The 44,632-nt window shown below is 46.6% G+C and carries 35 protein-coding genes and 1 pseudogene; 25 read left to right on the top strand and 11 right to left on the bottom strand.

Annotated elements, in window-relative coordinates; translation table 11 throughout:
- Positions 1-132: 132 nt before the first annotated feature.
- The gene (gene gor, locus QUA43_RS25955; RefSeq protein ID WP_333377725.1) at positions 133-1,476 is read right to left on the bottom strand and encodes a glutathione-disulfide reductase; all 1,344 of its coding nucleotides are present in this window, start codon (positions 1,474-1,476) and stop codon (positions 133-135) included.
- 505 nt (positions 1,477-1,981) lie between these two features.
- Between gor and QUA43_RS25950 the strand changes: the two genes are divergently transcribed.
- From QUA43_RS25950 to QUA43_RS25895, 12 genes and pseudogenes are all read left to right on the top strand, one after another.
- Positions 1,982-6,253 (top strand): hypothetical protein, encoded by a 4,272-nt coding sequence (locus tag QUA43_RS25950; RefSeq protein WP_333377723.1) that lies wholly within the window; start codon positions 1,982-1,984, stop codon positions 6,251-6,253.
- Complete coding sequence (locus QUA43_RS25945; RefSeq protein ID WP_333377721.1) at positions 6,250-6,444, top strand: hypothetical protein; 195 nt, start codon at positions 6,250-6,252, stop codon at positions 6,442-6,444. Before QUA43_RS25950 ends, QUA43_RS25945 begins: the two co-directional genes overlap by 4 nt.
- A 25-nt stretch (positions 6,445-6,469) precedes the next feature.
- Positions 6,470-8,689: a hypothetical protein gene (locus QUA43_RS25940; protein WP_333377718.1), complete on the top strand. Its 2,220-nt coding sequence runs from the start codon at positions 6,470-6,472 to the stop codon at positions 8,687-8,689.
- 138 nt (positions 8,690-8,827) lie between these two features.
- A complete protein-coding gene (locus tag QUA43_RS25935; RefSeq protein WP_333377716.1) occupies positions 8,828-11,674 on the top strand; it encodes a DUF6603 domain-containing protein in 2,847 nt (948 codons plus the stop codon).
- A 69-nt stretch (positions 11,675-11,743) separates the two neighbouring features.
- Positions 11,744-13,666: a hypothetical protein gene (locus QUA43_RS25930; protein WP_333377713.1), complete on the top strand. Its 1,923-nt coding sequence runs from the start codon at positions 11,744-11,746 to the stop codon at positions 13,664-13,666.
- 243 nt (positions 13,667-13,909) lie between these two features.
- Complete coding sequence (locus QUA43_RS25925; protein ID WP_333377710.1) at positions 13,910-14,674, top strand: ABC transporter ATP-binding protein; 765 nt, start codon at positions 13,910-13,912, stop codon at positions 14,672-14,674.
- 439 nt (positions 14,675-15,113) lie between these two features.
- Entirely contained in the window at positions 15,114-15,338 is a 225-nt protein-coding gene (locus QUA43_RS25920) for an EamA family transporter (RefSeq protein WP_333377707.1), read from the top strand.
- A 201-nt stretch (positions 15,339-15,539) separates the two neighbouring features.
- Entirely contained in the window at positions 15,540-15,971 is a 432-nt protein-coding gene (locus QUA43_RS25915) for a pyridoxamine 5'-phosphate oxidase family protein (RefSeq protein ID WP_333377705.1), read from the top strand.
- 173 nt (positions 15,972-16,144) lie between these two features.
- Positions 16,145-16,801: an aldo/keto reductase gene (locus QUA43_RS25910; protein WP_333377702.1), complete on the top strand. Its 657-nt coding sequence runs from the start codon at positions 16,145-16,147 to the stop codon at positions 16,799-16,801.
- 53 nt (positions 16,802-16,854) lie between these two features.
- Positions 16,855-17,946 (top strand): RNA-guided endonuclease TnpB family protein, encoded by a 1,092-nt coding sequence (locus tag QUA43_RS25905; protein WP_333377699.1) that lies wholly within the window; start codon positions 16,855-16,857, stop codon positions 17,944-17,946.
- Between the two features lie 135 nt (positions 17,947-18,081).
- Positions 18,082-18,396 (top strand): annotated as a pseudogene (locus QUA43_RS25900) (aldo/keto reductase); the annotation flags it as partial.
- A 109-nt stretch (positions 18,397-18,505) separates the two neighbouring features.
- Positions 18,506-19,510: an NADP-dependent oxidoreductase gene (locus QUA43_RS25895; RefSeq protein WP_333377697.1), complete on the top strand. Its 1,005-nt coding sequence runs from the start codon at positions 18,506-18,508 to the stop codon at positions 19,508-19,510.
- Positions 19,511-19,777: 267 nt separating this feature from the next.
- Here the strand turns inward: QUA43_RS25895 and QUA43_RS25890 are convergent, their stop codons facing one another.
- The 4 genes from QUA43_RS25890 to tadA form a co-directional block, all read right to left on the bottom strand.
- Positions 19,778-20,134 (bottom strand): hypothetical protein, encoded by a 357-nt coding sequence (locus QUA43_RS25890; protein ID WP_333377694.1) that lies wholly within the window; start codon positions 20,132-20,134, stop codon positions 19,778-19,780.
- A gap of 24 nt (positions 20,135-20,158) precedes the next feature.
- Positions 20,159-20,377 (bottom strand): hypothetical protein, encoded by a 219-nt coding sequence (locus QUA43_RS25885; RefSeq protein ID WP_333377692.1) that lies wholly within the window; start codon positions 20,375-20,377, stop codon positions 20,159-20,161.
- Positions 20,374-21,102, bottom strand: a complete 729-nt coding sequence (locus QUA43_RS25880) for a lysophospholipid acyltransferase family protein (protein ID WP_333377689.1) — start codon at positions 21,100-21,102, stop codon at positions 20,374-20,376. Before QUA43_RS25880 ends, QUA43_RS25885 begins: the two co-directional genes overlap by 4 nt.
- A 432-nt stretch (positions 21,103-21,534) precedes the next feature.
- A complete protein-coding gene (tadA, locus tag QUA43_RS25875) occupies positions 21,535-22,035 on the bottom strand; it encodes a tRNA adenosine(34) deaminase TadA (protein ID WP_333377686.1) in 501 nt (166 codons plus the stop codon).
- Positions 22,036-22,110: 75 nt separating this feature from the next.
- Between tadA and QUA43_RS25870 the strand changes: the two genes are divergently transcribed.
- Both QUA43_RS25870 and menB read left to right on the top strand, forming a co-directional pair.
- Positions 22,111-22,707, top strand: a complete 597-nt coding sequence (locus tag QUA43_RS25870; RefSeq protein ID WP_333377683.1) for a TerB family tellurite resistance protein — start codon at positions 22,111-22,113, stop codon at positions 22,705-22,707.
- A 307-nt stretch (positions 22,708-23,014) separates the two neighbouring features.
- A complete protein-coding gene (gene menB / locus QUA43_RS25865) occupies positions 23,015-23,848 on the top strand; it encodes a 1,4-dihydroxy-2-naphthoyl-CoA synthase (RefSeq protein ID WP_333377680.1) in 834 nt (277 codons plus the stop codon).
- Positions 23,849-24,076: 228 nt separating this feature from the next.
- Here the strand turns inward: menB and QUA43_RS25860 are convergent, their stop codons facing one another.
- The gene (locus tag QUA43_RS25860; RefSeq protein ID WP_333377679.1) at positions 24,077-24,406 is read right to left on the bottom strand and encodes a hypothetical protein; all 330 of its coding nucleotides are present in this window, start codon (positions 24,404-24,406) and stop codon (positions 24,077-24,079) included.
- A gap of 539 nt (positions 24,407-24,945) precedes the next feature.
- On the opposite strand from QUA43_RS25860, the gene QUA43_RS25855 reads away from it, so the two are divergent.
- The 9 genes from QUA43_RS25855 to QUA43_RS25815 all read left to right on the top strand — a co-directional run bounded on the left by QUA43_RS25855 (position 24,946) and on the right by QUA43_RS25815 (position 33,359).
- Positions 24,946-26,190 carry a transposase gene (locus tag QUA43_RS25855; RefSeq protein WP_333377677.1) on the top strand — a complete coding sequence of 415 codons (1,245 nt, stop codon included), beginning with the start codon at positions 24,946-24,948 and terminating at the stop codon, positions 26,188-26,190.
- A gap of 31 nt (positions 26,191-26,221) precedes the next feature.
- A complete protein-coding gene (locus tag QUA43_RS25850; RefSeq protein WP_333377674.1) occupies positions 26,222-27,442 on the top strand; it encodes an SPOR domain-containing protein in 1,221 nt (406 codons plus the stop codon).
- 144 nt (positions 27,443-27,586) lie between these two features.
- On the top strand, positions 27,587-28,291 hold the full coding sequence (locus QUA43_RS25845; RefSeq protein ID WP_333377671.1) for a PspA/IM30 family protein: 705 nt from the start codon (positions 27,587-27,589) through the stop codon (positions 28,289-28,291).
- Positions 28,292-28,528: 237 nt separating this feature from the next.
- Entirely contained in the window at positions 28,529-29,725 is a 1,197-nt protein-coding gene (locus tag QUA43_RS25840) for an RNA-guided endonuclease TnpB family protein (protein WP_333377669.1), read from the top strand.
- Positions 29,726-29,924: 199 nt separating this feature from the next.
- Positions 29,925-30,710, top strand: a complete 786-nt coding sequence (locus QUA43_RS25835) for a PspA/IM30 family protein (RefSeq protein ID WP_333252265.1) — start codon at positions 29,925-29,927, stop codon at positions 30,708-30,710.
- 257 nt (positions 30,711-30,967) lie between these two features.
- On the top strand, positions 30,968-31,378 hold the full coding sequence (locus QUA43_RS25830; RefSeq protein ID WP_333377666.1) for a hypothetical protein: 411 nt from the start codon (positions 30,968-30,970) through the stop codon (positions 31,376-31,378).
- Between the two features lie 119 nt (positions 31,379-31,497).
- Complete coding sequence (locus tag QUA43_RS25825) at positions 31,498-31,782, top strand: hypothetical protein (protein ID WP_333377664.1); 285 nt, start codon at positions 31,498-31,500, stop codon at positions 31,780-31,782.
- A 37-nt stretch (positions 31,783-31,819) separates the two neighbouring features.
- Positions 31,820-32,188, top strand: a complete 369-nt coding sequence (locus tag QUA43_RS25820) for a ShlB/FhaC/HecB family hemolysin secretion/activation protein (RefSeq protein WP_333377728.1) — start codon at positions 31,820-31,822, stop codon at positions 32,186-32,188.
- Positions 32,189-32,750: 562 nt separating this feature from the next.
- Positions 32,751-33,359 (top strand): Uma2 family endonuclease, encoded by a 609-nt coding sequence (locus QUA43_RS25815; RefSeq protein ID WP_333377662.1) that lies wholly within the window; start codon positions 32,751-32,753, stop codon positions 33,357-33,359.
- A 1,293-nt stretch (positions 33,360-34,652) separates the two neighbouring features.
- Here QUA43_RS25815 and QUA43_RS30970 read toward each other — a convergent pair.
- From QUA43_RS30970 to QUA43_RS25795, 5 genes are all read right to left on the bottom strand, one after another.
- A complete protein-coding gene (locus tag QUA43_RS30970) occupies positions 34,653-34,838 on the bottom strand; it encodes a transposase family protein (RefSeq protein ID WP_445302006.1) in 186 nt (61 codons plus the stop codon).
- 492 nt (positions 34,839-35,330) lie between these two features.
- Positions 35,331-38,144: a chloride channel protein gene (locus QUA43_RS25810; RefSeq protein ID WP_333377659.1), complete on the bottom strand. Its 2,814-nt coding sequence runs from the start codon at positions 38,142-38,144 to the stop codon at positions 35,331-35,333.
- 473 nt (positions 38,145-38,617) lie between these two features.
- Entirely contained in the window at positions 38,618-39,574 is a 957-nt protein-coding gene (locus tag QUA43_RS25805) for a GDSL-type esterase/lipase family protein (RefSeq protein ID WP_333377656.1), read from the bottom strand.
- Positions 39,575-39,780: 206 nt separating this feature from the next.
- Positions 39,781-41,076: a TldD/PmbA family protein gene (locus QUA43_RS25800; RefSeq protein WP_333377653.1), complete on the bottom strand. Its 1,296-nt coding sequence runs from the start codon at positions 41,074-41,076 to the stop codon at positions 39,781-39,783.
- A gap of 154 nt (positions 41,077-41,230) precedes the next feature.
- Complete coding sequence (locus tag QUA43_RS25795) at positions 41,231-42,091, bottom strand: Tab2/Atab2 family RNA-binding protein (protein ID WP_333377651.1); 861 nt, start codon at positions 42,089-42,091, stop codon at positions 41,231-41,233.
- A 632-nt stretch (positions 42,092-42,723) separates the two neighbouring features.
- Here QUA43_RS25795 and QUA43_RS25790 point away from each other — a divergent pair.
- Entirely contained in the window at positions 42,724-43,815 is a 1,092-nt protein-coding gene (locus tag QUA43_RS25790) for a calcium-binding protein (protein WP_333377648.1), read from the top strand.
- 137 nt (positions 43,816-43,952) lie between these two features.
- The coding region (locus tag QUA43_RS25785; RefSeq protein ID WP_333377645.1) for a nucleotidyltransferase domain-containing protein at positions 43,953-44,632 on the top strand (680 nt) is incomplete at its 3' end.

Genomic DNA, 44,632 nt, shown 5'->3' with positions numbered 1-44,632 from the left:
AGCTCGTCAGCAGGGTTTTGACATCACTGTTAGTGGTTGGCAATATGGCTAATTGAGAATGGTGCAAGATCTCAGTTTTAACCGACTTTAGCTATTAGCCAGGGGTTTAAACCCCTGGCGGCTTCGCGCGCTTTACCGCAGAGTTACAAACTCTTCAGCAGTCGATGGGTGAATGCCAATAGTCGCGTCGAAGTCTTTCTTCGTAGCTCCCATATTAACAGCGATCGCCATTCCTTGAATAATCTCGCCCGCGTCTTTCCCAACCATGTGCACGCCCAAAACTCTGTCAGTATTAGTCTCAACAACTAACTTGACAAAAGTCTTTTCATCTGCACCTGTCAAAGAATGAAACATGGGTCTAAACTTGGCTGTATAGCACTTAATTGATTCGGGAAACTTGGCTTTAGCCTGCACTTCGCTTAAGCCAACTGTAGCTGCTTCCGGCTGCGAAAATACTGCTGAGGCAACATTTTCGTGACTGATCGATCTGGGGTTATTACCAAATTCAGTATCGGCAAAAGCGCGTCCTTCGGCGATCGCAATTGGCGTTAAATTGATGCGGTTTGTGCAATCTCCGACAGCAAAAATGTGCGGCTGACTGGTGCGGCTGTCTTTGGTAACTGCGATCGCACCTTTATCTGTTTCTACTCCCGCATTTTCTAAACCCAATTTTTCTAAATTAGGCTGACGCCCGGTAGCGCACAACAGCGCGTCTACTATTAGCGTTCCTTCGGATGTTCCCGACAGAGTTAATTTTAAGCCTTCTGGGGTTTTTTCAATGTGGTTGATCGAGCTTTCTGTCAAAATGTTTATTCCGTGCTTAATCATTCCTTCTTGCACGTTGGTGCGAATCTCTGCGTCGAACTCGTTCAAAATTAAGTCGCGCCGGATGATTTGAGTTACTTGACTTCCCAGCCCGTTCATAATGCAAGCAAATTCGACGCCGATGTAGCCTCCTCCCCAAATGGCTAACCGTTTTGGCTGCTCTTTTAGGAGGAAGATTTCGCGAGAGGTAATCGCGTGTTCGATGCCGACAATTGGGACTCTTTGCGCTTCTCCGCCGACTGCAATTAAGATTTTGGCTGCGGTGATTTTTCTGTCACCAACTTCGACGGTATGGGGGTCAATAAATTTGGCGTATCCTGAAATTAATTCGACTCCGGCTTTTTCGAGAAAGCTGATGTGCAGTTTGCTGAGTCGGCGCACTTCTGTGTCTACGGTGGTGACGAGTTTTTCCCAGTCGAAGCTGCTTTCTACTGCACTCCAGCCGTAGCCCACCGCATCTTCGTAAAGGTGCGAAAATGTGGAGGCGTACACCATGAGTTTTTTGGGGACACAGCCGCGAATTACGCAGGTTCCGCCTACCAAGTCATTTTCGGCGATCGCCACTTTTGCGCCGTAGGATGCTGCTCGCTTGGAACTCGCCAATCCGCCGGAACCCGCACCTATCACAAACAAGTCGTAGTCGTATGTCATAATTGTCTTTACCTTCTTATCGCCCACTTACCAATTTTACGCTTTACTTTTCTTAATATATCTCAAAAAATTTTGTTTTTTTTTCAAGGCGATAGCTTGACTTATTGTCATTGACATGATATTTTAAAATAAATTTTTTTTGATTTTTTGGTGACAATTGATCAACTTACCATTATTCAATAATACATCTAGCTCGAAGCAAAAAACATATCGAAATGTGCATTTTTTATGACCCCGACCAAATAAATATAAATTTGGTGACTAAGGCAATAAAAACTTAGCAGATCTTAATCGAAATTTTGATATGTAGAGAATTATTAAGTCGGAGCGTAATCTTGGGAAAGTTGCAGATATCGTGAGATGATCTCAGAAACCATGACAGCGATGCATCAATCCCAAGTAAAGTCTGTATATAGTAATAAAAAAGTTATAGACGATCGGTTTTTGGGAAAAAGAATCCGGGGTTGGGAGTGCGTCACTTGTCCACATACTATAGGGTGCTACTGTGACCAATACTCTCCTCGTTCCCATTCACATTGACGCACTCTACCTCCCCACCGATACCTCGGTAATGGAGGAAATGACCGACTACAGTAAGCTTCCTTACCGCGATCGAGTAGGCAACGTCACAAATCGTGAATATGCGTATCTCAGCGAAACTGTACTGTCACCGCCCTTTGAAAATCTCAACTTGACGCTAAAAGCTGGTATTCACCTCCATTGGGCAATGCCTGATGCTCTGACTAACGGGATCGCAAAAGCCGATGGCATTACATTTCCCCTCGTTCCTAATCGGTGGTTGATTATCCGGCGTGGGGGCAACAAACCAGAAAAACAATGGGTTGTCGAAAGCGATTATCTTTATTCTGAAGGCGAGACACCACCGGACACGATTAATATTCTCCATCATCCTGGTAGTGGCGAGTACCAGCCTTTTCGCTTTTTAGGACGCAAGTGGGAGTTAGCTCAATGGCCTTCAGGCTCTGCAAATGCCCAATATGTTGAGGCATTGACAGCCATTGGCCCCTTTGCCAAAACCGATAATTTAGATAATGAACAAGCCGCCTTTGCTGGTTTTTATCCGAACTGCCGCAGCGTTTTCGGTTTTCACGATGATGAGTTTAAAGGTGCCACCCCGCCGGCAGGTTTGAAATACGATCTCATTGGCTGGTACAGCAACAGCGAAAAAGATTGCCTTGCAAAATTTGTGAGAGAGCATTCTGACAACGCTCAAACCCTGTTGGAAGCCCTACAAGAAAAAATGGCTTGGACAGTGGCGTTAGGTAGCCAAAACTTCCCCGATCGCATTCTGTGTTACTCGCAATTGACATTTAAACCAGGTGGTTCTCTGAGCGATCCAGCAGCAACTCTTCCCAATCCGACGATCGCAGTTGGCAACACGCAAGAGGAAGCCATAGCTGCTTATTTAGCCCGTCAGCTCGATACTGAACCTGAAAACCGCAAAAAAATTGAAGGGCAGTTAGAAGCCCTGCAAATGAGCGATCGCCTCCAACAACACAAGCTAGATTTCAGGCAAAAGTTTCGAGAAGTGCTGCACGAAAGCGGCTTTGTCGGACAGACAAAGGAAATGCTGTGGCGGGTGCTGCCCGAAGGTAACTCGTCCGTTCCTGCCAGTGCCGCCCAAGGTGAGGCTCAAGTGCAGGTGACGCTACCAATCAGCATCGGAGATCAGGTCAATACAGTCAACGGTTTGCAGCACCAATACGACCAAAAATTAGCGAAGATTGGCTCGATTCGAGAACAAGTCTATGCTGACTGGTACAAGTATATGCTCGCCACCTATACCCATAACGTGGGTGACAAAAAAATACTCAAGAACAAACCAAACTCGCTTAAAAATAGAAGCGACAGCGATTTAATCAAAGCTTTCATTGAATTGCCAGCAAAACCAGCACCAGGTAAAAAGTCGAAGAACCAATATGGACTACCTGCGTTAAACAATGAGATCGTAGCCACTGGAATCTTGAGGTTAGAAAAAGAAAACGAACAGAGTGAAATTGTCAGAGCCTCAGCTCCCAATTCTCAAAGCAACTCCATCGCTGCACAACTTGCCCAGTCAATTAATAACCTAATCGCTAGTATCGAGCGGTTCAATAAAGAATCGCGCTTAATTGCTCCTAATGGTAGCCAACTGACCGTAGAAGGCGATTGTACCTTAGCTGCGGATTCGGTGGCAGGTAATTGTTTGGAATTCAAAGGTACTCAGAATTATTTCAAAGTGTCTGGGTTGAACAATGTCCGGGCAATTTCAATGTGGATAAAAATTACAGACGGGAGTCGAGGTTATCTCATAGATGCTAGGAATCACTTAGCAAATAGTGGGTTTGCTGCCAATGGCATTGGTGACAATTGGGAAAAGATGTTTGTGAACGGGCAAAAAGTCGATCGCCATTGGGCGAACCTGCCTAAAAATCAGTGGGTTTTCCTTTATTTGGAGGCTAGGAGTTCCTTCAATGGTTCGATCCATTTGATGTCCAACTTCAACCGCACGGAAAATTTACCGGGGAATATTGCGAGCGTTTACTTTCACCAGCAGCCCCTCTCACCGGAAGAAATTCAGCAGAGTTACGGCGAAAAAATCGGTTTGCTCAGACCATCTTACAACCTTAAAATAGTTCCGGGCCCCCGCTTCTGGCAGCCTAGCGATCCAGTGATTTTAATGACGGGCGATGCGGTGACAGCCACCCACCGGCACGGTGAAGACGGTAGCTTGCGTGAAGATGGGTTGCTGGAATGTCAGTTGTTAACTGAGACGATTAACTGGCAGCTATTCCCCAAAAACATCCTAGAAAATATCAAGACAAAAGTAGAGGATCTTGCCAAACTGCCTGGGGGAAAAATTGGCTTTCACGACTGGACAAATCAGCCTTGGAATCCGTTCCTGCTGCAATGGGCAGTGCAATTTTTTCCGCTACGGCACAACAGCCAAAACAGTCGCACTAACAACTACGATGCTAATACTCTCAAAGATAATTACGAACTGCAAGTGAATGCGGTTGAACTCTCGCCTAGAAGTACATCTGGGACAAATTATTTCGGCGGCACAGTGAATCTTTACAGCGGTGCCAGTTTCCTCACCCCCTCTGCCGGCACCGTGCTGAAAGAGAATCTCATTGATTACTTGAACAAGCACCTGCTGCCAGCTTATTACGAAGCGCAGAAAACGCCTTCAGAAGAGCAAACAGAAGACTTCCTCAGCCAAAATTTCAACAAAGTGAAGGGCTGGTACGAACCGCAGAACCCGTCAGTCAACGATCCCATCTACACGGCGCTGCGGGCTTACGAGCAACTCCAATCTCTCAACTGCCTCGCTCAGAGCATCGGTGGCTTTAACGACGGGCTGCTAACTTACAATCGCACTATGCAGTTGGGAGTTGAAGATCGGCGGATTCAAGTATCAGTACCACCAAAACCAGAGTATAAGTTTCTGAACGATGTCCGAACGGCTGTTACTAACAGTGCCGATGTCGTACCTGGTAGCATCCTGCGATCGCCCTACTTGTATAACGAATTCAATCCGATTCGCGCGGGAGCAATGAAAATTAGCGGGTTGCGGATCGTCGATACTTTTGGGCGCGTCAAAGTCGTGGTTGATATCAAAAATCCCCAAAATACTGAGGTTGTTACCAGCCAACCCCTGACACCGCCGCCAAACTGCCCGCAGCCGATTTACTTGTCGCCCCGATTGACACAACCCGCCCGGTTGAATTTTCGCTGGCTATCTGCCAGTCAAGGACAGCAGGAAATGAACGATCACCCCACCACAACGCCGATTTGTGGGTGGATTTTGCCCAACAATTTAGATAACAGCTTGACGATTTATGACAATCAGGGCAGTCCCTTGGGCATTCTCGATCGCACGTCAACTTGGCGGCCAATTCCCGGCAGCAATCAAGTCATTGCGATCGACTCCATTGCTAACAAATACCTGCGCCAAATGGTGCAATATCTAGACCAACAGGGAGAAGGCTTTTTTACCGATTTCCTCACCACTGTCAATAAAGCTTTAGAAACGATCGATCCCGAAGGCTTTGCTCAAAATCAGGCGATATCTTTGCTGGTAGCGCGACCTCTCGCTTTAGTGCGATCGCAAGTCAATTTAGAACTGCAAGGACTGCCTGCCATTAGCCAGAATCAAACTGCGTTTTCTGCCGATATTTTTGTCAACGACGATCGCACCACAGATGCTTTCCCCCAGGTGAAGTTTCCCATCCGCATTGGCGAGTACCAACAGTTTAATGATTCTTTAGTGGGATACTGGCTTGAAACAGCCGAGGGTACTTATAAAGACGGCGATTTTTATGCCCCTCAAAGTTGCTATGTTCCGCATCGGCAGATTAAAACCCTATTTGATAATGCCGCCGATCCCACCCCCGATACGCCGGTGAACCAGGAGCAAACCTTAGAGGCAAACACAGCCCAAACCCTAGTGATGTTAGTAGATCCGCGAGGTCAAGTCAGCGCCAGTTGCGGCGTACTCCCGGCCAAGAGAATTTCCATTCCGCCGGAACAGTACGTCCCTGCTTTACAAGCAATGGAAGTCATGTTCCTGTCAGCCCCTCTCCTCAGTGACCTCAGCCAGATTAACCTCTCGCTTCCAGAAGTGGCTGGTTATGTTTGGTCTTGGTTAGGGAAAGAAGGAAATAATTGGTCAACCAGCGAACTCAAGCAGTTTAATTCCCAAGCCACATTATCCAGCCAGCAAAAAATCTATGAAGGCTGGTTGAAATTAACTCGAAATACGACAACACCATGAACGAAACTCAGGAAATTAAAATTACCTTAACTTTAGGAGAGGTCAATCAAATTTTAGATGCTTTGGGCAACGTTCCTTACCGTCAAGTATTTCAACTGATTGGCAAAATACAAACGCAGGCCGAAGCCCAATTGCAGCAGCCTGTAAATTCAAATTCAATTCCCCAAGAAACCCAAATTATCAGCGATTAGTTGATTTTACCCAGGAGAAAACACCATGATTGAAAGAGTTGTAAAATCAGAGCAAGGAAAGGCGATCGATCCCGACGAACATCTCTCAAGCCAGCCCTTAAATTTCCAGTTTTATTACGCCAATAAGGAGGGCAAGACCGAAATCCTTAATACCTTCTATTTGGAAGATGGCAATCCTAAATTAGACCTATATTTGGAAGTGTTTAATGAGTCTGATAAGAGCATCACGTTTCAGACATCTGCTGGTCGATTATCGACTGTTCAAGCCGGAGGAACTAGCGCTGCTAGTGCCGAAAGATGCCACTTCTCTCTCCGCTGGGAAAAAGACATTGTTATCAAACCGAGCGAATTTTCAGTAGAACCCAAGGAATGGCAAGTAAATTACGATGAAGATGACCACTTTTTCACTCTCTATTTTTTCCACAAATCTGGCTTTGTTTTGCGCCCTCAAAACTCGGATAATGGTTCGGATAGAGTTTTGCTAACTCTGAAAAATTTCACAGCTAATAATCGCGCCGTCAAAAGTAGCAATGTAGAAATGCTGTATGGCTCTCCTCTACTCTTAAATGATGGGGAGGTGTTTACAGAAACTCTCAGCATTAAAAACACCATTTCTGTCACGAATCATCCCGACTATAAAAACATTCCGCTACAAGTCCGTTTCATAGGGCCCAATACCATTCTCAATGATGAAACCACAAATAGCCTGAAGTTACAGATAGTCAATCGCCCTCCGTCCAATAATACTCGACCTAACCTGTTACTAGACAAAACGAATTCAAAGTTTATTGTTAGCTTGGAAACGGGCGAGAGTGCAGAAGTGCTGACAACATTAACTAGCGCAAACAATATCCAGATCGGAACAAATACAGACAACTGGAAGGTGGACAAGACGCAAAATTCTGCGGAGTGGACGGTTAAGCTAAACAACAGTTCAACAAAAGACAAATTAGTTTCAGGAGAGGCGATCGCGCTAGACATTACAAATATCTTTACAAGCAATCCTTCTGGTGTGGCATATCTGTACATCACCTACCAAAATATCGGGAACTATCCAGATGGGCAGTTGGTTGTGCCTATTGAAAAAACGCCGCTTTTGTATCGCGGGACGCAGGTTGGTATCGGCACAACTTCTCCCTCGGCTAAACTCCACGTGCAAGGTGGGGATGCCATTATCGGTGGCAAACTTACTAGCACTGGGGATGCCACGATCGGTGGCAAAGTCGGGATCGGCACAACTTCTCCCTCAGCCAAGCTGGAGGTTAAACTCGCAGACACCACCACTACAGATAGCAGCCTGAAGTTGGAACACAATGGCTCCAACTTTACCGTGTCTCCTCACAGGGGCGGGGGAAATAATTCGACCATTATTCAGAACACAGGTGGAGGCTCCCTAATAATCAATCCCTCCAGTGGCAACGTCGGGATCGGGACGACTGCTCCCTCCGCGAAGCTGCATGTGAGTGGTGGGGATGCGATCGTCAGTGGCAGACTTGCTATTGGTACAACCGTTTCTTCGCATATTCATCTGACAATTGGCGATGATGACACTGGGCTAAAGCAGCAAGGGGATGGCAAATTGGCTATCTATACAAACAATGCAGAACGGGTGCGAATTGATGAAAATGGCAACGTCGCCATCGGCACAACAGATCTGACACACCGATTGCATATAGGAGGTAAAAATTCAACATTACGTTTATCGGGGGAAGGAAACTACGGAGTGGGAGCAACATTAAATTTTGGCGATCGCGAGGAGGTTTACATCAAAGAAGATGAAGATAAAAAATTACTCATCCATGCAGACACTCGGATTAGTTTGGAGAGTAGCGTCGGCATCGGGACAAAAAATCCCTCAGCTAAGCTCGATGTAAATGGTTCTGTAAAATTAGGTGATGGCAGTACGGCTTGGAATCGAATAATTTGTGGAAAAGTAATTGTCCAGCCAGGTGTTTCTGAAACCCAATGGAGATATTACGGAAAGGGGATTAGGATGTGTCTTCGCACAGCCAAAACTGGGTTCTTCCGAATTTATTTTGAGAAAGAGGTCACTCCCGAAAAAATGGTAATTACCGTCTCGACAGAATATTCCTACGCAGATAACTTCGTCAGTGTCACTGCAATTCATAGTGACCATTTCGAGGTACAAACGAGAGATCGTAATGGGGGTGATGAAGATGCCTCTTTTCACTTTATAGCTATTGAATTAACTGAGAACTTCAGCAAGCTCTTGAACAGTAATTAAAGTCATGCTAAACGTAGCACTAACGTAGTGAAGCATCTCACAGTCACGGCTGAAACCTCAGATTCTGAGTAAAGAGAAGCGGAACTCAGAATCACATAAACCCCACCCAAACAAGAACCGATCGCCCAACCCAAAACTATGCCCCCCACCAAACCAGCATTAGAAGAACAGCTAGAGACCGCAGCCGACCAAACTCAAGAATCGCAAGGTGAGATAAAAATTGAAGTTGGCGATACCGAAATCACTTTCAATTACCAAACCAAATCCGATAACACCAGCAAGGATGTTATCGCTTATACAGCAGAAAATGAATTCAATCTAGAGGTAGGAAGCCTAATCGAAACACTCTCTACAAATTTTGCCAATTTGCTGCCAGAGGGACTGCGAACCCAGCCCATCAGCTTCAGTAATTTGATGGTGATTTATAGCAAAAATAAAACCAGAACAGCATGGCTGTTGGCGCTAGATATACCGTTGGGAGATGACCTCTCCTTTGGCCGCCTCCCCTTAGTGGGCGACAGCTTGCCCGATGCGATCGCCCAAATCACGATCGAGCCATCCCTGCGACTTGTCGCCGCTTCCAAACCTTTTAGCCTTAAAGAAATTCGCAAATTCAACGAAAACCTCCCCGACGCGATCGACAAACTGCCCGATCCCGGAGAGGGGCAAGGCAAGGATGCTGACATCTCAGTCCGCAAAGGCTTTAGCTTGTCCGGCACCTTGGGATTACCCGATGCCCCCAATATGTTGCCCGTAAGTTCAGAAGAAGGGGAAATCACCCCAGAAGATCCTGCCAGCGACAGCGAAGTCACTCCTACCAACCTGGGCATTTGGTTCAATATTGAAAAATCCTTCGGCCCGTTTTTCCTCAAACAGATTGGCTTCCAGTACGGAGAAACAGACAACAAAGCAGAACTGGGAATTTTGTTTGATGCCGCGCTCAAGGTATCTGATTTTACCCTCGCCTGCGACGATCTCACCCTCACAATTCCGCTGGATGGCACACTCACACCGAGCTTCAGCCTACCCGGAGTCGGGATAGAGTACAAGAGCAAAAACCTAGAAGTCGCTGGCGCGCTGCTACGTACCCAAAAAGAAAAAGAGGGCATCACCTATGAGGAATATATCGGGACTGCCATCATCAAATTTAAGCTATCGAGCAAGGGAGGCAAGGCAGGTAAAGCTTTCGGTGTGAGTGCCATTGGTTCCTACACTTACTACAACGGCGAACCAGCCCTCTTCTTGTACGCCGTCCTCGATTTTCCTATCGGTGGGCCGCCCTTCTTCTTCGTCACCGGATTCGCCCTCGGTTTCGGCTACAACCGCTATCTAAAAGTTCCCTCGATCGAGAAACTAACCGAATTCCCCCTCGTTGCCCAAGCAATGGGGGATGTCGGCAATAGCGAGCTTTCTGACAGCAGCGAACTGATTACCGACCAACTCAGCCAACTGGATGAATACATTACCCTATCTCCGGGGTCGGGCTTTGTAGCGATCGGTCTCAAGTTTACCTGCTTCAAGATGGTAGACTGTTTTGCCTTGCTGACGATCGCCTTCGGAGAAGGTTTCGAGATGAACCTGCTGGGAATTGCCAGCATGAAAATTCCCACTCCAGCAGAAGACTCCAAAAATTTCGCCAGTATCGCCCAAGTGACGATGCTCCTCAGAGCCAGATTTTCCCTCGATGAGGGAGTGATTTCCATTGAAGCTCAACTCGCTGCGGATTCCTACATCTTATCCAAAGATTGCCGCTTAACTGGCGGCTTTGCGGTTTACTTCTGGTTTGATGGCCCTCACGCCGGCGATTTTGTGATTACTTTGGGCGGCTACCATCCCGCCTTCAAAAAACCCGCCCACTATCCCACCGTTCCTCGCCTCGGATTTAACTGGCAGATTGGCGATTGTCTCTCCCTCAAAGGCGAAATGTACTTCGCCCTCTGCGCCCATGCCATCATGGCTGGCGGACTGCTAGAAGCCAGTTTCCAACTCGGTTCCCTTTGGGCAAACTTTATCGCGGAAGCACACTTCCTCATATCCTGGAAGCCATACTACTACGATATCCTGATTCAGGTGCGGATCAGCGCCGGCTTGGGATGGCTCGGCCCTGTTTGTTTGGGGGTCAAACTTCACCTTTGGGGCCCTGAATTTGGCGGTACAGCCACATTTTGGATTTTGTTCATCAAAGTTACGATCGAATTCGGCGATTTATCTTCCCGCTATCCTTCCCCTATCGACTGGGCAACCTTCAAAGCATCTTTCTTACCCAGCGATACAGCAGTTTGTACCATTGCTGTTACCCAAGGAGTGGTGAGACAACTCGAACAAGCAAATGGAAATCCCTTATTTATCGTCAACGCCAAGGAATTCGAGCTAGTTACCAATTCTGTCATTCCCACCAAGCAAGCATCTTACTATGCTGAACCCCTAACAAACGGACAAGCAAATACCCATTTCGGCGCTCGCTCAATGGGTGTTAGCGATGGCGACTTAGAGACGACTCACAACATTCAGATTACCCGTAATGGCACAAAGGTAAATCAAGGTGAGTTTAGTTTTGAAGTAGCCACTCAACAAATCCCTACCGGACTTTGGGGTGATGCCAAAGTTAAAAATACTACTTCTGGGGAACGTCTTCTGCCACCAGAAACCAACGAGCAACAGTTTTTAGATAATACCCTTTCTGGCTTCCGTATCATTCCCGGCAAACCGCCTGCACCTGGCAACACTCAAAGCATCGAAGTTACTAAGTTGCAATACGACATAGAACCAACAGAGAATCCCTACGCTTGGAAAGATATTCCCGCTTTTAGTGCAAAATCAGCCACCGATGCGAGCCGCAGAAATACTATCAAGAACAGCATCGCCAGTACCAGTAACAATCGACGCAACCAACTTTTACAATCTCTCGGCTTCACCCCCAACCAAGACGTTCAACTGACTAACTCCGTAGCTGACGCTTTTGTAATTGCTCCGCAAGTTAAGTGAAACAAATTCTCACTCAAAACTACCAATTCCTAACACTCCATCGCTTTTTTTAGCAAGAGGATTAATCCAATGTCTGCGTCCAATCTTAAAGTTAAATTCATCGAGTATAATCAACCGCCCCTAGACAGTGGCGAGTATAAAATTACCGTTGAGCAAACAATTAAAACCAAAACATCTGGAAAAATAGCCGAGGAAAAATTTTCCCAAGTTCTTGATTTTGTTGTTAGCGGACATCGTTTTGCCCCGCTAACTAAGAATGATATTTACGCAGTCTTTCCCCCATCGGGAAATTTGGGCGAATATTCCAATGCGCTGCCACACATTACTCTCAAGCGTAGCACATTACCTTGGGAGCGATCGGTTAATACAAATGATTCCGATCTTCCTTGGGTAGCTCTCCTACTGTTTCGAGAATCAGAAAAACCTACCCCGCAAACTATCAAATTAAAAGACCTCACAGGCAGTGCCGCTAAATTCCCCGGTTTCACTAAAGAAGCTGGACAAACTGATGAGGATGAACTCACGGTTATTGATGTACCCAAAAAACTTTTAGCCCAGATTCTCCCTACCCAAAAAGAGGTAGCTCTCCTCGCTCACATTAACGAACTTACTGATGCTAACGACAAGCCTCTGAGCGAAGCTTTAGCAACTGTGTTAGGCAACAGATTGCCTCAACCAGGTGAAGCCAGTACAGTTCATTTAGTGGCTCTGGAAAACCGCTATAAAGGAGCAAAAGGACAAGAAGGAGAGTTTGACTACCAAGGAGCGGGAGATAATGACTTAATCCGCTTAGTCAGTTTAACCAGTTGGAGCTTTACCTGCGTCAACAATCAGCACAATTTTACGGCATTGCTCAAAAAACTCGATCGCAACCCGGATACCCTCAGACTTCCCGAACTTCCCGAAAAACCAGAAAATAATGAGGCTAACAACTACCTCAAGCAAGGCTATGTACCTCTGCCCCACGCTCTCCGACAGGGCGATAAAACTATTTCTTGGTATCACAGCCCCCTTAGTTCAGGTCAAAGCCCAGATAAGCTGTCTGAGCCAGTTCCAATGGCTGATGCGCTAGTGCGTTACGATTCTACTAGCGGTCTGTTTGATGTTTCCTACGCTGCTGCTTGGGAATTAGGGCGGATGCTAACTCTCCAAAACCAACGCCTTGCTGTTGAGTTGTTTAACTGGAAGCGAGCTAATGCTCAAAATCTCAACCAGTTGCAGTTACAGGTACTGCACCTGCCTTTCCAAGGGGAAGCCAATGATAGTAATGTTAACCTACCGGAGGCGATCGCTAATTGGTTTGCAGATTTAGAACTTCTCAAAGGCATTCCTTTTAACTATCTCGTCCCCGACGAACGCTTACTCCCACCAGAATCTTTGCGTTTCTTTTGGGTAGATTCTTATTGGGTTGACTGCTTGCAAGATGGAGCTTTTAGCATGGGGCGAGTGACTTCCTCTGACTTAAAAACAGATACTACAACTCGGTCGGGCACTTCAGAAATCAAAGCAGATGAGTTAATTACTGGCTTGTTGTTACATTCAGAGGTAGTATCAGGCTGGCCAGGTTTAGAAATAGAAGGTTATAGCAGCAGCATCAAAGATAAAAGTGTTGCTAACCCTCAGCATAAACTGACCATTCTCCGAAGGGAGAGGCTGTCAGATAATATATTACTCTGCTTGTTTAAGGGAGAGGTGAAGACAGTTGACCTTTCTCTCAAGTCACAATCAGTAAATTGTGGCGTAGATCCCATTGACAAAGTAAAAGCACCTGAAACAGTTAAGATTACCAAAGGATTGCGAAAACTTAATGGCGAACAGGGAAATGAATCGATCGATGTTTCTTGCAAAAGCCAATTTGGGGGAGTGATTGATATTAAGGCGTTAGCAGGTAATCTAGCCAAGTTAAATAATAAAAAGGAAGAAGAGTTCACTTCTGCTCAATTTGCCCTCAGCATGATTGAAGGATCGCAAAAAATTAGATTTTGTATGTAAGTCCTTTGTGGATTGATTCCCAGAGTCGGCGTCTGGCGGATGATCCGCAGCGCCGACTGACTTGAAGGTATCTCCAGAAAAGCCTGTCTTGAAGAGGCTTTCGGGCCTGTTCCACAATAATTATTGGAGAGGTCTAATCATAGAGGTTCTGTTCATTAGCATCGAAACAGCCGTCACTCCTGCCACGAAACCTGATGGCAAGTGTTAGCTTAGTAGTTAGTTGTGTCGATCGCACAGAAAAAAATGCCTGAACTACAAACCGATACTTGCCAAGACCTCGACCCGCAAGTCCTCTCAAAACCCGTCATTGTCGGTCTGGAAGATGTAACAAAAGTTTACGGGATTGGCGACCTCGAAGTTCGCGCCTTAAACGGTGTCAGCTTGACGGTAAGACAAGGAGAATATTGCTCGATTATGGGCGCATCGGGTTCGGGCAAATCTACAGCTATGAATATTATCGGCTGTCTCGATCGACCTACGAGCGGCAGTTACTACTTAGACGGCGTAGATGTCGCCCAAATGCCCGAAGCAGAATTAGCCGGAATTCGCAATTTAAAATTAGGTTTTGTCTTCCAACAATTTCACCTGTTGGCTCAATTGACAGCATTAGAAAATGTCATGTTACCGATGGTTTATGCCGGCATTCCCGCAGCGGAAAGGCGCGAACGGGCAGTAGATGCTTTAACAAAAGTAGGCCTGGAAAGTCGGCTGCACAACAGACCGAATCAACTATCAGGAGGACAGCAGCAGCGAGTTGCCATCGCCCGGGCAATTGTCAACCGTCCCGTGTTGTTGCTGGCTGATGAACCGACTGGTGCATTGGATACAAAAACTACTCAAGAAGTAATGGATATTTTTACCGAATTCAACGAAAGCGGCATGACTGTTGTTATGGTAACGCACGAACCCGAAGTGGCGCGTCAAACTCGTCGCGTTGTCTGGTTCCGCGACGGGAAAGTTATTCACAATAATCTCAACCCCGAAGAGCTTTCACACGCTGTATTTTAGTATTAGTGTTAGGGCCTGTGGGATGTACGGCACAGATGAGGTATGGGTTGCGGGCAAAGAGGAGACAGCGATGGCTCCGCCCCGGCTTACGCCTACGCACTCAGGGATTTTGGGCATGGGGGGCGTGTTCAGGTTTTGGGTTTGGGTTTAGTTTCTCGCAAATGGGGGTGTTGGTGGCGATCGCCGTGACTTCACTTTTTGGATTGCTAGCATTGTCGGTAGTACAACGGTTGTCTTTTTTGGAATTATTAGCGGTGCCCGACAGCTTCAGGTCGCAGATTTAGCGCTATTGGGTTCGATAATTGCTGCTGATTTTGGCTATGCTGAAAGTGGGCGATTAGCTAAGGTTTTAGGTGGGTGGCAAGTTATTGGTGGGGCATTGGTGATTCTCGATTCTTTCTAGGTTTTACCCACAATTTTTGTTGTTTAAAAACAATGGTTGATAGCTGCACCGAGCGCCTGGTTTGGTTTTGCTTATGTGAGTATTTTTAGTCAATTTATCGCATTTTTTGCCTGGTATCATGGTATGGCAATGGGTGGAGTTGCACGGGTAGGTCAAATTCAGTGGTTGCAACCATTTTTGACGATTCTGGCTTCGGCAATTTTGCTTGGTGAAACTCACCGAGTCGATCGCCCTAGTCACGGCCTGTTTGGTTGTTGCTAGCGTAGCTGCGGGTAAAAAAGCATCAATTAAGCGGGCAGAAGATTTGTGAGGCACTCGTTTTCTCAACAGGCTATTGACTCGGATCATTGACTTTCACATATCGACTCCATCTAACGACAGATGTAAAGCCGGGATTATTTCTGTTCAATACTACCAATCAACAGAATTTTTAAGAGAATAGTAATGTTGGATATTGATGAAATGAGTTCACAAGAAATACAGGAGCTGCTACACCAAGTAGGATACGGTCATCTGGGCTGCATACACGAAGGCAAACCCTACGTGATGCCCATGAATTATTATCTCGAAGATTCGGACATTTACCTGTTTACAACCGAAGGCATGAAGACTCATGACATAGACGCAAATCCCGAAATCTGTCTACAGGTTGAAGAAATAAATGATGCGCTTCATTGGCGCAGCGCGATCGTGAATGGTCGAGCCTCCCGCCTCACAGTTCAGGAAGACATCGATCGGGCAATGCACTCGATCGAAGAACGCAATCCAACGCTGTCACCGGCTATCAATCGAACCTGGATTGATGCTCAGGGACGTTCAGAAGCGATCGCAATCTACCGCATCGACGCGAGTGAAATGAGCGGGCGCACGACTGATGGAGTCAGCAGTCGGTAAGAACCGAGATACCTCAAACGTTCTAGCATGAATGAACTTTATGCGATCGCCATTGATGTAGATGCCATTGACCGTGCGATCGCCTATGTCATTTAGCAGCCCAGTGATTTTGATGTGAATGAAATCATCCTCCGTCCGACACGTCAAGAACTTGAGACTAATAGAAAAAAATCATGAAACAGCGAAAACTCGGCAATCAAGGATTAGTAGTTTCAGAGTTAGGACTGGGCTGTATGGGGATGTCCGAGTTCTACGGGACAACCGATGAGTCAGAATCGATCGCCACCATTCATCGCGCCTTAGAGTTAGGCGTGACTTTGCTCGATACGGCTGATATGTATGGCATCGGTGACAATGAGGAGTTGGTCGGCAAAGCGATTAAAGGGCATCGCGATCGAGTCATCATCGCCACGAAATTTGGCAATGTGCGCGGTAGCGACGGCAGCTTTAAGGGCGTGAACGGCAAACCCGAATATGTCCGCTCTGCCTGTGATGCCAGTCTCAAGCGTCTGGGCGTAGATGCGATCGACCTTTACTACCAGCACCGAGTCGATCCCAACACTGCGATCGAAGAAACCGTAGGTGCAATGGCAGAGTTAGTTCAAGCCGGAAAAGTCCGCTACCTCGGCCTTTCCGAAGCCGCCAGCGCCACGATCCGCCGCGCCCAAGCAGTGCATCCTATTTCCGCACTCCAGACAGAATATTCGCTGTGGAGCCGGGAGCCAGAATCTGAGATTTTGCCCACCTGCCGAGAGCTAGGGATTGGGTTTGTGCCTTATAGCCCTCTGGGGCGCGGGTTTCTCACAGGCAAAATCAAGAGCAAAACTTAAGTGCCAAATACTTTGCTAAACTTATTCACAGTTAATCACCGAGAGGAAGTTTCATGTTTGCTGTCAAGCGGGCGCTAAAATTAAATAACAAGGAAGCGACGTTGATGGCAAAACACGCAGGATTCCGGCGCGTAGTTTTCAATTTTGGGTTGAGCCTGCGGACTCAAATGTACAGTGAGGGGAAATTTACCGACTCGAAGGTACTCAACGAAGTCAAGAAAGTTCTCACCAATCACGTCAAGAAAACGTCTGAATTTGCTTGGATGAACCAGTTGTCTAGCCGAGTTTATCAAAACGCTTTGATTGACTTAAAAGATGCTTTTAGTCGATATCGTTCGGGGAAAGCAGGTCATCCGAAGTTCGCCAGCCGCCGATCCGGTCAATCTTTTACGGTTGATTCATCTAACGGTAAAGTTTTGTTAGTCGCTGGTAGCACTATCAAGATTCCTACGTTGGGAAGTTTTCGACTTTTTGAGCCGTTAGAATGTGGTTTTATTTCTCAAACTTTTACGGTTTCAAAAGAAGGGAATCGCTGGTTTGTTTCCTTTTGTGTTGATGCAGAGCGCCTGCCCGGTGGGCAGTCTGAAGGTTCTGTGGGAATTGATGTCGGCATCAAGTATGCGGCCACGCTATCAACCCAACAGAGTTTTGATGCACCAAAGCCGCTAAAGCAAGCGAAAACCAAGCTTGCTACTTTACAGCGCCAAGCATCTAAACAGGTAAAAGGCTCTCGAAATCAGCGCAAAACCTACAACAAAATTAGTCAGCTCCATGCACGAGTCGCTCGTATTCGCTTAGACTTCCTTCACAAGTTAACAACTTACCTAGCTAAAACTTTCAAGCTAATTAAGATTGAGAACTTGAATGTTCAAGGAATGATGGCGAATCATAAGTTAGCTGGAGCAATATCTGACCTTGGATTTTACGAATTCAAACGTCAGCTCGACTACAAATGCCAAATGTATGGAGCTAGTTTAGTGCTAGTAGACCAGTGGTTCCCTAGTACGAAAACTTGCTCAAATTGTGGCACAAAAAAAGATATGCCACTAAGCGTTCGGACTTTTGACTGTCCTACTTGTGGCATATCTTTGGATCGGGATTTTAACGCAAGTTTGAATATTTTAAATTGGGAACCCTCGGCTTGAGGGGAATAGCCTACTTATCTTGGGATTAGCCGTCTACCCAACAGCGTAGGAAGTGAACTCGAATTGTGTCTAAAAATGAGTTTAGACAAGTTTAGATAAGTTTCACGAAGCAGCCTCGACACGCTAACGGAGGGAGACTATCGAGCTGAAAGATATCCTCGCTTTCAAGCCGAGAATCTCCAGCAAAATCTGGAATTAGTCGAGCAAATCGAGCAAATGGCCGCGACTAAGGGCATCAAAGCCGGACAGTTGGCGCTGGCGTGGGTTTTGGCGCAGGGCGAAGACATCGTGCCGATTCCAGGCACTAAACGCCGCACCTATTTAGAAGAAAACATTGCGGCTGCTGCTGTGACGTTGACTCAAGCAGAACTAGAGCAAATCGCCAAAGCGCTGCCATTAGGAATTGCGATGGGCGATCGCTACCCCGATATGAGTACGGTCAATCGTTAGGATTTGGCGCGAGTGATGTTTGGCATCCATGCCTTTAGTAAATGTTAAAAACAACCGCTAAAACTTAAGTCAATCGAGTTCTGAAAATCTACCCAATAAGGAGAAAATTATGACAGAGATCGTGAGCCGCGAGATTCAGCTAGTCTCTCGCCCCAAGGGGATTCCTACCGCAGATAACTTTGCGATCGCCGAGACCAAACTAGAGCCACTTCAAGAGGGACAAGTGCTCGTTCGCAATCTCTACCTTTCGGTAGATCCGTATATGCGCGGTCGCATGAACGAGGGGAAATCCTATGTTCCGCCCTTCGAGTTGGGCAAAACGCTCGAAGGCGGTGCAGTCGGCGAGGTCATCGAGTCCCGCGCCCAGGAATTCAAGTCGGGTGATGTTGTCACTTCTAACTATGGCTGGCGTGAATACTTCATAGCTGCACCAAAAGATTTACATCAGGTCAGCCGCGATATTCAACCCCCCTCGGTTTACCTCGGTGCCCTCGGTATGACGGGTATGACTGCTTGGGTTGGATTGAATTTGGTAGAGGTCAAAGCCGGCGATGTTATTTTTGTTTCGGGAGCCGCAGGTGCGGTGGGAAATGTCGCCGGACAACTGGCTTCATTGCGCGGATGCCATGTCATCGGCTCAGCCGGTTCAATGGAAAAAATCAAATTTCTGCGGGAAGAATGCGGATTTGATGTCGCCTTCGATTACAAGGCCGGCCCTATTCTCGAACAACTAAACCAAGCAGCACCGGACGGAATTGATGTCTATTTCGATAATGTAGGAGGCGAAACGCTGGAAGCGGCGCTCTCGGCATTACGGGTGCATGGCCGGATTATCGCTTGTGGCAGCATCTCCGGTTATAACGATGAAAAGCCCCAGCCGGGCCCTTCCAATCTATTTAATATGATTGGCAAACGCTTGACGATGAAAGGGCTAATCGTTAGGGATTGGCTCGATCGCCAGAGTGAATTTGAACAAGAAGTTGGCGGCTATTTCCAAGCTGGCAAACTGAAGAACAAGGAAACAGTGGTGGTAGGAATCGAGCGAGCGGTGGATGCGTTCATCGGTCTTTTTGAAGGCAAAAATGTTGGCAAAATGGTGGTAAAATTGGACTAGGTAGCCACTAATTGAGTGGGTACTTGCTTCATTATTTGAGCAAGTTGAAATCCGAGAGCGCTTAAACATTATTTGGTTGAAAAAAGTATAATAGTCCGCAAAACGCGAAAAGAAAATTGGGCGATTTAAATCGTTTCTAGACAAACTAAGTCCGCCTACGCGGACTGAAGAATCAAGAAAGTATTACTTCTATCCAAGAGGGCTTTAGCTATTAGACAGGGGTTTTCAACCCCTGGCGGACTAATAGACAAAACACCCGATATCTGCCTAATGAAAAGCACTCGGAAAAGCTTCCCAAACTCGATCGACAAAATCTCTAAGTTGCCGAGATGCGATCGCACCATCCTTTTTCTCACCATCCAGAGAGTGCAACTCAGTCAACAGCGAAATTACCTCAGTATCTAAAGCCGCCCGAAACAAACTCCCCGGCCACAGCAAATCAGCACCATCTCGCAAATCCGATAAAGTGTATTCTGCCGATAAATCCTTCCCCGACGCCGATACAACTAACATCAAAGGGCGCACCCAAAAAACTTGACGTGCCTCAACCACTTGGATTACCTCGGAATGCAGGCACGCATCTCCACATTCTAAACTGACAATTTGACCAGGCTTAAAGTTCAAAGCACAACCCATTAATGCTGACTTTTAATACAGACATAACAAAGCAGCGAAATACGTGCTGCATCTCTCTACAGCACCGGAAAAAATTATATCATAATTCCTTCTTCCGACTTCCATCGGACTGACATCCGTGACATCCGTTACATCCCGTACATTGCTCGTTGCCGAACTTCCTTCTTCCTGACATTCGTCACATCCGTTACATCCGTTACAGAATCCGTTGCCGAACTTCCTTCTTCTCAAATTTCATCAAGCTTTTTAAGAGCCATTTCGATCTCGGCTGTCAACAATCGTGCTTCTTTTTTACCACCGCCACCATTGGCATAATCCGCCACGGAAATCGGAGAACCGATCGCAATTTTTACCTGAGAACCCCATTGAGGAATGCGCGGGCGATAGCGGATACTCATCGGTACAATTTTCACCCCCAAACCCGGTTTGCTCAACTCTGCTTGAATTGCCAAACGCGCCAATCCCGGCTTAATCGGATGAACTTCCCCATCCTGAAAAATACCGCCTTCGGGAAAAATCACCAACATTTCCTTGTCGAGGAGTAGTTCCACCCCATAACGGAGACTGCCAATTGCTGGATGCTTGAGATCCACAGCAAACCCCCCCAAATGTCTGATGAACCAACCTTGCAGTCCTTTCACTTCATCAGCAGTTACCATAAACCGCAAATCGCGTCCAGTCACCTTCTGTCCAGTTGAATAAGGCATCATCAGGGCATCCCACCGGGATCGGTGCGTAGGGGCTAAGATGACAGGCCCGTCTTTCGGCAAGTGTTCCTGTCCGGTTATCTCAATCTTGCCAAAATGAAACGGTAGGACAACATAGTGACCTAACGGATAGAGCAAGGAGGTTAACCAAGGAGAAACGCGAGAGGTATTAGGTGCTACCTTGGCAGGCATTGGCTTCACTAGAGATGATTTACTGGACTCAACGGCGATCGTGGCGGTGTGGGGCATAGCAATTAAGCTGCTTTATCGAGATCTAAAGTCTAAAGTAAGGTGTTGGCCAAATCTTTAGTTTTTAGATCGGGACACTTTTGCTATTGGCCTTGTGCCGATCGAGCGATCGCGCCCGCAAGAGATAATCTCTAACAGGTAAAACCTCAGCCAACCGCACAGCACTAATGCAGAGCAGTCGGCCGCCTCGAAAGCTTGAGCGGGCAATTACGGATCTATTATTTCAGCTAAAGGGTCAATCCATTTTAGATTTTAGATTTTAGATTTTAGATTTTAGAATTGAAGCATTGACCCCACGGAGCAATTCGGGGGCAAGTTTCTCGGATACAGGTTTTTTATTTCTCTACGGATGAATCCGGGGGCTTGTATCCTGGATGCTTTCGGTCAATTTCGATTAAACATCGCCCCGAAGAAAGTAAAAAATTTTACCTGTTAATTTTTCCGGCGCGCTTCAAACCAAGAAAGCAACTGATCGCGGCAAACAGACTCCATAATACCGCCAAGCACCTCTAAACGGTGACACGAATGCGCGCTATCGGGAATATTAGCAGCAGTCCGAATCGTGCCAGTTTTCGGGTCATCTGCTCCGTATACCAGCAGACGAATCCGAGCTTGGACGATCGCACCAGCGCACATCGGGCAAGGTTCCAGCGTTACGTAGAGCGTGCATTGGTTAAGATGCCAGTCTTGCAAAACTTGGCCGGCAGCCCGCAAAGCCAAGATTTCAGCGTGAGCAGTCGGATCGCAATCTCGCTCTCGCCGATTTTGCGCTTGGGCAATCAATTTGCCAGTACCGTCAACAATGGCAGCACCAACGGGTACTTCACCAGCATCACCGGCTGCTTGTGCCAATTCCACAGCCCTAGTCATCCAGCGTTTATGAATAAAATAAGTAGTATCACTAATAGACAACGGCTCAGCTTTATAATTCACGTCATACCTAAGTAACACAAAAACTTAAGATCGATAAATAAAGTTACATTACAGCTTAATCGAGAGTCTTTAATTATGGACACCACTACGATTACCACTGAAATTGTTGAGCTGTTGTGCCGCATTAGCCGGCAAAAGCTGCGCGAACAAGATATCACTCCTTTGGTAGTGTTTTTGACTGCTCTGATTTCCATCCTGCGCGGAGTGATGATTATTGACAGGACGATCGCAGTTGAAGAAGAAGAACGGCTGCAAAAGACTCTCAAAGCCTTTGCCAGCGGCGACCGCGATCGGGTAGAACTAATTCAGCGCCTTGTCAAAGGAGTATCCAAACAGCAGGTTTACTTCAACCCCACGGAATTGCTAACCCTGACAGCTTTCTTCTCAGAATCTGAAAAACTGTTGCTCATCGGTTCCGGCTACGAAATGTCAGCGGCCGACGGACACATCGACCTGCGGGAGCAAATGTACCTACAGTCGATCGCAAATCGGCTCGGCCTCGACTCCAGACACATTGCAGTCCTAGACACTTTATTTACTAAAGAAGGAACCCTGGACTCAGAAGCTTTTGGCGAAGTTCAAGCTTTACTCGATCCCAGCGAATTCGAGTCCCGCGATCCGGTATTTGGCAAAGCAGCAAAGCACTTGCTGAGTATTTTACTCCGCCAATAATCCAGCGCATATAAATTTTTGGGCAGTACAAAGTAGTGAGAGGATTTCGAGGATTTGACCCTGTTTCCATTTGAGATGGGACTTGGGCGCTCTTACCCTCAAAAACCGGGTTATTTAACCCCTACCGAGACCGTTGCACGGCGTATGTTGGTGAAAAACCTGGTTTCTGCCTAAGTCCCGCTTTATTTTTTTGGCAAGAGTCGATCGACCCTGGTATTCCATTGAACCGAATGCCTCTAAAATCTAAAAGCGACTTGTCGCTGCCTTGATTGACTCAGCTCAATCTCAAATCTCAAATTGATTGATTATGCAAATTGAATGGCAAACCGCCAAAACCTACGAAGACATTCTCTATCACAAAAGTGGTGGCACCGCCAAAATTACCATCAATCGACCTCACAAACGGAACGCTTTCCGTCCCAAAACCGTGCTGGAACTGTGCGATGCCTTTACTGATGCCCGCGAAGACACAAAAATCGGCGTTGTCCTGTTCACCGGTGCGGGGCCTCATACAGACGGCAAATACGCCTTTTGCGCCGGCGGCGACCAAAGCGTGCGGGGTTCGGCGGGATATGTAGACGAAGGTGGCATACCCCGGTTGAACGTGCTCGACTTGCAGAAGTTGATTCGATCGATGCCCAAAGTTGTAATTGCTTTAGTTGCAGGCTACGCAATTGGAGGGGGTCACGTTCTGCACTTAATTTGCGACTTGACGATCGCTGCTGACAATGCTATTTTCGGACAGACCGGCCCCAAAGTCGGCAGTTTCGACGGTGGTTTTGGAGCTAGCTATCTCGCCAGAGTTGTCGGCCAGAAAAAAGCCAGAGAAATTTGGTTTTTGTGTCGGCAGTACAGCGCACAGCAAGCCCTAGAAATGGGTTTAGTCAACTGCGTCGTGCCCGTCGAACAACTAGAACTTGAAGGGATTCAGTGGGCTGCGGAAATTCTAGAAAAAAGTCCGATCGCGATTCGCTGCTTGAAATCCGCTTTTAATGCCGACTGCGACGGTCAAGCCGGTTTGCAAGAACTGGCGGGAAATGCCACTTTGCTGTACTATATGACGCAGGAAGGCGCCGAAGGCAAACAAGCCTTTTTGGACAAACGGCAACCTGATTTTAGTCAATATCCTTGGCTGCCATAGCTGGATGGAGAAATCAGTTTTTTATGCGCTCATATTAAAGTAGATGCTGCGGATTTTTATGAGTTAGTAAAGCCAAATGCACCCGATCGTCCAAAAGTGTCAGTATTGATACCAGTTCCCAAAAAGAATGAAACTGCTTTGCCAGATCCAAACCATGATAATGATCAGTGATTCCCCTATCGAAAATCTAAAATCGAAAATGGTATGAGCAGCAGGGCAGCCGACGAACTAGACCGAGACTGCTGCTGCCGATTTTTCGGTTAACGTTGTGCCTGTAAGCTGGCAGGCATTGCGCTCGGAAAGAGTGACGGTGGCATCCTGCAGCGTCAGAGTCGATTCTTGCCACAGTCCAATTTCTTCTATATTTTCCCAAGATGACCTAAAAGGCGAAACCGCTAAAGCACAAGCTTTCCAGTGACTTTGAACCGGCCCGCCTAGTAAAGCGCAAATACCCCCGCGTCTGCCCTCAGGGGTATAGTGACGGCAGTGACCACAAGCTGAAGTTAAAGGTGAAGTTAAGGAGGTTTGCATAAAAGTTGTTAGGGAAATCATTTTCATCTCTAATTCTCCTTTGTAGAGCTAGCAGGTTTTAGAGCATCCCAACCTTTATGCTGTCTGGGTTGTAGCGATCCCCGAAGCATAATTAAATTTTATAATTTATTTATAATCTCGTTATATATAGAAACAATAGGTTCGGTGCTTGCTCATTGTATAGGTAAAAACACAGGTTAAAAGTTTATAAAGACGTTAGGGATCAAGAAAAAGTACAAATGCCCAACGAGTATGAGAGGTTACAAATAAGCGGTAGCTTAGAATACAAAAATTGGCTGAGAGTGTCGGTAAGCAGCCTCTGGGAAACACCAACAATTAAGTTTTCCCCGGAAAATTAAAAATAGCTGCCGACAATCGGGCCCTTGTTGCATTGACGCCAAAAGTAGCTAATCATAAAATAGGCAAGTTTTCAACTAAAACAGCAGGAGTCCCGCACTCTAACGGTACTCCGTTGAGTGACGGGAGGAATGCGCGTGAGGCTCAAGAGCTGAACAAATTATCTATAAACGCAACAGAATTTATTCAATACGTGATACACTCTTGTCATGAAACAAGTCCTGACAGTATCTTGCAAACTTCAAGTAACGCCTGAGCAGTCCCTCAAACTTGATGCGACCCTTCAGGCGTTTGCGAATGCTTGTGAATATGTGAATCAAACTGTGCCACCAACCCTGACAAATGAATTGGCGATGCAATCTTTGGTATATCACGATGTCAGAGATATGTTTGGACTTTCGGCACAGCTAGCAATCCATGCTATTAGACGGGTTTCTGGCAACAGAAAAACAGCTAAAAAAGATGGGAAGCCAGTCATCCGCTTTGCTCCTACTAGCGTCACTTACGATACCCGTATCTTTTCTTTTAGGGAAAAAGATTGGACAGTAAGTTTGACCACTACTGGTGGTAGGGAAAGGTTTGCACTGGCTATCGGGAACTACCAACTTGGATTATTGAAAGGTCAAAACCCCAAGACTGCTACTTTGTGCAAACGCAAAAATGGCAGTTACTATCTTAATATTCAGCTTGAATCTCAGCCAGCCGAGCCTCCACCCAGCAATCAAGTTTTGGGTTGTGACTTGGGTAGGACTGATATTGCAGTTACTTCTGATGGAGATACATTTAGCGGTAAACAAATTACCAAAGTTAGAAATCATTATGCCAAGTTGAGAGCAAATATCCAGCGAAAAGCCACGAAAGGCACGCGCAGCACTCGGCGTAGATGTCGAGAATTGTTGAAACGGTTGTCGGGCAAGGAAAAGCGCTTTCAGACCTTGGTAAATCACACTATCAGTCACCGTATCGTAACCAAGGCTAAGAACAAAAATCAAGTTATCGCTTTGGAAGATTTGACGGGAATTAGGGAACGCACAAATCAGCAGCCACGCTCAAAAAAAGAGCGGAGACTTAGCAATAGCTGGGCATTTTTTCAGTTGCGCCAATTCCTGATATACAAAGCTATAAAGCATAGCGTAAAGATTTTGTTGGTGGAGCCTAGATACACTAGCCAAATGTGCCACAAATGCAATCATATTAACCCTGTAAAGGGTGAATCTTATAGAAACGGTAAAAAGTTTGCTTGTGGTCATTGTGGCTGGAAAGGTGACGCAGACTTAAACGGTAGCAAAAATATTGCTGCTATTGGGGCTTTCGTAAATAAGCCCGAAGGTTCGAGATTGTTTTGCAATTTGCAAGATCATTTCAGGGCTATTGAAAGCCCACACTGTACCTGTACTCAGGGAGCGTGCTGGGTAATTTACGCTTCTTGTTTATCTCTACAATCAACATATTAAAATTAATTCAGAGGCGGTAGGAGTTTTGCTAATGAGTAAGCGTTCTTCGGTGGAATCCCCAAATCATCAATCCTCTTCAACCCCAATCAACCCTGCTTTGCAAGCAGTCCTGGGGAGTCTAGATGTAAATCTAGAAGCAGAACTGACAACATACAGAAGGCACAGGCGGCGCGCCGAACAGTGGGTGTCGCCCTCAGTTCGTACCGGCAAGCAAACAGCCACAACCGAGCAACAGCTAGCCCAAAATTTGGCGCCAGAGACTGCGGAGGAAACCCAGCAGCCGCTATCGCTGCCCCTATCCCTTGCCGGCACTCAGGGCGATGCCCCGCTAGCAACTACCAAGGGGGGCACAAAATTATCTAGCAGTGCCTTGGCACCCAACAAGTATCTCGAATCAAGCGAAAAACTGATCGAAAGTTTGGACGAGTCAAAAGCTGAGCCTACGGTAGAACGCAGTTTAGCCGCCAGTTTGTTAACTCCCTTGGGACTGAGTTCGATGCTGCTGTTTTTGCTGTCATGCACAGCTTTGGGCTACGCAGTCATGTACCCATCAAATCTAGTTAGGATGGCAGGCCTGAACCGTTTTCTCGATCGCACCTCACCCTCTCCAAGCGACAGTCCCGCCTCTAACTCAGATACCAGCACCAAAGAACTGCCGAAAGCTCCCAATCTGGTATCCAAGGAATTTGTCGAGCTAGATTTGAGCACTCTCAGTAATGTCCAGCCGACAGTCAGCCCGATTCCTTCCCCGTCACCAAAAGCATCAATCCCGCCAACTCCGCCAGCGCCTCCGGGCCCCAGCGGTGCTGTGCCAATTCCTACAGAAGACGGCAACCCGGCCAGAGGCAGGGAACAAGGACTCAACAATCTGAGTACGGCTTTGCTTCCCACTCCCAGCCCTAGCGCCGCCCAGCCAGTGCCGACACTGCCGACACTGCCTCCAACACCCTCCCCAGCCCAGCCTGCCGCCACATCCCCGGCGACAGCATCCCCAGCCGCCGCATCCCCAGCCGCCGCATCCCCGCTGGGAAGGCCTGCACGGGCGGCTGACGGTTTCTATTACGTTGTCACCGATTACACCGACGAAAAATCGCTGCAGCAAGCCAGAACCGCTGTTCCCGATGCCTACGTGCGAAACTTCTCAAAGGGTGTCAAGATCCAAATGGGGGCTTTGAACGATCCTGCCTCAGCAGAACGTTTGGTGAAAGAACTCCAAGAAAAAGGGGTGAAGCCACAATACTATCAACCATAAATTAGGTAAAGGGTGAAAAACTTTAACTAAATTGTTAGACAAAGCTAGACAATGATGAATGTTTTGTCTAACACAAAATTGGTTTTGTAATTGTCAATTCCCAGTCCTAAATCTAAAATTTAATAAAATCGGGAGACGGGCAAAATGGGATTATTCGATCGCCTATGGCGAGTGATTCGAGCCAATATTAACAGTTTGGTCGGGGCTGCAGAAGACCCAGAAAAAATTCTGGAACAAGCTGTAATGGATATGCAGGAAGATTTAGTGCAGCTCAGACAAGCTGTGGCCGGAGCGATTGCAGCTCAAAAACGCACTGAACGCCAGTGCTCCCAAGCTGAGTCTACAGCAGCAGAATGGCATCAGCGGGCGCAGCTAGCTTTGCAAAAAGGCGAGGAAAACTTGGCGCGGGAAGCTCTGACGCGCAAGAAATCTTATCAAGAAACGGCAACGGCGATGAAAGCCAGTCTCGGACAACAGAACGCTGTTGTGACTAAACTTAAAGAAAATATGCGGGCGCTCGAAAGTAAAATTTCCGAGGCAAAATCTAAAAAAGATATGTACATTGCCCGAGCTCGATCGGCCGCATCGTCGGAAAGGCTTCAAGAAATGATGGGCAATCTCGGTACCGGCAGCGCTTTGAGCGCGTTTGAACGGATGGAAGAGAAAGTCATGCAGCTAGAAGCTCGCTCCGAAGCAATCGCAGAACTCGGAACTAATGATTTAGAAAAGAAGTTTCTCTCTCTCGAAGGTGCCGACGATGTGGATACCGAGTTGGCGGCGATGAAAGCACAAATGCTTCCGGGCAACAATATACCCAAATTGCCGTCGAGCGAGCCGCCCGCATCCTGAACCCCAGGCAACAGAACAAGAGTCGGGACGAGCAAAAACTTCTCAACAGCCTAGCTAGAGATGGCTCGAAGCCTGTTGGGGAATTCCCGGATCGAAGTTAAACTCAACTAGAACAGCAGGAGTCCCGCACTCTACCTGAAAGGTGAGTGTCGGGAGGAATGCGCGGCAGATTGAGGGGTTCGATACCCCGAAAGCTGCCAATACGCTATAACAACAGCAAAACTTCACCCTTTGAAAATGTCCCAAGTTCTTACAGTCTCTTGCAAATTGGAAGTATCGCAGCAGCAGGTTGAAAAGCTGAATGCGGTACTGACTGCCTTTGCAAAATGCTGTGAGTACGTGAACACCCATACACTCGAAAAGCTGACGAATCAGATTGCTGTTCAGTCCTTGATTTACAAGGAAGCGCGATCGCATTCTGGGCTGTCTGCTCAAATGACGATTCACGCAATTCGTAGAGTTTGCGCTAATCGCAAAACGGCAAAGCAAAAGGTTAAGCCCGTTAAGAAGTTTGCCCCCACTTCTGCCACTTACGACGCGAGAACTTTCACCTTCCGCGAATCGGATTGGTTGGTCAGCTTGACCATGCTCAAGGGCAGAGAAAAGTTTAAGCTGCACATTGGTAATTACCAAAAACACTTGCTGCAAGGACAAGACCCCAAAACGGCAACTTTGGTAAAGCGCCACGATGGCAGCTTTTATCTGAACATTCAGCTTGAGTCTGAGCCACCAGAGAAACAAAAGACTGATGATGTCTTGGGTGTTGATTTGGGACGCACAGACATTGCTTGTACATCTGCTGGAGAGAAATTCAGTGGGAAACAGGTAACACAAGCCAGAGACAGATATAACCGTGTACGGGCTTCGTTACAGCGTAAAGCGTCCAAAGGCACAAGGTCTACTCGTAGAAGGGCGAGACAGATTTTGCAACGGTTGAGTGGACGAGAACGGAGATTCCAGACATGGCTGAACCATACCATCAGCTATCGACTGATCCAGCAAGCCAAGACATCAAATCAGGCTATTACCCTGGAAGACTTGACCGGAATCAGAGAGCGTACCAATGAACTGCCACGGTCTAAAACAGAACGGAGACGCAGCAATAGTTGGGCGTTCTACCAGTTGCGCCAATTCCTGACCTATAAAGGCGTGAAATTTGGCGTTGATGTAAGACTGGTTGCTCCGCGCTATACCTCGAAAACTTGTCACTGTTGCAAGGTGATTGGCAATCGCCAAGGTAAGCGGTTTGAGTGCCTGAATGAGCGATGCGGATGGATTGGCGATGCCGATGTGAATGGAGCCAGAAATATTGCTACTTTGGGGCAGATCGTAAACCTGCCCGGAGGTTCCGAGATAATGTCCTGCTCTTTGCAGGAAGTTGTCTTGAGGGCTACTGAAAGCCCGCACTCTATGCAAAGCATGAGTGTCGGGTAGTTTATTAGATATGTGCATGAATAAGCTTGCCTGCATCACATTACTCGATCGCTTTAAACTGGATTTATCTGTCTGCAAAAATTGCCAAAAACTAAATCGCACTAAAAATCTGACAAGAGTCAATTTCACAACTGCGGGCTAGGGCTATCAAGCCTGCTTTCCGCCTACTTCGTACACCTCACCCAGGAAAAATAGCATTATGGGATTATTTGACCGCATTAGCCGAGTCGTCAAAGCCAATCTTAACGATCTGGTCAACAAAGCTGAAGACCCGGAAAAGATTTTAGAACAGTCTGTTACGGATATGCAGGAAGACTTGGTGCAGTTGCGTCAGGCCGTTGCCAGCGCGATCGCTACTCAAAAGCGCACCCAGACTCAGTACAATCAAGCTGAATCTCAGTCTAACCAGTGGCAGCAGCGCGCTCAGCTAGCCCTGCAAAAAGGAGACGAGACTTTGGCGCGGGAAGCGCTAGTTCGCAAAAAGTCTCACGCGGAAACGGCGGCTACGCTGAAAGCCAGTCTGGATCAGCAATCAACTCAGGTGGAAAGTCTCAAACGCAACTTGATCGGTTTGGAGAGCAAAATTTCTGAAGCTAAGACTAAGAAGGATATGCTCAAAGCGAGGATATCCGCTGCTAAAGCTCAGGAACAGCTCAACAATACCATTGGCACATTGAATACTGGCAGTTCAATGGCGGCTTTCGATCGCATGGAAGAAAAAGTTTTGCAGATTGAAGCTCGCGCGGGGGCTTCGGCAGAATTGGCCGCCGGCGGCAGCAATTTAGAGGAACAGTTCCGCTTGCTCGAAAGTGGCGGTGATGTTGACGACGAGTTGGCTCAGATGAAAGCTCAACTTACCGGGGGTTCTGTGTCTCAAGGTCAATTGCCGGCAGCGGGTAAAACGGCAGCAGCTAGTAGCTCGGAGTCGAGCCCGGTGATTGACGCTGAGTTGGAAGAATTGCGATCGCAGCTCAATAAAATGTAGTAATCTCTATCAAAATTTACCTATTTGTCAGATCGCAGGTTTGATAGAATGCTCCGCCGACCTACAGGGCTAGCTTGGGAGGTCGGAGTTTTTTTCAGAAATTTTTGAATACACAAAACTTTATTTTTGTCAACTGTCTTTAGATTGACTTAACGAATTAAGTCTTTAAAAAGTGATAAAGTAATTTTATTCCTTGCAATTGCGCCGGCCGTGCCCGATCGTAAGTGTAAATAACTATCAAATATGGCTAATCTGTCATGCCCGTGCAATTTTCTAGAGGCTTTTGTAAAATCAAGTTTTTCAAGGCATTAGCACTTGGTTTTTCAATTGCAGCTATTTGCCCCACACTGCTATCAGCTCTAAGTGTTGGCGAGTCGATGGTTGGTGCTGAATCAGGGGTGCAAGCGCCAATTTTGTATGATAATTTACCATCTCAATTTAAATTAAATCAAGAAACAGCAGACGATCGCGATCGGCTTCGTGATTTATACTCGGGCTCAGAATTAGATAGAGACAGTAAAGAGCAAGAAAATAGCATCCCGGAGTTCGATCAATCCACCCAAAGTCAGGCAACAGAAACTCTCCCTCAATTGCCGAATCGAGGAGAAAACAGACACGAATTTCCGATTCCCAACCCGCGGCTGCCAAATCCGCCTCGTCTCCCATAACCCGCGTCGCCAGCGCCCTTGCCTTCAGGCGAACAGCTTTTGCCACTTGCTACTTGCTGTTCCCGCGCCGGCACAGCCTGCAGAATTGCTAACATTGCGGGTACGATAAAAGTCGATCGATGGGAAGTAGTTGGCAGTTGACTGACCGCGAGCCGATCGTGCAAAATCCGAGAAGAGAAATCGCGATCGATATCGGTATCCGCAGGCGAGAAAGCGGTAAATCTTTGCTGGGAAAGGATTTTCTACTGTCGCCGGGAGCAGATAATTGGGGTAGAAATCCGGTTGCGGTGCTGAGGCTGTTTCAGGATTTTACTCAGAGGGGAGAGAGATGTCTTGGCGGCGCGATCGCAGTTCTGTCAGGGAGTTGCAGCATTTGGCGCTACGGTGAGCAGCAGCAGCCCTGACAGTCAATTTTTGACCTGGCGGGGTTAATTGCAGTACGTGCGGTTGTTGGCTCCTGAGACGCTGCTGCGGGTGCGATCGGATGTGGAATTGGCTGGGGCAGAGCTTTTGGCGATCGAACAATTCGGTATAGGGGGATCAGACACATTGCGGGGCTACCGTCAGGATGCAATGCTTGCCGATAGCGGGATTTTTGATTCAGCCGAGTTGCGGTATCCGATGCCAGCGCACCCGCAACAAACAAGGAGTTTTGCAGGTGACGGCGTTTGTGGATTTTGGCAATGTTTGGAATCCCAGGGAAAGCGCGGTTTTGGAAGCGAATACTTTGCTGTCAGCGGGATTGCGGCTGCGGTGACTGTACGGCGAAAGGTGGAATGCTCGCAGAGGCGGGGGAATTCCTTTGATTGATATTAAGTCGAGCAACAGGAGTTTACAAGAGCGCGGGCTGTATTTTTCTCTATAATTCAAACATTTTTAGGAAAGCAGTCGTTTTGCCCTTGGCGGAACTGAGCAATTCCGCTATATAGTAATAAGTATCATTTGGCACTCCTCTGTAGCTGCCAAGAGTGCATTTTACTGATAATCTTTAAATTAAACTATGTCTAAGGTGCGGTTGCTGCTTTTAAGTTCTTTTGCTTCCGGTTTTGGGCTTTGCTCAATCATTTTGGCGATGTTTACGATGACTTCCCGGCTGTCGTTTACGTCTTTTTTTACATTTGTTTTAACTTTGGTGTTTTTTGGAATTAATCTGCTTTTTGCTTTGCATTATTATACATCGCTTACTAAGCAATTGAGTGTTAAAAATAAAAGGAAAGCGAGAATTTAGCAGTTGTGAAGCAGAAGTGGAAAAAAAGGCATGGAGAGTTTGTTCGGGAATTGGAAGGGAATCCAGAAAACGCCTCTGGGTTGAGACAATTATCTAGCTGTCAGCCATAATTATTTAAAGTCTAATTATTTAGGAGGTGCGATCGTGGTTATTACTCAAACCAACCCGCCAAATCTTCCCGATGCGACAAAGACTCGCTTTACTCCAGATGAATACCGGGCGATCGAGGAAACAGCCGAAGAACGTCACGAATACTGTAACGGAGAGATTATCGCTATGTCAGGAGGTTCAGAAGTCCACAGTGCGATCGCCTGTAACTTGTTAATTTATTTGGGATTTTTGCTCAGAGACACCGCAAATCGCTTGTATAACAGCGATTTGCGGGTTTGGATTCCCGAACATCGGTGCGGAACCTATGCTGATTTGATCGTCGTCAATGGCGAACCGGAACTCAATGGCGATCGCACGGATGAAATTCTCAATCCTTTACTGATTGTTGAGGTTCTTTCGCCCTCTACTGAAGGCTACGATCGAGGTGAAAAGTTCAGAAAATATCGCTCTCTTGCTAGTTTTTGTGAATATTTGCTGGTTAGTCAAGCTGAACCCTATATTGAGCAATATTATAATGGCGATCGCCCAAGTAGCGAGCGCTGGCAATGGCAAGTTTGCGATCGGCTCGATCGGGCGATCGTCCTGCACAGTTTAAATATAGAACTTCCGATGTCTGAAGTCTATCGCCGGATGAATTTTTAAGGGCGATCGGGTGACGCTTATAATGACAGGGTAAACGCATCTCAACTGGAACCCAAAATATGCTACATTTAAATCCGACTAAAACTCAATATAGTTTGTTGTAGTTTATGGGTTTCATCAATGGCAAGAGGTTTTAGTAAAGCTGTAAATTCTCAACAAAAGCAAATAGATTTCTTCAGGCTCAACACATCTAAATTAAGTTGACACAAAATCATATTGGTGCATCACTAAAGTCTCTCAAAAAACTATTATTAAAAATCTTAAATCTGACGCAATTAACCTATTAAAATCGGGCCTTGAGAATTCAAAAATTCCTAAAGCAGAATCAATTTAGATCTGGAATTCGTTTGCTTTTTCGAGCGTTAATCGGCAGAGTCTAAAATTTGGACTAAATAATTATTATCCATTCCCGCCAGATACCTTTTCATTTTTAAACTTCCTTTAAATATTTTTTCCTGTTTCAGTAAATTGATGGCACTCGCGACGTAGGAGAGCAAAATTTTCGGGAGAATGATCTTTGCGAATGCGACTCTTATCTTTACAAAATGTAACATCTCATGTCCAATGTAAGCTATTTTCAAGGCCCCAATGACTGCGAATCGCCCCAGCAATTTTTTCGGCATTACTGGCTAAACTACTCAAATAAAAGCGAACTTCTGTGGTAGTTTTATTCCACAAACGTCGCTCACTTGCTATCATCACAATTGTCTTTAATCCTGTCCATAATGATTGATTATGAAGCGGGGGAACTCAGAGATAGCTACCGTCCAAACCAGTCTTTTTTTAATTAGATGATATCCAGCTTCTACGTGCTGATCATAGCTATGTTTCAGCCCATAAAATCTTATTTACTGGCTAATTCAAACCATTTTCTTACGGCTTTATGAAGAAGTCTTTTAGTTTATTGGAAAACTAAAAAATAATCTTTTTTCTTCTAGATTATGAGCGATGTTATCTATTTTTGACATCCCAAAGCATGAATAGTTATACCAATTTTAAAAAAGAATGCAACAGTATTCTTGTTCCCCCCCTTAGCAAGGGGGGGCTAGGGGGGGTCGAAGAGTGTTGCACGATTTTAGAGAAATGGTATTATTATGCTTCCTTCAATGTCTAGCATTTCTAATAAAGCCGGAATTGCTGTCAGTGACTTAGATTTACTCTTGACTTTTTTTACCCTCAAACTAATTGATGGGAGGCAGGCCAGGCACTGACTATATGTAGCGGTTTTTGGCTGTGATTCCGATCGCAAGATTGTTTCATTGTTTTACCATCAATGGCGATAACTTCTAGCTCTCATTTCTGGGTGATTGAGTTGACCCAACTTAAAAAATAATCTTGAACTTGTTTCGGTTCCAGTCGGGCAAAGACTCGACTAAATGTATCATGAGAAGGAATCCCATTCGGGAGTTCTAGAAAGCCTTTTAGCAATTCATATTTGGCTTTTCCATAGATTTCTATTCCGGACCGATCCCTCCGCACCGCGTCTGGAAAGCTAGAATCGCAATCGCGATAATATCTTTGAGTAAGTGTTCTTTACTTTTTTCTATTATCGGGTCGTTCAAATTGGCAAAATGTTCTCAAAAACTGGCCTTTAAAATATTCATTGAAGGCAATGAATCTGTTTGTTTTTGTTGGGAAATTACAGATTTACTAAAACCTCTTGCCGTTGATAGCACCCCTAAGCTACAACAAACTACATTGAAATTTAGTCGGGTTTAACTGTAGCATATCTTGGGTTAAAGTTAAGATGCGTTTAAGCTGCTACGCATTTAAATTGAACCCAGAGACGGGCAGGATGCCCGTTCCACAGTAATTGTAGAAAAATTGACTGTCAAATTAGATGCACAACAGCTTACCCTGTCTCTACACTTGGTAAACCTGGAATACGCTGTATTAGTGATGGGAGACAGAACCTCCGGGTATGTATTCCCAGGCAGAGCCTGGGAAGAAGAATAAAATGGTATGAATTTGCTAAGAGGCCGATCGCACTAAAATGACTGTACAGTCGCACCCGCGCGCTACAGCTTCCGGGATGTTCCCGTGAATCACCTGCTTCAGCAGCCCTTCACGGCTCGCTCCCAGGACGATCGCATCGCACTGATCGTTCTGAGCCAAATCAATTAAAGCATCAGAAACCGATTTAGCGCAAACCGAAGTCGCTATTATCGAACAGCTAACCCGGCGCTTGATAAACTCCGCTGCTTGCTTTAATTCTCCGCGATCGGGTTCTGCAACAGAAGGCTGATGAACCTGACACAATTTAATCTCCGGTACAGCACTCGCAGCCACCAAAGCAGGTAGCAACCGCAAAGCCGCAGCTTGCTTGTAACTGCCGCGAATAGGCACCAACCAGCGGTGCAAACCCATCAGCGTATGCAGCCCCAATTCTGGGGCTGGAATGTCTGAATTCGGCAGGGAAAGTTCAGTGTCAGGAGTTGCTGATGAATCTGAGGATCTCGCCAATGGGGGATTATCTGCGCCCTCAACTTTTTCGGGATTTAACTCCCATTCGATAGAGGTATATTTCCGGCCGCTAAAAGCGCCGGAAAACTCATTTTTCTGACGTGTTGCTAATAGTTTTTCGCTCCATTTAACCAAAATTACCTCGCAGCCTGCTTGCCGAATTACGGTATCGACCACATCGCCAAAAATGCGTTCTTTTGTGGATAATTCGCCTTGCCAGCCCATCAAAATCAAATCGATATGTCGCTCCTTAATTGTCTCCAAAATCGCGTTAGGCACGTCGTGAGCTACCCGTATTTGGGTGTGTACTGGCAAGTTCAAATTGCGAACAATTCGCTCGGCTTGTTGTAGCAGGCGGCGGCTTTTGGTTGTCCGCACTGCGCTTTCGGAGGGGGAACTGTTGCGCGGTACTAAGATGATTTGCAGGCATTCTAATTCGTAATTGCGATCGCGCGCGATCGCCGCGGCCAGCCGGAGCAAAGCGGGTGCTGTTTGGGGATTGGAAAGCGGCACTAATAAGCGGCCGTTTCCGACTTGCGGAGCCCTGGTTTGATAGACAACATAGGAAGGTTCTGGATGCGGGCCCTGGGTTGTTTCTCCGCTGAGGCGATCGGATTCAACTCGGATAATGTCGCTGCGGGTAATAATTCCCACCAAACGCCGGCCTTCTACGACTGGCAAACGGCTGATATTGTAGTTGTTGAGCCTGTACAATACCTCGCTTAAAGTATCCCTTGCTTTGACTGCGATCGGCTGTACAGTCATAAATTCTTTAAGCAGGGAGTTGCCGGACAAATTGCGCTCGCTGGCATTTGCCAAATCGGTTTGACTGACAATTCCGACTAATTTGCCATCTTCAACTACTGGAAATCCTCGGTGGTGCGATCGCGAAAAAGCCTGCATCACTTCATCGAAAGTCAGCAGACTCGAAAGAGTTTCAACTCGGCGCTGCATCACGTCATCTGCGTGCAAGTCGCTCAAAGTATTGCTGGCAGCTTTTGCCTTTGTCAGTTGAATGCCGTTAAACTCCAAAAGGCGATCGTACAAAGAGCCACTATCCACCTTTTCCGCGACCAAATAAGCAACTACAGAACAGATCATCAAAGGCAGCACTAATTTGAAATCCGCCGTAATTTCAAACACAATTACTACCGCAGTAATCGGCGCTCTAGAAACCGCACAAAAAAACGCTCCCATTCCCGCCAAAGCGTAAGTTACCGGCAAACCGACACCCAGAGAATCTGCCTGCACAATGCCCACCATGTGACCGAGTGCAGAACCCATAACTAGGGCAGGGGAAAACAATCCTCCCGGAGCTCCAGAAGCAGCGGAAATAATTGTCAGAAAAAAGTGAGCTATAAAGGCAATCAAACTCGTTATGCCGCTTGCTTCACCTGTCAGCATAAACTCCCGTAAACCCGTATTATCGCGGAAATTTGCTGGAAGAAAAGCTATTACTGAACCGCAGATTATGCCAGCTAGAGCCATTCGCACGGGCAAAGCTAATTTGAGCGATCGCCTGTTAAATTGCAAGCTAGCCATAATCCCTTTGGTGAACAAAGCTCCCAGCCATCCCGCTAAAACTCCTAACAGTATATAAAACGGGATTTCCTGAGCATCAAAACTGGTTTGGTACGCGCGAAGGTTCAAATTTAAACTATCGCCGCCCAAAAGCTGCGAGACAACTGCACCGATAAATGAAGCGATAATTGCAGTCCCTAAAGTTAATCCCGAAACGTCGTGCAGCAGTTCCTCAACTACAAACAAAACTCCTGCAATGGGAGCATTGAAACCAGCAGCCAATCCTGCCGCAGCACCGCAAGCAATCAATTGTCGGCGGTAGTCTGGGGAAGTGGGCATCAAGTGACCTATCCAGCCGGCCAAAGATGCTCCTATTTGCACAGTCGGGCCTTGCCTGCCTAAAGTTAAACCGGAACCAACCGCTAAAATAGTCGTCAGAAGTTTGGCGACAGCTACTCGCAAATCTAAGGAAAGATTGACTCCGCCGAGAGCAGCTTTGACGTGAGGAATGCCACTGCCTGCAGTTTCGGGAGCAAAACGCTCAACGAATAAACCTGTCAGCAACCCGCCCAATAAACCGACGCTGGGCAGTAATATCCAAGCTGGGATTAATGTCGAGGTAGCAACTCGCCAACTGCCGAGCCATCCAACTCCTGACTTTAGCAAAACACCTGCCAGTCCCGCCACTAAGCCGATCAGACAAGCTTCAAAAATGGCTAGCCGTTTCGGCCGTAAAAAAAGTTGAGATTTGATGACCCTGGAAGGTTCCCTAAATTGTTTAGGGATAGTAATGTACGGCATAAATAGCGTAGATGACCTGAGAATTGTCTGCTCGATCGCACTTTAGCGAAAAATCCTTCGACTTAGCAAAATATAACTATTTTTTAACCGCAGATGAACGCAGATGAACGCAGATGAACTTGACTAATCTGCGTTCATCTGCGATTGTTTACCATATAGCCTCCACAATGTTTTTAAATCGGGCACTTCCAAGTCGGGCTGGCTACTGACCGGCCGTGTCGCCCCAAATCCTGTTTTGTCGTGTCTGCGATTTACCCAAATATATCTCGCGACTTGACAGCAATTGTCTCAAGACTAGCAGTATTCCCCTTTCCCCATCTATCAGAGTGCTGTGGCAGTCAAAACTCACTACTGAAAATTGATTAAATTCAAGCATATAGCGGTTCTCAAAAAAGTGAGGTATGCCCTATGCCCTATGCCCTATGCCCATGAGTACCTCATCTTTCTGAGAAAGGCTATAGTTCGCTCCTTGTTTAGGGTTGATATTCCGCAAAAATTTCAATTTTCCCCACAATGTTTTGATTAAATTGAGCCAATTCTTCTGCAGGAATCCAATATTCTTGGTGAATCGAACTGCCCACAGTTTGTACGGGATATTTTTTTAAGAATTCTGCCGCCACCCGAAAGCGAGTGACATAGCCGAAATATCCCGATGCTGCATCTCTTGTATTCCAATCTCGCGCGATTTGTATGGCATAGGCTTTGTGAACTACGGGATAAAAAGTAGGCTGAAAGGATAAGCGTGGCGGAAATGCCATAAAATCGCTTTCTTTAATCAGTTCCATTTCTTTTTTACCGACGGCTCGGAACAGCGTTACTGTCTCTTGATCTGATATATTGATATTTTTAAACCAAGCTTTCCAACCGTCCCAATTGTGAACTATTTTAGCCAATTCAGCGTAACCGGCGGCGCGGGGATGGGAACCGTCATTTTCGGTAAGTTCTTTTTGCCAAATTTCCGATTTTTGCAGCGGAGTGCAAACATCTAGATAAGGCACATTTAACTCGTTGCAAACTTGGGCAAACTGCTCGGACAAGTTGGCAATCCGCCTTGTGCGATCGGCATCGATAACTGGCGGTGGCCCTATCATTAATACTGGAAATATTTCTTTGGCTGACGTGAGAATAGAGCGAGCATTTTCAATTGATTTTTCAACTTCTATGCGAATTTTTTCGTTTTCTAGGTAAGTGTCGTTGACGCCAAAGGAAAATACTATTCTGCCGTCGCTGTAGTGAGGTAAGCGGCAAGAAACTTCGCTGAACCAGCGAGTTTCTATATCGGTACTGTTTTCTCCCCTTATTCCTAAATTGTAGTAGGTAATATCGTGTCCTTGTCCGCAAGCGGCCGCGCAAATCCGTCCTGTCCAACCGAGACATTTTGGATCGCAAGTGCCGTTTACAAAAGAATCGCCGATAAAACAAATACGCATATTATGTGGGGGAATTGGGAATGGGGAATTGGGCATTGGGCATTGGGCATTGGGCATTGGGCATGGGCCATGAAGCATTGGGCATTGTGAATTGGTTATTTTTAATTAGAAAAACTACTAACAAGTAACCACTAACTACTAACTACTAACTATTACCGATTACCAATTACCCATGCCCGATGCCCGATGCCCCATGCCCGATTCCTTTAATTCTTGCCGATGACAGACAATCCCTCTACAATTACAGACGGTGTGTGGCAAGAACCATTCCACTCAGAGTCTCCTCCCAATTCTACTAATTGTTTGAGGACGCTGTAGACGTTACCAGCTACCATTGTGTCTTTGATTCTGCCGACTATTTGACCTTTTTTGACTCGGTAGCCGAGATCGACATTAATTGAAAAATCGCCGGAAATTCCAGCACTGCCGCCAAGCATTTGATCGACTACAATTCCGTCGTCTAATTGAGCAATTAGATCGATTAGCGATCGCTCTCCTGGTTTAATCAAAACATTGAACAAACTCGGCGTGGGATAACTGCCCAAACCTGGGCGAAATCCGTTGCCGGTTGTGCCACTGCCCAAGGCTCGACCGGTGGTGCGATCGGTATAAAATAGCTGCAACACTCCGCTGTTGATAAAGACGATCGCCCGAGTGGGAGTGCCTTCGTCGTCAAACGGACAGCTATAGGGCCCGATATCCGGCTGCTGGGAGAGGGTGACAAGTGGCGATGTCACTTGTTGGCCTAATCGATCGTTCCAAGGCGAAGCGCCTTCGAGTACCTGTTTGCCGTTCAACGCCGCACAGACAGTCCCCCACAGCAAGTCGGCTGCTTTGGCTGTAAATAGCACCGGCACGCGGCCCGTTGCGGGGGCTACATTGTCTTTCGCCCATTCTAAACGCTGCAAAACCCGCTTGGCGCTCGTGTTTAAGTCGAGGGTGCCGCGTTCAGTTTCGCCTTCCCAAATGTTGAGGAAATCTTCGCCCCGCACTAATTCTGCTGATAAGTAACCGCTGAGGGTGGTGTCGGTGTGACTGGAATCCAAGCCTCTGGTGTTCACCAAGCGGGTGCTCTCGATTTCGCAGTCGAGTTCGGCGGTGCAGAGGCTTTCGGGATAGGCTTCGCGGACGATCGCGATCGCCTCTTTTCCCCAGTTTACTAGCTGTTCGGCCGGCACCGACACTCCGCGATCGGGATAAACAACTTTCTCACCGGTGCCGAGTTCGATGGTTTCCGGTTCGTTAAGTTGCGAAAGCGCGATCGCCCTGTCCACCAAAATTTGTAGTTCCACGGGCCCGTAGGCCACCGCCAAACCCGGCCGCCCATCCCGCCACAGCCGCAGTGCAATGCCTTCTGCTTGGGCGGTTTCTAGCTGTTTGAGGCGGTTTGCTTCAAAAAATACCGGCCGTGAAAGCGATTGCGATTCCAATACCTCAGCAGCTTCTGCACCTGCTTTGGTGGCTAGTTCTAACAGTTGTTCTGCTGATTGCTGATTGGTCATTATTCTCGGTGGTTGGTAATGGGCGATCGGTAATTAATTGGTCATTAGTCATTAGTCATTAGTCATCAGTCATTAGTCAATATAGTTGTTAACTCTCTTTCTAAATGACTGTAGATTAACTGCTGACTGATGACTGCTGACTGATGACTAATGACTAAATAGTTAGTTCGTGCAACAGCCAAAATCCTGCAAAAGATTCCGATTCGGGATTCGACTGAATTGCTAAGAAATGTACTTTTTTTGCTTGCTTTTTAGCGGCTTCAAATCCTTTCGCTTCTCTCTCAGTTGCTGCGTCTCTGAGATTAGCTAAAATCCAGCGATCATTAGCTCCCGTATCTAATACCAGCCTAGCGGGTGGGCCGCTCTCAAATTTCAGAAAAGCCAACTCCAAGCCCGACATCCAACCGGCTAAAGCTGTTGCTCTCGACGAGTAGATAATTAGTCCCGGAATTTGCGTTTCTGGGGCGAGGCGTGTCATCGGCAGTCCGAAAGCTTCGCCAAATCCGATATCCCACTCGGACATTTCGTCAAAAGCTGCGATCGGCAAACTCACAAACGCCCATTTTTCGCCGATTAAAGCATCCGGTAGCGCAACTGGCGTTTCGGGTACAAATTGAACGCTCGGGTTCACAACCGGTTGATAGCCCGGTTCGGCGGGATAAACGTCTTGCATCCGTTCTTCCAGCCACAGGCTGAGGGCGAGGGTGCGGCGGCTGCAGGCGGCGGGAATGTCCAACTCCTCGCAGGCTTTAGTAATCATGTTCGCCATTTGGCGGCGGAAAAAGCGGATTTTTTCAGGTCGTTTCGGTGCGGAGGCGATCGCATCTTTAATTGCATCCGCCAGCCACAGGGAATTCACGGTAGAACTGGAGCAGAATTGCGAGTAGCGAAACAGAGATTCGGCCTTGTCGCCTACATTCAGCGGGCTTTCGCAGATCAACACTTCCCATTTTTTTTTCTCTCGCTCGTCTATGATTGGACGGCTGTAAAAGTCGAGTTCCCAAATAGTAGCCATGCCGCGCTGTTAAAAATTAATCCTTTCTCATGTTACCGGACAGCGGGCAAGTTTCTCATAATGATGATTGAAAACTGATTTTCAATGCCTGTGCCGCTGCACCCTGTTTCCCGATCGACCGCAGCACCACCAATTTTTAAACCAAATGCTATCAAAAGGCATCAACTCTCCCCTAGCTTCATCATTTGGATTGCTCTACTATAAAACAGAGATCGACTTCAATTTAACATCTCCACATTTTCTCCTCTACCGACTCATACAATCTCCGTTCATCCGCGTTCATCTGCCTTCATCGGCAGTTAAAAATCATCTAGATATAATCTAAATAAAAGCTGAAGTTCCTCAATTTAAAAATTAGTAAAATAAGGGTTTCTATTATAGCTTTTTTTGTAAATTAGTCAAAAGACCGTTTGTCAAACTTACAAAGTTAAGCTTATACCACCTTTGTCAAAAGACAAAGTGTAAAACTTATTGAAACAGTCATAAATTATCGAAATTACGGAACAAAAGTAAATATCAAAAATTTCTGATGTAGTTTAAATAAGCAAACCTACTTTCAAGGATAGGCAAGTCAAATGGCAAGTAAAATAGAATCAAATTCAGGAATCATCAGAGCTTCACATATCGGGAATATGATTCCTAACGATCTGCGGAAAATCATCGACAGCCAAGCCGGGGAAAGCAACTTCACAGGTGCTAATTACCTCACCCTTACCCCGGAACCAAAGGTAGTGACACCCAGCGGTCAGGCTGTAGGCGCAGATATCGATCTAAACAAGATTGCCAAGCACGTTGACAGCACGGCCAAGTCCGAATTAGCCGCAGACATCATTGAAATTCCAGATGTTTTGCTGGGCAATTCTGCACAATCAGGATTCACCGATTATTTCAGTTTTGAGAGTATTAACAATATCCCCATTACTCTTAAAGTCAACGACTTGAACGAGGCAAATGTTATTAGCGATGACAACAAGCTTAAAAGCTTGTCCGACATAATTAGTCGCGCTTCTTTAGGAGCTAAAGAAAGTCGCTTTTTTGATGCAGATGATGCTGATAACCTCATAGAAATTACACCAGAAGATGCACGGCAATTAGGAGGGCTCCGTGCTTGGGGCGGCAACGATCAAATTATCGGCACTCAGGGCAACGATACCGCTAACGGCAATGCAGGTAACGATACAGTGGTTGGCGCTCGCGGCGACGATATGCTGAAGGGCGCACAAGGCAACGATTTGCTCGACGGGGGTGAGGGGGACGATATAATTATGGGCAATCAAGGAGACGACTACCTATTAGGCGGAGCGGGAAATGACGTAATCCGAGGTGGAGCGGGCATTGATGTACTGATTGGAAATGCGGGCAATGATATCTTGATCGGCGATAGTGGTGCTGACTTCTTAATGGGGGGAGAAGGTGCCGATCAATTTATTTTGCGCGGCGATACATTTACCGCTGGTGCTGCTTTTGCCGATCGCATTCTCGACTTCAACCCCAGCCAAGGCGACATCATCAAAATTGCCTACTACAAAGGCACCCAAGGCATGGATGACATCAGTTTCGCTGCCGTTGATGTCAACAAAGACGGTATTGGGGATACTGCTATCCTCTGTTCCTGCGGTGACATTGTGGGTGTTATCATGAGTACAGACCCCTCAACAATCAACCTCAGAAGCTCAATCTTCATGGCCGGGCCTCAAGACACAACTCTCAGCAACATCGGATAGCACTTTTAATAGTTAATAGCAAGCGGTTAGCAGCAATAGCTGCTAGCCGCTTGTGCGGCCGATTTTATTGGCGCTTTGCTTAAACTGCTTTTAGAGAATTGGCGCTACAATCAAAACCAACTGTATAGTTTGATTCCATGAGACCAATCATTCTGGAAAAGATTGTTTTAACCTTACAAACTTTAGATTTTGTTCTCGCTTTATGGCAAGGAGGTTCAGCAGCCCACGGATACACCGACGAGTGGTCAGACCTCGATATTGCGGTTGTGGTTGAAGATAACTGCGTGGAAGAAACATTTGAGATTGTGGAAAAAGCCCTCGCAGAAATTGGCGAAATCGAACTCAAATATCGAGTTCCCGAACCCGCTTGGCACGGTCAGTCGCAGTGCTTCTGGCGGCTGAAAGAAACCCCGCCTTTTTTGCTGATTGATTTTGCTGTTTTCCGGCGCAGCAACCGCAACGATTTCCTGGAAATAGATAGACACGGAAAAGTGCAGATCGCCTTTGACAAAGCTAATCTAATTGTACCGCATCCTTTGGATCGAAGCAAACATTTTTCTACAATGCAGTCGAGATTCAACGAAATTAAAATCCGTTTCGATTTGCTGCAACCTCTCGTAAAAAAAGAGATTTATCGCGGACATTTAGTAGATGCGATCGGCAACTATCACAATTGGACGCTTCTGCCCTTAGTCGAACTGTTGGGCATGATTTACCGTCCCCACAGATACGACTTTGAAGTGACATACTCCCACGTCAAACTGAGTACAGTTATGACGTGGGCATCTTTGCAGCCCGATGAAGGGTGTGCAAAATT

The organism is Microcoleus sp. N9_B4, assembly GCF_036701635.1.
In the GTDB taxonomy this organism is placed as follows: domain Bacteria; phylum Cyanobacteriota; class Cyanobacteriia; order Cyanobacteriales; family Microcoleaceae; genus Microcoleus.
The sequence above is the reverse complement of the archived record's forward strand: the minus strand, read 5'-3'. Positions and strand labels throughout refer to the sequence as shown.

What these genes read in the sequence shown, in the direction of transcription:
- QUA43_RS25855 (WP_333377677.1), top strand. Translation starts at nt 24,946, where the DNA reads ATGAAACAAGTCCTGACAGTATCTTGCAAACTTCAAGTAACGCCTGAG.
- QUA43_RS25860 (WP_333377679.1), bottom strand. Translation starts at nt 24,406, where the DNA reads ATGAAAATGATTTCCCTAACAACTTTTATGCAAACCTCCTTAACTTCA.
- QUA43_RS25910 (WP_333377702.1), top strand. Translation starts at nt 16,145, where the DNA reads ATGAAACAGCGAAAACTCGGCAATCAAGGATTAGTAGTTTCAGAGTTA.
- QUA43_RS25810 (WP_333377659.1), bottom strand. Translation starts at nt 38,144, where the DNA reads ATGCCGTACATTACTATCCCTAAACAATTTAGGGAACCTTCCAGGGTC.
- QUA43_RS25870 (WP_333377683.1), top strand. Translation starts at nt 22,111, where the DNA reads ATGGACACCACTACGATTACCACTGAAATTGTTGAGCTGTTGTGCCGC.
- QUA43_RS25940 (WP_333377718.1), top strand. Translation starts at nt 6,470, where the DNA reads ATGATTGAAAGAGTTGTAAAATCAGAGCAAGGAAAGGCGATCGATCCC.
- QUA43_RS25840 (WP_333377669.1), top strand. Translation starts at nt 28,529, where the DNA reads ATGTCCCAAGTTCTTACAGTCTCTTGCAAATTGGAAGTATCGCAGCAG.
- QUA43_RS25915 (WP_333377705.1), top strand. Translation starts at nt 15,540, where the DNA reads ATGAGTTCACAAGAAATACAGGAGCTGCTACACCAAGTAGGATACGGT.
- QUA43_RS25945 (WP_333377721.1), top strand. Translation starts at nt 6,250, where the DNA reads ATGAACGAAACTCAGGAAATTAAAATTACCTTAACTTTAGGAGAGGTC.
- QUA43_RS25935 (WP_333377716.1), top strand. Translation starts at nt 8,828, where the DNA reads ATGCCCCCCACCAAACCAGCATTAGAAGAACAGCTAGAGACCGCAGCC.
- QUA43_RS25795 (WP_333377651.1), bottom strand. Translation starts at nt 42,091, where the DNA reads ATGGCTACTATTTGGGAACTCGACTTTTACAGCCGTCCAATCATAGAC.
- QUA43_RS25905 (WP_333377699.1), top strand. Translation starts at nt 16,855, where the DNA reads ATGTTTGCTGTCAAGCGGGCGCTAAAATTAAATAACAAGGAAGCGACG.
- QUA43_RS25930 (WP_333377713.1), top strand. Translation starts at nt 11,744, where the DNA reads ATGTCTGCGTCCAATCTTAAAGTTAAATTCATCGAGTATAATCAACCG.
- QUA43_RS25895 (WP_333377697.1), top strand. Translation starts at nt 18,506, where the DNA reads ATGACAGAGATCGTGAGCCGCGAGATTCAGCTAGTCTCTCGCCCCAAG.
- QUA43_RS25835 (WP_333252265.1), top strand. Translation starts at nt 29,925, where the DNA reads ATGGGATTATTTGACCGCATTAGCCGAGTCGTCAAAGCCAATCTTAAC.
- QUA43_RS25850 (WP_333377674.1), top strand. Translation starts at nt 26,222, where the DNA reads ATGAGTAAGCGTTCTTCGGTGGAATCCCCAAATCATCAATCCTCTTCA.
- QUA43_RS25800 (WP_333377653.1), bottom strand. Translation starts at nt 41,076, where the DNA reads ATGACCAATCAGCAATCAGCAGAACAACTGTTAGAACTAGCCACCAAA.
- QUA43_RS25805 (WP_333377656.1), bottom strand. Translation starts at nt 39,574, where the DNA reads ATGCGTATTTGTTTTATCGGCGATTCTTTTGTAAACGGCACTTGCGAT.
- QUA43_RS25925 (WP_333377710.1), top strand. Translation starts at nt 13,910, where the DNA reads ATGCCTGAACTACAAACCGATACTTGCCAAGACCTCGACCCGCAAGTC.
- QUA43_RS25825 (WP_333377664.1), top strand. Translation starts at nt 31,498, where the DNA reads ATGGGAAGTAGTTGGCAGTTGACTGACCGCGAGCCGATCGTGCAAAAT.
- QUA43_RS25880 (WP_333377689.1), bottom strand. Translation starts at nt 21,102, where the DNA reads ATGCCCCACACCGCCACGATCGCCGTTGAGTCCAGTAAATCATCTCTA.
- QUA43_RS25830 (WP_333377666.1), top strand. Translation starts at nt 30,968, where the DNA reads ATGCCCGTGCAATTTTCTAGAGGCTTTTGTAAAATCAAGTTTTTCAAG.
- QUA43_RS25845 (WP_333377671.1), top strand. Translation starts at nt 27,587, where the DNA reads ATGGGATTATTCGATCGCCTATGGCGAGTGATTCGAGCCAATATTAAC.
- QUA43_RS25790 (WP_333377648.1), top strand. Translation starts at nt 42,724, where the DNA reads ATGATTCCTAACGATCTGCGGAAAATCATCGACAGCCAAGCCGGGGAA.
- menB (WP_333377680.1), top strand. Translation starts at nt 23,015, where the DNA reads ATGCAAATTGAATGGCAAACCGCCAAAACCTACGAAGACATTCTCTAT.
- gor (WP_333377725.1), bottom strand. Translation starts at nt 1,476, where the DNA reads ATGACATACGACTACGACTTGTTTGTGATAGGTGCGGGTTCCGGCGGA.